Here is a 57,671-nt window from a genome sequence, read left to right as displayed (position 1 = left end):
CTCCACCGACCTTGTGACGTGCACCATTGACGGGCGACAGGTTACTGTTCCGGCGGGAACGAGTGTTTTGCGGGCGGCTGCGGAACAGGGCACGTCGATTCCAAAGCTGTGCGCTACTGACAATATGAAAAGCTTCGGTTCATGCCGCCTGTGCCTTGTCGAGATCGACGGGCGCAGGGGGACGCCAGCCAGTTGCACGACGCCCGTCGAACAGGACATGGTCGTCCACACCCAAACGCCGCATCTGCAAAAGCTGCGCAAAGGCGTGATGGAACTCTATATTTCCGACCACCCGCTCGACTGCCTGACCTGCGCCGCGAACGGCGATTGCGAACTGCAGGATCAGGCTGGTGCCGTCGGCCTGCGCGATGTTCGCTATGATGTGCAAGACACGCATCTTGGTCAGGAAAAGGACCATTCCAACCCCTATTTCGATTTTGATCCCAGCAAGTGTATCGCCTGTTCACGCTGCATTCGCGCGTGTGACGAAGTTCAGGGCACGCTCGCCCTCACTATGGAGGGGCGCGGTTGGGACTCCAAAATATCCGCTGGCTTGGCGAGCGATGATTTTCTCGGCTCGGAATGCGTGTCCTGCGGTGCGTGTGTGCAAGCCTGCCCTACGGCCACGCTTACGGAAAAGAAAATTGTCGAAATCGGTACACCCGAACGAAGCGTTGTGACGACGTGCGCCTATTGCGGCGTGGGGTGCACTTTTCGTGCGGAGTTGCGCGGCGAACAATTGGTGCGCATGGTACCCTACAAGGATGGCAAGGCCAACCGCGGACATAGCTGCGTCAAAGGGCGGTTTGCTTGGGGTTACGCCCAGCATCAGGACCGCATCCTGAAGCCGATGATCCGCAAATCAATCAACGATCCGTGGCGTGAGGTCGAGTGGGATGAGGCATTTGCCTATACGGCGTCCGAACTTAAGCGCATTTCGGACACCTATGGCCGTCATGCCTTGGGCGGAATTACCTCCAGCCGCTGCACCAATGAAGAAACTTTCTTGGTTCAGAAACTTGTCCGCGCCGGGTTCGGAAACAACAATGTCGATACCTGCGCGCGCGTCTGCCATTCGCCTACCGGCTATGGATTAAAAACAACCTTTGGCACCAGTGCAGGCACGCAGGATTTCGACAGCGTTGAGGAATGCGACGTCATCCTCATCATCGGCGCAAATCCGACGGACGGGCATCCCGTGTTCGCCAGCCGCATGAAACGGCGGTTGCGGGGACAGGATGGACGTGCGCCTGCAAAGCTGATCGTAATCGACCCGCGCCGCACAGACATTGTACGGTCTCCGCATATCGAGGCAGATCATCACTTGCCCCTTCGTCCCGGTACCAACGTCGCTGTGCTGACGGCAATGGCGCACGTCATCGTCAGCGAGGGGCTCGCCAATGAGGCCTTTATCAAGGAACGTTGCGATTGGGATGAATATCGCCACTGGGCCGAATTTGTTGGCCAGTCGCGCAACAGCCCCGAAAGCCTGCAACCAGTAACGTTGGTCGATGCCGAAGAATTACGCGCCGCAGCGCGCCTTTATGCCACCGGAGGAAATGGCGCGATCTATTATGGCTTGGGCGTCACCGAACATTCGCAAGGAAGTTCGACCGTCATGGCGATTGCCAATCTTGCTATGGCAACCGGCAATATTGGACGGCGCGGCGTCGGCGTGAACCCATTGCGCGGGCAGAATAATGTCCAAGGCGCGTGCGACATGGGCAGCTTCCCCCATGAACTGTCGGGATATCGCCATGTCAGCGATGGTGATGCACGAAAGCTGTTCGAAAATGACTGGGGCGTAGCGCTTGATCCAGAGCCGGGTTTGCGCATCCCCAACATGCTCGACGCCGCCGTCGATGGCGTGTTCAAAGCTCTTTATGTGCAGGGCGAAGATATTTTGCAGTCAGACCCGAACACGAAACATGTGTCGGCAGGCCTTGCGGCCATGGAATGCGTCATCGTGCATGACCTTTTCCTCAACGAAACAGCCAATTACGCGCATATATTCCTGCCCGGATCGACCTTTCTGGAAAAGAACGGCACGTTCACAAATGCCGAACGCCGGATCCAACCCGTCCGCAAGGTGATGACCCCGCTTAATGGGCTGGAAGATTGGGAGGTCACGCAGCGCCTCGCCCAAGCGATGGGGCTGGACTGGAATTACACCCATCCGTCCGAAATCATGGACGAGATTGCACGGCTGACCCCCACATTTGCGGGTGTTTCCTTTGCCCGGCTGGACGAAGAAGGGTCGCTGCAATGGCCGGTAAACGATGCCGCGCCGGACGGATCGCCGATCATGCACGTCGATGGATTTGTGCGAGGCAAGGGCAAGTTTGTGGTGACGGATTATGTCCCCACGGATGAAAAGACCGGGCCGCGTTTCCCGCTGTTGCTGACTACTGGACGTATATTGTCGCATTATAATGTGGGTGCGCAGACGCGGCGGACCGAAAATGTCGCATGGCACAAAGAAGACCTGCTTGAGATACATCCGGTCGATGCCGAAGATCGAGGCATAAAGTCTGGGGATTGGGTCAAACTTGCCAGCCGGGCAGGCGAAACGACGTTGCGCGCGACGGTCACGGACCGTGTCGCACCGGGGGTCGTCTATACAACTTTCCACCACGCCGTGACACAAGCGAATGTGGTCACAACCGACTTTAGTGACTGGGCAACCAATTGTCCGGAGTATAAGGTGACCGCGGTCCAGATCAGCCCGTCCAACGGACCCACCGATTGGCAGGAAGAATATGAGGCGCTTTCCGAACGTGCACGGCGGATTGAGACCGAGGTGCCCGCCGAGTGACAAGCCTTGAACGCCTTGTGCATATGCTAAACCAGATCGCCACAAATCTGGCGACGGACCCGGATCCTGTGACCGCGACGGCTGAGCATATCCATTTGTTCTGGGATCCGCGAATGAAGCAGATGATACTCGAAAGCAACCGCGAAGGTCTTTCTCCTGTCGCGGCGACCGCGGTGCAGCGTTTAGCACAAGCACATGCCGCAGCCTGAAAATGGCACGACACCGCTCGATTTTGCCGTCATAAATTTGGATGGCGGCAAAAATGTGCAGATCGTTCGGCACACCATAGTCGAAGCGGCAATCGCGATCGAGTATAATGGCATCGGCTATGCCGTCATGATGGCAACGCCGATCGACCTTCATGATTATGCAATAGGATTTAGTCTTTCCGAAGGGCTGATCGAAAGCCCCGACCAGATTCTGGCGGTTGATATACACCAAAGCGAGTTGGGCTGGATTGTCCGGATACAGCTACCCCATGCCAACGCCGACAAAGTGATCGAGCGCGCAAGGCAACGTGTTTCGGAGAGCAGTTGCGGGTTGTGCGGTATGGATAACCTGCAAGAGGTTATGAGGGCCCTTCCCACCATCAATAGCACGCTTGATGTAGCTGACAGCTCCATATTCACGGCACTGTCTGCTTTACGCGACCATCAGAAGCTGAATGCAGCAACGGGATCGGCACACGCGGCGGCTTTTTGCGCGCCAGACGGATCTATACAAATGACGCGGGAAGATGTCGGACGGCACAATGCGCTCGACAAGCTGATTGGCGCACTTGCAACCGCGCAGATCGAACCCTCGTCGGGATTCATCCTACTGACAGCACGCTGCAGTCTGGAATTGGTGCAAAAAACAATACTCGCCCAATGCCCGATGCTGGTGACGATTTCAGCGGCAACTGATCTTGCGATACGAATGGCCGCAGACAACGGATTGAGACTCGTCAGCCTTGCACGTCCGGACGCCGCTTTGGTCGCAATGCCCCGAACCGATTGATCAGCCAGCTTCGAAACATCGATATTGCTGGGTCCGCCAAATCGTCGGCGTGCAGTTTGAGATAATAGCCATAGCCGTCCTCAATCACCGCATCATAAGGCATCACAAGGCGACCATCGGCTATTTCTTGAGCGAACATATCAACATCACCCAAGAATACGCCACTGGCCGCCATCGCATATTGGCCGGCGGCGATCGTCGTGTCAAAGGCAACGCCACCATGCGTCGGTATTGAAAAACCGCTTTGGCGCAAATAGGCCGTCCATAGAAGTTCACGAGGCTCGCCATCCAGTTTCAGGTGCAAAAACTCCTGACTTTGCAGAAACTCTTCCAACGTTTTACCGATGCTCGCTTTTGCCGTTTCCGCTGAACATAATGGGGCGACCCGAACCATCCATAAAAGATCGGTGATACGGTCATCCACATTGGGACGGTCATAGGAAATTGCCATATCAAATTCGGTTGGCGGCAAGCCGGTAACATGCGCGCTCGATACATCAAGTCGGATATCGGGATGCTCGGCGCGAAAATCCCGGAGCATGGGCAAGAATAATTGTTGAAGAAGCGACGGGGGTATGTGCAGCCTTAGCGACCGTCCTGTTATTTCGTCATCGCGGATCGAATTCATCGTCTGCTCAAGCCGGTCCAGACATTTGCTGACGACGGGCAAAAGCTCCTCACCCGCGGCAGTCAAAGCCAGGCGTGAAGCATCGCGCACAAACAACTGTTTTCCCAGCAATTCCTCAAGTCCACCCACATGCCGGCTCATGGCACTTTGGGATACGGACAAGGCGGAAGCGCCGCCGGTAAAACTCAAATTTTGTCCCACGGCTTCAAATGCACGCAAAGCATTGAGCGGCAACCAGCGTCGGTTGATAGTGCTACGGTTGGAAATGATCTCGACCTTTCAACGTAACGCGACAGAACGGAGCAAATGGTGCGCGACATTTTGACATAGGGCTATGCGAAAATGCGATTTTATTACTCGGACTAACTGGACCATTCCAACATTGGAGAGAATTGAGCAAGGGTCAAATCATGGATTTGAAGCGGATAGAGTCGCTGTTCGGGCAGCGTCGCGAAGGGCATACTTTGCCGCAGGGTTTATATACGGAACAGAATAGTTTCGATTTCGACATGATGGCGATCTATGGCCAGAGTTGGTTGATGGCCGGTCTGGAATGCGAGTTACCCAAAGCGGGCAGCTATGTTTCGATGATGGTCGGGCGGTGGCCGGTTCTGATTACGCGCGACCGGCAAGGCGAAATCCGTGCATTCCACAACAGTTGCCGCCATCGCGGATCGATGATTTGCGCGCCGGGCAGCGGCACGTCACCAAAGCTTGTCTGCCCCTACCATCGCTGGACCTATGATCTCGACGGTTCGCTTTTCGCAGCGGGGCGCATGCCGGACGATTTTGAAAAGAGCGAACATGGCCTGAAACCCGTGGCGATGGAGTGCATATCCGGCACGATATTCATTTGCCTTTCCGATACGCCTCCGCCGATTGACGACTTCCGTGAAAAGCTCGAGCTATATGCCGCGCCGCATCATCTGAAAGATGCAAAGCTCGCCTTTCAGAGCGTTTTGGCGGAAAATGCCAACTGGAAGCTCGTGATGGAAAATGGCCGCGAATGCTATCATTGCAGTACCGGCCATCCCGAACTTTCCAAGACCTTCCCTGTCGGCATGTCGAAGCATTTCGACAGCGGTCATGATGCCCGGGTGATGGCTTTCGAAAAGGCTATGGATGCCCACGGCCTGCCACAAACGCCGGTTGAAGGCCATTGGTGGCAAGTCGCACGCTTCGCATTGAACGAGGGCTGTGTTTCGATTTCAAGCGATGGCCAGCATCTGTCCAAGAAGCTGATGTGCGATTCCAATGGCGGCGACATCGGCTCTATGCGTTGGGCGGTCGATCCGCATTGTTTCGTGCATTGCACCGCCGATCACGCCTTCATGTTCAGCGCGATGCCGGTTGGGCCCGAAGAAACCCATGTTGCCGGTAAATGGTTTGTGCATAAAGACGCCGTGGAAGGTGTCGATTACGACATTGAAAAACTGACTGCGCTTTGGACAACCACCAATCTGGAAGACAAGCAGCTCGCCGAAAACAACCAGGTCGGCGTGCATAGCCCCGGGTACACCCCTGGTCCTTATTCGCAAGATGCAGAAATGCTCGCACAGCGCTTTACCGACTGGTATTGCGACAAAGGACGTGCCTATATTACGGCCCATGCCAATGGATAAACCCAAGGGAATGCGCCCCGAAACGCTTGCCGTCGCTTATGGTTATGACGCCCAGATGGGCATGGGATCGGTAAAGCCGCCGATCTTCATGACCTCGACCTTTGTGTACCCCTCGGCCCAGCATGCCAAGGATGTGCATGAGGCCTATTTCGATGGAACGGGGCCCTTGGTCGGCCAGACCAACCACATCTATTCACGCCTTGGCCATCCTGGTCTGGATTTCTTGGAAAAGCGTCTCGCCGCGATTGACGGCGCCGAAGAGGCGGTCGCCTATTGCAGCGGAATGGCCGCCCATTCCAGCATCGCGCTCGCTCATGTGCGCGCGGGCGATAGCGTCCTGCATGGCCGTCCAATCTATGGCGGCGTCGATATGTTGTACAACAGCATCATGCCCCAATTCGGATCGAAAGCTGCTGCTTATCTGGATGGAACAGACGAAGCCGATGTGCGCGCTGCCGCACAGGCAGCAATGGCAAAAGGCACACTGAAACTGATCATTGCGGAAACGCCTGCCAATCCAACCGCAGCTATGGTCGATCTGGACTTGATGGTCCGGATGGCGGACGAAGTAGGCGCGCTTCAGGGGCACCGCCCGTTGGTCGTCGTCGACAACACCCTGCTTGGTCCCTTTGCACAACGCCCGATCGAACATGGCGTCGACTTGTGCATGACGTCGCTCACCAAATATTGCGGCGGGCACAGCGATTTGCTCGCCGGCGGGGTCAGCGGGCGGAAAGATTTGATCGAGCAATTGAGGATGCAGCGCACGACATGGGGCAATCATCTGGATCCCTATACATCCTGGCTCGTTCTCCGCTCATTGGAGTCGGTCGCCGTCCGCACCGAACGCGCAATGGCCAACGCGCAATCGGTCGCTGAATATTTGCGCGATCATCCCAAAGTTGCCGGTGTCACCTATCTTGGCTTTCTGGAACAGGGCACACGGCCACGCGCCGTATATGACCGCCAATGCAAGGCCGCCGGGTCGACTTTCTCTTTCCATCTTCATGGCGGCGAAGCGGAAGCATTTCGCATGCTGGACAATCTGCAACTCCTGAAAGTGGCGGTCAGTCTGGGCGGTTCGGAAACGCTGATCTGCCATTCGGCGAGCACGACGCATTATGCTGTTGCGCCCGAACAAAGACTGGCTGGCGGAATCACCGATGGGACGATGCGTCTGTCTGTGGGCCTTGAACATGTAGATGATCTGATCGCCGATTTGGCGCAGGCACTGGAGGCGGTGTGATGGAATTGAACTTTACCGGAACAGATATTTGCGCGGTCAATGGCACGCGCAGCGCGCCTGAAGCGCATTATGGGCTCGTCGTGGTTGGCGCTGGCCCGAGTGGCGTAGCCGCCGCCATTGAGGCGGCAAAGGCAGGCACCAAGGTTTTACTCGTTGACGAAAACCCCGTCTCCGGCGCGCTGATGGGGAACGACGTGCCGCTTTACTTCGGTGGCCGGATGACGGCGGCGACACAGAATAGCGAGCGCATGCTCGAAGCTATTTTCATGAGCATGCCCGAGCTGGAAACAGCGATGGAGGCAGGTGTCGAGCTGTTGTTGGGGACGACCGCCTGGGGTGTTTACCGGAACGGCCCCGGCGTCGCCAGCCTGCCCGAGCAGGTTGTTGGCCTTGCGGATGCAGAGCGGTCATGGCTGATCGGCTTCGATCATATCACGCTCGCCACCGGTGCGCGCGACCTCGCGATGGCCTTTCCCGGCTGGAACCAGCCAGGCGTCATGGGTGCCGCAGCGTTGCAGATGTTGCTGACGCGCTATGATGCCTTTGCGGGGAACCGCATTTTGGTCCTCGGATCGCACGATCTCGCTATCGAAACCGCGCTTCTGGCGCACGCACGGGGGTTTGATGTCGCAGGTCTTGTGGAAGTACGCGACGCGCCGCAAGCTTCGGCGGAGTTGCAAGCAAAGCTAGCCGGGGCGGGCATAGCGATCCATTGCAGCACCGCAATCACATCAGCCAAAGGCGGCATCGATGGCGTCGAAGCTGCAACACTTTCCAATGGCCAAGAAGTTGCGTGCGATACCATTTGCGTCGCAATTGGTCTGATACCATCGATTGAGTTGGTCGACGCCATGCACGGCGGACGCTCGCTGAACGCAACACGTGGCGGTTATGTGCCGCTTGGTGAAGCAACAGTTTCCGCTGTGGGCGATTGTGCGGGCTTGGCTGACACAGGGTTCGACCATGTCGCATACCGTATGGAGTGGATGCAGGCCCTGACCACCATCAGTGCTGACGACACCATCATTTGCCAGTGCGAAGAAGTGACGCGCGCGGACCTGATCGGGGTGCAACCGCCTAACTATCTGACGCGTCCCGGCCCCATGTGCGCCCGGTCGCTGGACACATTATTGCAAGATGGCCCTGCCAATCCCGACCAGATCAAACGCCTCACCCGCGCTGGCATGGGCGTGTGCCAGGGCCGCCGGTGCCGCGATCAGGTTGCCATGCTGCTCGCGCTCGAGTCCGGAAAGCCTTTCGGTTCCATTCCCTTGGCATCGCATCGCGCTCCGGTTCGTCCGCTACCTATGAAAATCATGGCAGACTGGAATGAACCGGAGGCCATGACGGCAGCGTGGGACGTCTGGTTCGGTATCCCAACCCAATGGGTTCCGCTTGAAGATCTTGGCACGCAATATGAAGAGGACCATCGCCAGATGCTCTACACGGGGATGTACGAATGAGCGGGTCGGAAGTAGTCATCGTCGGTGGCGGCGTCACCGGACTAAGCGCAGGTTGGTGGCTGGCGCGGTCAGGCGTCAAGGTAACCGTGCTCGACAAGTTCATTGTCGGCTGGGAAGCGTCGGGCCGCAATGGTGGCGGGGCATCCCACTATCAAAGCCCGTTGTTTGATGAAGAACAGCGCATGTGGCCGCAAATGGATGAACTGCTCGGCTATCCGACCGAGCACCAGAAAGAACGCATCATCATCGCGATGACCGAACGGCAGTGGGAGCAATATCACTTCGTCGCTGAACGCCACCACCGCTTGGGGCATCCGGTCGAGGTGCTGGATGTCAAGCAAGTGCAAGAGGCGGTGCCTTTGGCCGGCGATAATTGCTTCGGCGGTGTGCACTATAAATTCGGCGGCCATGCGAACCCGCAACGAAGTGTGCAAGCCTATGCATGGGCCTTGCAGGATCTGGGCGGAAAGATTGTCCAGCATAGCCCCGTTACCGGCTTTGAAACCGCAGGCGGAAAAGTCACTGCGGTCAAAACAGCGTCGGCAACCTATGGCTGCGATGCTGTCGTAGTTGCGGCCGGGCCGCAGATACCACAATTGATGGCGCAGTTCGGCATAGATATTCCGCTCGCCCCTGCCCGCGCAGAAATGATCATAACAGAGCCAGCGCCCATGATGCCCATTGGCGGCGTGGACGGGCACAAGCTCTATGGACGCCAGACCATGCGCGGCAATCTCGCTTATGGTGGCGGGCCGCATGAGTGGATCGATGTTGATGCCACGGGTCCGAAAGACCGGCCGTCAACGCCGCTGATGCGCAACCTCGCCAGCCGCTTGGCCGAGCTTTTGCCCAAGGCGGCCCATCTGAACATCATTCGTAGCTGGGCCGGGGTTATCGAAAACTCCCCCGATGGACGTCCAATTATCGACCGCCTGACGAACCCCGACAATGTCATCGTTGCATCCATGTCGGGCGTAGGCTTTGGCCTGTCGCCCGCATCGGGTCACGCCATCCGCGATCTGGTCCTTGATGGTGCCTGTTCCTTTGCGAATATCGACATATTGAAGCTGTCGCGCTTTGATAATCTGGAATCCGATTGGCGTGAAAAGCGCGGGTGGATGCCGATTTCATGAATCGCTACTCGGCTTTTGGATTGCTGCGGGGGGCCCTGAACGGGCAGAAGCATTGGCAGCCTGCGTGGCGCGATCCGGAGCCGAAGGCGCATTATGATATCATCATCATCGGCGGTGGCGGGCATGGCCTGGCGACCGCCTATTATCTCGCCAAGGTCCACGGCTTGCGTAATATTGCCGTGTTGGAAAAAGGCTGGATCGGGGGCGGCAACACGGGCCGTAACACAACCATTGTGCGGTCAAACTACCGTTTGAAGCCCTTGCACGACCTGTTCGAGTTCGGCCTCAAATTATGGCATAATCTGAGCGACGAACTGAACTACAACGTCATGTTCAGCCCGCGCGGCGCGATGTTTTTGGGGCATAGCGATGCCGATATGGTCAAGCTGGCCGAGCGTGGCGATGCCATGCGCTGCGATGGAATTGATGCCGACCTGATGACTCGCGACGAGGTCGCAAAGCTTGAACCCCTGCTCGACATGTCGCGCAGTGCCCGCTTTCCCATCGAAGGCGGCTTGATCCAGCGGCGCGGCGGAACCGCGCGGCATGATGCCGTCGCATGGGGCTATGCAAGGGTCGCGGACTCCTTCGGTGTGGACATCATCCAGAAGTGCGAGGTTACCGGATTTGTCCGCGACGGCGATGCGGTCGTTGGTGTTGAAACCACGCGGGGCCGGATCGGCGCGGGCCGGGTCGGTATCTGTGTGGCGGGACATAGCGGCCATGTCGCAGGGCTCGCAGGCCTGAAGCTGCCGGTGGAATCACAAACCTTACAGGCCATGGTGACCGAGGGCGTCAAACCGATGATCAACAGTGTGATCATGTCGCAATCGCTGCATTGCTATATCAGCCAGTCAGACAAGGGCGGCATTGTCTTTGGCGGCGATCCCGACAATTGGCCAAGTTACGCACAACGTGGCCACCCGATGGTCATGGAAGGCGCCATCGCGCAAGGACTAGCCCTCGTCCCTGCCCTGTCGCGGTTGCGGATGGTGCGCACATGGTCGGGGGTTACCGATATGAGCTTCGACGGATCGCCCATCATCGGCGAAACACCGGTGCGCAACCTCTACCTCAACGGCGGCTGGTGCTATGGCGGCTTCAAGGCGACACCGGCGTCCGGATGGACCTATGCTCACACGCTCGCCACAGGATCGCCCCATCCCCTGAACGCACCCTTCTCGCTAGAGCGATTTATGACCGGCGCGACCATTGATGAATCAGGGACCGGCCCGATGCCGAACAGCCGCTAATGATGCAGATTATTTGCCCCCATTGCGGCCCGCGCGCGCAGAGCGAATTTGTCTATGAACGAACGGTCGATTCGGTTGCACCTGCAGGTGCAAGCCATGAGGCGGCCATGCAGACACTCTTCACCCGAGGCAATCCGCGCGGTGTTGACGAAGAGATTTGGCGTCATACCTTCGGCTGTCGTGCGTGGATGGTGGTGACCCGCCACCGCGCCACAAACGAGATTTCAAACATCCGCGCGGTCGGCCCAGAGGCTTTGCCATGAACGGCCCTTCGCGCCCAAATTCCGGGCAGGACATCAGCTTCACCTTCGATGGAACGCGGTATTCCGCGCGCACCGGCGATACACTTGCGGCGGCGTTGCTGGCCAATGGAATCGGCCTTGTCGGGCGCAGTTTCAAATATCACCGCCCCCGCGGGATCATGACCGCAGGTGTCGAGGAACCCAATGCGCTGGTGACCGTAGGCGAAGGCGGACGGGCCGAACCGAACACACGCGCCACTGACGTCTTTGTCTATGACGGTTTGGTGGCCCAGAGCCAAAACCGCTGGCCCAATCTGTCACTCGACTTCGGCGCGATCTTCGGTCTTGCTGCACCGGTTTTCTCGGCTGGCTTCTATTATAAAACCTTCTTTGGCTCGGCGAAACGCTGGATGTTCTACGAACATTTCATCCGCAAAGCCGCTGGGCTGGGAAATGCACCACGCGAAGCCGACCCGGACCGTTTTAGCCAGCGTGCGGCCTTTTGCGATGTCCTGGTCGTAGGCGCCGGCCCTGCGGGTATCGCCGCCGCACTTGAAGCTGCCGAAGCCGGAAAGCGCGTCATCTTGGTCGAGCAGGATGATATCCTCGGCGCCTCGCTCATCCGCGATCCGCAAGAGTTGGATGGTGCTTGGGTCAAAGAATGTGCGGACCGCATTCGTGCAGCAGGTGGCTATATTCTTACCCGTACAACGGCGTCCGGTTATTGGGAACATGATCTGGTCACGCTGACTCAAAGGCTTGCCGAGCCCGGACAAGTTCCCGCAAATGGCGTAGCACAACGGTTGTGGCATGTCCGTGCAGGCCAAGTAATCTTGGCGACTGGGTCCATCGAACGCCCCATGGCCTTTCCCCATAATGACCGGCCCGGCGTCATGCTGTCACAAGCCGTGCGAACCTATGTTCGGCGCTTTGGTGTATGCCCCGGCCAGCGTGTCGTGATTGCCACGAATAATGACGACGCCTATCTGACCGCGCATGCCTTGAAAGAAGCAGGCGCGCAGATCGTCGCCATTCTCGACGCACGTCCTGCTCCGGCCGGTCAAGAGCATGGCTTTACGACCTTTAACAATGCCCATCCTTCGGCAACCAAAGGTTCACGCCACTGCCTCAAAAATGTGTCGGGCATCGTGGATGGCATAACCAAAAGCTGGGATGCCGATCTGTTGGCCGTCTCCGGAGGGTTTACGCCTGTTGTCCATTTGCATTGCCAGGCCGGTGGAACGCTGGAATGGAATGATGCGGCGCAAGCCTTTGTCCCTGCGCAATCACGACAGAATGTGAAAACCATCGGCGGTGCGGCGGCCCCCGCCCCGGTCTTTTCCTCTGCGCCTGTCGTTCCGGCGAAAAAGAGTTTTGTCGATTTCCAGAATGACGTGACCTTGGCCGATGTCGACCTGGCCTGGGCCGAAGGTTACCGGTCGGTCGAACATCTCAAACGCTATACGACGCTGGGCATGGCAACCGATCAGGGTAAAACCAGTAATATGGGTGCGCTGGTTAGGCTCGCCGAAAAGCAGGGTGTTGCCATTCCCGAGGCGGGCCTGACGACTTTCCGTCCACCCTATACGCCCGTGACCATGGGCCTGTTCGCAGGCGCAGCGGCGAAGGATGCAGGGGCACATAAGCGCCGGTTGGCCCTTTATGATGTGCATGCGGCCAAAAGCCCGATTTGGCAGCCGCTGGGCTATTGGTTCCGGCCACGGGCCTATCCCATGACAGGCGAAAGCCTTGCCGAGGCGGCTATGCGGGAGGCACGGTCGGTGCGGACCGCGGTGGGCATGACCGATGTGTCCACATTGGCGAAATTTGAGGTCAGCGGACCCGACGCGGCGACGCTGCTCGAAACCGTCTGTGCCACCACCGTTGGGAAACTGGCGGTCGGGCGTGGGCGCTACACCTTCATGTTGCGCGAAGACGGCTTTGTCTTTGATGACGGCACCGTCTGGCGGATTGATGAAAACCGTTATCTGTTGACCAGCTCCACTGGCGGAGCGGACCGCATGGCAACCCATCTTTCCTATGTGCGCAATTATCTCCATCCTCAGTTGCGTGTTTCCGTTGTGAATGTGCAGGAACATCATGCAGGGATCGCGATAGCCGGTCCAAAAGCCAAATCGGTTCTGGCTACACTGATCGGCGAAGAACCGCCCCGCCATATGTCGACGATCGCCGCTAAAATTGCGGGCGTCGCAGTCCTCGTGCTCGCGGCGAGCTATAGCGGAGAACGGGCTTTCGAAATCTATGTCGATGCGCGCAACGCAGAACCGGTTTGGGCGGCCTGCGAAGCCGCTGTCGTCGGAGCAGGCGGATGCCTTTACGGCCTTGAAGCCATGGAGTTTTTGCGCATCGAAAAGGGCCATCTGGTGGTGGGCGGCGAAATTGACGGCCGCATGACGCCGCACGATCTTGCGCTCGACAAAATGCTCAACAAATCGGGTGGCTTCATAGGCGCAGCAGGCCTGACCCGTCCCGCACTGTCCGAAGCGGGTCGCCGGCAGCTTGTGGGACTCGAAGCGATTGAGGGTTCTATTCCCGAGGGGGCCATGCTCGTCACCGCCGAAGGTAAATCACCCGAAGGTCATGTCAGCGCATCGGCCTTCCGCATCATGGATGGCGGGTCACTCGCTTTGGGGCAATTGACAGACGGCTTTCTGCGCCATGGGGAGGAACTGATCGCCACATCGCCAACCCGAGGACAAAAGGCGCGCGTTCGCGTTGTTGCGCCGCATTTCTATGACAGTGCGGGGGAACGCTATCGTGACTGATGTAACCGTTTCCTCTCTCCCCTCCGCGCCCCTCTGGGCATTCGAGATTTGGAGCAATCCGGAGGCTGTGGCGACACGTTTCGCGGCGGTGGCGGGTTTTGCTTTGCCGAAAATGGGGGCCTCCGGCGGTGGCGATGCGCTGCGCCTGATACGATATGAACCAACGGTCTGGCTAGTCGAAGGCGATGCCACCGCATTGCCGTCCATTCTTGAGAATGACGGTGCTCTGACAGCGATTGGTGGCGGTGTGACGCGGGTGTTGCTGTCGGGCGAAGGCTGGCGTCGTTTGTTGATGGAAGGCGGCGTGTTCGATGCAGAAAGCCCGGCCTTTGCGGTCGGTTCTAGCGCCGCAACCATCATCGACCATGTCAACATCCGGCTGCATGTGCTTAGCGAAGACGCTTGCCTTGCTTATGTTCCGCTCAGCTATACCCAAGGCATCATCCATTTCTGGCAAGAGGCGGCGAAAGCTTTAGATTAACCCGCTATTTTGCAGGCTGCGCATGGCGCAACTCCATGCCCGGGGCATGGCGTCGCTGGAATCCTTTCCACAAGGTGGCCTCTGGTGCGCCGGGACTATATGCCCCCCACGGAGTTCCCGCAGGCGCATTCCATTCGCCGATATCGGATTCAGCAACAGGCACGTCGAGATAGGTCCGCATAGCCTGCTCCCCTTTCATATGTATGGCCAGAAAAGCTGTTATAAAATGGAGATTTATTCCAATGATCCGGTCTTGCCGCCAAATAGGATCTTCGAACCAGTCAATATCCCAAACGCTATTGCGCATTTCTGCGGGTGCAGGATTCAAGGCGATGGAATGGCCTGCTTGGCGGTAAGTTAGCAAATATCGATCCGAGCTCGTCGCACCGTTGAATATTGCCAAAGCGCCAGTCTTGTAATCAACCACCGGGTCCTGATCGCCCTGAATCAAAAGCAGCGGAGCAGAAATAGCCGACAGCCCCTCTGCCCCCCAAGCGCTTTTTGGATATCCCCCCGCCGGCGCAAGCGCGATAACGGCTTTGACGCGCGGCACCTTGATGTCACTTGCGCCGACGCTGCCCCTAACAAGGTTTTTCAGCATCCCACCGGCGACCAAAGCCACGTTCGGACCTGCGGGATCAAGTGTCGCACCGCCCGCGGTAATAACCCCATATCCGCCCTGCGAATAACCAATAAGGGCGATATTCGCAGGATCGATCTGGCTACCCAGACGGGCGCGGAGTTCACCTGCAACAAATGCAATATCTATAGGACGATAGAAATTGGGCGCTGCCCGCTTTGAAGGTGATGCAATATATGGATTGGGGTCACGATGATGGATCGCCGCCACAACATAACCTTTTGATGCGAGATTCTCGGTCAACCAAGTCATCACTGCGGGGTTGTTGCTATATCCATGACTTACAATAACAAGTGGATGACGGCCTCCATCCGGATCCGCACGTTCGACAGCCATACCCTTTTGTGAAAAGCTGACTGATGGCAATGGCGGCTCTCCCCAAAGACTTCCGTGATAAGTTGCCGCCTTTGCTCGCTTGCGGATATTTGCAGGATACCAGATATCAACGCGAAGCTGCCTGTCGATTTGGTTGACCGTATCGCTCTGAGGATCAACATTTTCCAGATCGGGTTGATCTTTGTGGATGATTTCTATTGAACGAAAGCCAACCCCGCCTTTTCCAATTCGGGCAAGTTCCGGGGCGTCGACCCCGGGAGAGCTCGGCACTTGCGCGAACAACGGCATCATCGCAAATGTTACCGCCAAGAAGGCCGGGATTATTTTCACGCCATCAATTCTTCATTTTCGAGATCCGCTTTGGGCCAAAGCAGTTGTTGCGCGATCCACGGATATTGGTCGATCACCGGCGGGAAAATCTTGTCCCGCAAAACCTGCTGGCAAAGCGCGGCGGTCAATCGGGGAATGTCGCCCAATTCATTGGTGCGCGCGACGACCTGTATCGATCTTGAAAACCGGCCTCGTCGCATGGGCTCAGCGCGCAATTGCGAGAATAATTCGGGCACAGCGGCAAAGCATCCAGGTGTCGTAATCGTCCAGCCAAGCCCTGCTGCTACCAATGCAAGTTGTTGATGCGACGATTCCACTTCTACCATTTGGGGAAGCTTTAACTTCATCCGTACAATCTGCCGCTCGATCTGCTGCCCGGTGCCGGTAAGCCGCGAAAAGCGAATGAACGGAAGGGTCGATGGCAGGCCAACGACATCCAAAGGCTCGCAAAAATCTCTGGGAAATACAAAAATGAAACTCTCTTCGAATACCGGGTGCAGTTCGACGGTGTCGCGATGCTCCAGATTGAAGCTACCTGTGACAAGCATGTCGATATCACGCGCCAAAAATTCGCCCTGATGCTCCATAGAAATGCCTGATCTTATATTCCAGCGATCCGCACGATTGCCCAGATTACCTAATATGGGCGCGGTAAGCTGATTTGCGAGGCTAAACGACAAGGCAACGGTAACGCTTGATATCGGAAGATTGGCCCCTTCGCGAACTTCGTCATAAGCAAGCCTTGCGTGCGCAATCAGTTTTTGCCCACGCGCAAATAGCGACTTTCCACTGGCAGTTAGGCCCAATGGTCGCATCGTGCGATCAAACAGTGGCGCGCCGATGCCCGCTTCCAGCTTCGCTATTGTTTGTGAAACAGCCGACTGGGTGACCTGAAGATGGTTGGCGCATTGCGACATGCCGCCCAATTCGACGGTCATCACGAACACTTCCAACGCGTGCAGATCAAATTCTTGCGGCAGTTTCATGCGGCTGCCCTCCCAAGCGCGCTCACTGACCGACGGGTCAGCGTTACCTTGCCTAAGGGCTATTCCACGCGGCAGGTAATAGGGCCATGCATTTTCGATATATCTGCAAATTAAATCAGTGCCGTTGCATAGAGGCATCACTTTGCCCGATCAGTCGCGCCTCTATTCCTCCATTGTGCTGCCTTCGCTCTCTCAAAAGCAGCAATAGCGTCGCAAAAAATGCGATCAGACTTAATAGCGCGAACATCGAAAGCATCGCATCATAGCCTTGTGGATTATTCGGGCCTGCCTTGAATACATCGTTGAGATAGCCTGCCCCGTAATTGGCAGCGGCCAGACCCAAAGACTGAATCATATTTATCAGGCCGAACGCGGTACCGACCCGATGCTTTTCGACAAGCATCGCTGTTGCAGGCCAAATCACTGCCGGGATAACAGAAAAGCTTAAACCCATCAGGACCGTAGTTACCCAAAGACCATAGTTGGTGGTTGCGAGGATCACGAAAGTCAGCGGCATCAAAGCAGCAGCGAAGGTCAAAAGGCTTGCCCGACGTCCGATACGGTCAGCCAACAGGCCAAATATCGGCGTTGCAAAAATAGCTGCCGCAAAGACATAGGAATTTGCGGTTCCCGCTTCCGCCAGATTCATGCCCTTAACATCCATAAAATACTGAATGGAGAAAGTTGATCGGAACGGGAAAAACACACTTGCGAAAAGAACATTGAGCCACAGGATATACCAGAAAGATCGGCTAAAGCCGGTAAGATCCTTGAGCATGAAGCGTTCTGATTTCTGACCGACCGCCCGAAGATGGGGAAATCGGCTATCCACGAGATAGTAAATGAGCGCCGAAAAAACCCCGGTTGCGGTTAACCCGGCGGCGAGCCAAAGCGGAGCCTGCCAACCGGCCGCATAAACGTCTGCAAACCAGCTCGTCGATTTGTCCGCACTATAAGACCCCACCCGTGCCATTGAGAAAAACAAGGCAATCGCAAGCGCACCCCCACCAAGATGAAACCATTGTGCGATCCCAACCAGCAGCGCGATATATAGGGTTTCATTGCCCAGACCAAAAAGAAGACGGCCAAACAACATCAGTCCGAACGGTTCACCAACCGCGGTTAAGACAGCGCCGATGGTACAAATTACCGCCGCAATCAGGATTGCTTTGGCCGCACCAATGCGGTCAATGATGATACCACCAATCAAAGCCAGCGCGATATTGGGCAAGTTGAATACAGCATTCAACAATCCGATCTGGGATTGGCTTAGACCTCGTTCATCACGCAAAAGACCGGCCACTGGCGCAATCGAGTCATAAGTATAATAGCTGCCCATGATCGTGAATGCTGCAAGCGCAAGCATAACCCATTTGGTGTGCTCTGATCGCATAAAATAACCCCTATTTCAATCGTGCGCCTTGCCGGATCAATTCCTTTTGAACGACCGCAATATCGATTTCAGTGAAATTACGATCAGTTTTGACCCCCACAGCCGCTGCAATTCCCGCACCTTGCCCTGCCACAGCGCAGCACATCATATTCCGCACGGCGGCATGGCTTGTCTTGTCGCCGCCAATTGTCCGCCCCGTAACGATCAGATTTTTGATGCCCGTTGGCAACATAGCGCGGTAAGGCACCTGGAAATATCGGCCTGTGGTCGGCAATATCAGATATCCGTAGCCATCAATAAATTCAGGGAAAATCCCGATGCTGTCGTCAAAACGCCCTTGCTCCATCACATCGGCTGCCGTCATATTATAAGCGGCATCGATCTTGCGCGTATCGCGGATACCCAAGGTCATCCCGAAATTGCGGAGCTTTGCATCCTCGCACCCCGGCATGAACGCCTTCAGTGCATTTACGGCGTGCATTGCCTGTTTCCGCCCTTCCATTTCCCCATGGGTCAGGGCGTCCGGATCGGTCCCGTCGAGATAGAGGTGGCACATGTTCAAATAAGTCAGATCCCCTTGGTCCGATACCGTCCCCCAAGTGCCTGCCATGGTACTGACGCTGTCCGGAATTAGCCCGGCCTCAAGCGCTTTTTGAAAAGGCTTACGCAAGAATGGGGAGAACATCGCGTCTTCTTTTCCCGATGTCGTCACCTCCCACTCGCCGCCTACTGCCCAGTCGCTATAGGTCTGCGGGTCCGATTTGACCGCATCGATGAAGCGCGTCTTGTTTACACCGCACATTGAAAACATGACGGACACCGACATCATCTCGTCCACCGGATGCTTGTGTGTCGGGGCACCGGCGCGATAGGCGATGTCGGCATCGCCCGTCGCATCGACAACCCGTTTGGCGAGTATCGCCTCACGACCTGCTTTACTCTCAACGATCACACCCTTGATCGTATCGCCTTCCATGATGGGGGCGACGAAGAGGCGGTGCAGCATCGGGATTACCCCGGCCTCTTCGACCAGCGTGTCGGCCACATATTTGAAGCTTTCGGCGTCCAAACTGTGGCTGATCGATTGCGGCTCGGGCATCGCCGCACCCATGAGCTTGGCGCGCTCTTCAAATTCGCGGCCAATACCTTCGCTGTCGATCGTTTGCGGATGCCGGTACCAGGCGAAGCCTTCGACACCGACCTGCGTTATGTTGCCGCCAAAACATCCATAGCGTTCGAGCAAGATCGTTTCGACACCCGCCCGCGCCGATGCCAAAGCCGCGGCAAGTCCGCCGGGGCCTGAGCCGACAACCAGCACATCGGTATCGCGAATAACGTCAATCTGGCGCGCAGGCTCATGAATGACACGCCTCATCTCTGGGCCGTTTCCCAATTGTCGGCGACATAATAGGGTGCGTTTGATGGGGCGAGGAGCGGTTTGCCCAAAATATGATCCGCACCTTTTTCACCAATCATGATAGTCGGGGCATTCAGATTACCGGTGGTGATCGATGGCATGACCGAGCTATCGACAACACGTAGTCCATCGACACCGATGACCCGCAATTCGTTATCCACGACAGCCATCGGATCAGCGGCGTCCCCGATCTTGCATGTCCCGCACGGATGATAGCCGCTTTCGATTTTATCACGGATAAAGGCATCAATCTCATCATCCGAAACAACATCTGCGCCGGGTGCGATTTCTTCGCCGCGAAAGGGATCGAACGCAGACTGGGCAAAAATCTCGCGCGTCAATCGGACACCTGCGCGCATTTCGGCCCAGTCATCGGGGTGGCTCATATAGTTGAAGCGGATAACCGGCTTGTCCTTCGCATCCCCCGACCGCAATGTGATGCTTCCCCGGCTTTTGGAGCGCATGGGGCTGACATGTGCCTGAAATCCATGCCCCTCGACCATGGATTTGCCATCATAGCGTACCGCAAGCGGGAAGAAATGATATTGGATATCGGGATATTTGATACCCGCACGGCTCCGGATAAATCCGCAGCTTTCAAAATGGTTGGTCGCCCCCAACCCCTTGCGCGTCAAAAGCCATTGGGCCCCGATCAGCCCTTTGGCAAACCAGTTCATATAGGGGTAAAGCGACACCGGCCTTTTACAGGCAACCTGAAAATAAAATTCCAGATGATCCTGCAGATTTGCCCCGACACCGGGACGGTCGGCGACGATTTCAATGCCGTGACGGCGAAGTTCTGCAGCTGGCCCTATTCCCGACAGCATCAGCAATTGGGGCGAATTTATCGGACCGCCCGACAATATGACTTCGCGACTGGCGTAGGCAACATGCGTCTGCCCTGCCCGCTGATAGAGGATGCCGACGGCCTTGCGCCCCTCCATAACTATCTGTTCGGCCATGGCGTGGGTGACGACGGTCAGATTGGGGCGCTTCATCGCCGGTCGCAAATAGGCCTTGGCGGCACTGCACCGCGCGCCGTCGCGCACGGTCATATCCATCCGGCCAAAGCCTTCCTGCTGCTCGCCATTTATGTCGGATGTGACGGGATAGCCTGCCTGCACCGCGGCATCGATCCACGCCTGATACAGCGGATTGCGCATCGGTCCGAAGCGCGTGTCGAGCGGACCGTCCCCGCCCCTGTAGCTATCACCACCTTCATCGCGTCGCTCGGCCCGCTTGAAATAGGGAAGAACATTGGCATAGCCCCAACCCTGCGCGCCCTGGTCATGCCAAAGTTCGAAATCGAGTGGATTGCCACGAACATAGACAAGGCCGTTTATCGACGACGACCCGCCAAGCCCTTTGCCACGCGGCGCGTGCATCCGGCGTCCGTTCAAATGGGGTTCCGGCTCGCTTTCATATTGCCAATTATATTTGCGCGTGTTCATCGGGATCGAAAGCGCGCTCGGCATCTGGATAAAGACAGACCGGTCCGACCCGCCATATTCCAGCACCAGCACCCGGTTTTGGCCATCGGCGCTCAATCGGTCGGCCAGCACGCATCCCGCCGAACCTGCGCCGACGATAATGAAGTCATAATGCTCAGCCATCGAGAGATTCTATGGTTCCGGATTGCGCCGGCAGATGGTGCAAGGCGATCAGGCCCTTCAACGTCCCGGCGCACATCAAAAGCAAGACTCCTGCAAGCGGCAAGCCCGTGGCGATGGCACCCGCCTGTAACGACGTCAGGCCCCCGCTGAGCAGCAGGACGATGCCGATACCGCCTACGGCAAACAGCCAGATTGCCTTCTGACGCAGCGGCGTGTCGGTGCGCCCGCCCGACGTCATTGTGTCAATCACCAGAGTGCCCGAATCCCATCCGGTGACGAAGAAGATCAGGATCAGCGCAATCGCGACGACCGAGGTAAATTGCGCCCAGGGCAGAGATGCGAGCAGGACGAACAGCTGCGTATCCAGTGATGCCTTCATCAATTCCGCGCCGTTCCCTGCCACAATATGCGCAATGCTGGCGTCGCCAAAAATGGTCAACCAGATGATGCCCAGCAATGTCGGCGCAATCATGGCCCCTGCAATGAACTCACGGACAGTGCGGCCGAGCGAAATGCGGGCCATGAACATGCCGACAAAGGGCGCCCAACTGATCCACCATGCCCAATAATAGACCGACCAGTCGTTATAAAAACCCGTATCGGTGCGCCCGACCGGGTTGGAGAGCGCAGGCAGAAGGCTAAGATAGGTGACAATATTGCGTCCGAGATCGCCGAGCAATTGCAGCGTGGACCCCGTCGACAGGACAAAGACCAGCAATGCAAAAGCGACCCACATATTGACCTCGCTCAAGATGCGAATGCCCCGGTCAATACCGCCCCGAACGGACAAGAAGGTCACGGCAGCCATGACGGCAATCAGCATCAATATAGTCGTCGAGGAACTCGCCACACCAAAGAGATAGCTGATCCCAGCCATCGCCTGTTGCGCCCCTAAACCCAAGGAAGTGGCGAGGCCGAATATGGTGGCCAGCACTGCCAATATCTCGATCACATCCCCGGCCCTGCCCCATACAGCTTTGCCAAATAGGGGGTAGAATGCCGACCGCATCGAGAGTGGCATTTTATAGTCGAAACTGAACACCGCCAGCGCCAGACCTGTGACCGTGAAGATCGCCCATGGATGGAGCCCCCAGTCGAATATCGTGGCCGCCATCGCCAGCCCTCGCGATGCCGCTGCGTCACCCGTCGCGCCGCCCAAAGGTGCGCCTGATCCGCCCGCCATCGATGTCGTAAAGTGGGTCACCGGCTCACCCACGCCGTAGAAGACGAGGCCAATACCCATCCCGGCGCCAAAGAGCATCGCGAACCAGGACAGCCGGGAATAGTCAGGCTTAGCGCCCTTACCGCCCAGCCTTATATTCCCGAGCGGAGAAAGCGCCACGATCACGCAGAACAGCAGGAGCACATTTCCCGCGGACATGAAGAACCAGTCGAAATGAGCCACCGCTCCGCTCCGCAATGCCGAGAAAAAATCCGCCGAAGCCTGTGGCGCGACAAGACTGAATATTATGACGACGAGCGAGATAAAGGCGGTGGGCAGGAACACTGCAGGGTTGATGTGCATACCTAGCCAATTACGGTTCGATTTGCCGTAATCCCCCAGATCTATCGCTTTATCCCAATCCGCCAATATGCGCCCCCTTTGATACCGACTTGATGCTAATGATGCGCCGCTGTCGTCAGTGCGGTCCACATCCATGGCGCGAAGCTGCGCCAGACTTCGACATGGAACCGGTCCTCTGCCAACCGAAGCAGCACGATTTCGACGGTTTCAAATATCGTCCGCGTCGCCCGTCCGACCGCAAATTTATCCAGATCAAGCGGGCATCCTGCGTTCAATATTTCCCCACAACGTGGTCCCTCCACCACAAGACAGATCGCCCGTTCGCTGATGTCGACTATCGACACAGGCAACCCTGGGCCGCCGACTATCTTGGAACCTATTGGCGCGCGCAGCAACCATTCATCGGGTCCAAGGCACGCAATCCCCTCTTCCGTCGCGCCTATCTTCTTGGGCACCTTGATCCCGAGCAGAGTTTCAAGCGCCTGCGGATGACGCGCGCGCAGTGAATAACGCATCATGGGTGCGGCCAGAGAAATGGATATGCCTTCCCCGACATAGGGTGCAGATGGCACGGGCTCAACGCGCGTGAGAGTGTCAGACATGCAGACGCGCTCCTTCCGGATCGTAAAAGACCATCGAAGCTATAGTCGCCTTTTGCGTGCCGTCAGGCATGGGAACATATATTGTCTCACCCGTCATGGCATGACCATTTGCAACCAGCGCCATGGCAATCGAACGCCCGAGCGTTTCGCTCCAATAGGAGGAGGTGACGTGACCGATCATGGTCATTGGGACGGGCTGGTTTGGATCCGCCACAATCTGCGCGCCTTCCTCCAACACCAACTTGGGGTCTTCGGTAAGCAAACCGACCAACTGCCTGCGGCCAGCGGCTACAATATCCGGCCGTGCAAGTGAGCGCCGCCCGACAAAGTCCGGCTTCTTCTTACCGACAGCCCAGTCGAGACCGGCATCATAAGGCGTAACCGTGCCGTCTGTATCCTGCCCGACAATGATGAAGCCTTTTTCGGCGCGCAAGACGTGCATCGTTTCGGTGCCATAAGGCGTAATTCCATAGTCCGCACCTTCGGTCATCAAATGTTCCCAAAGGGCGCGGCCATAGGCGGTGGGGACATTGATCTCGAAACCCAGTTCGCCGGTGAAGCTGACGCGGAACAGGCGTGTGGGAATACCGCAAATCAGGCCCTCGCGGATCGCCATGTGCGGGAATGCCTCTGCCGACAGGTCAATGCCCTCCACCAGCGGCTCCAGCAGCTTGCGAGCGTTGGGTCCCTGCAGCGCGATGACCGCATATTGCTCGGTCGTGCTCGTCAGCCAGACGTTGAGGTCAGGCCATTCGGTCTGGAGATAATCCTCCATCATGTTCAGCACACGGGCCGCACCGCCCGTTGTCGTGGTCAGGTGGAACCGGTCGGGTGCCAGCCGCGCGGAAACGCCATCATCGGTGATGAAGCCATCTTCCTTGAGCAATAAGCCATAGCGGCAACGCCCCGGCTCAAGCGCCTTCCACGGATTGGTGTACATGCGGTTCAAAAACTCGGCAGCATCCGGGCCAACGACTTCGATTTTGCCCAAGGTCGATGCGTCGAATATGCCGACGCTACTGCGCACCGCGCGGCATTCGCGATTAACGGCTGTGTGCATGTCTTCGCCGAATTTCGGGAAGTAACGCGCCCGGCGCCATTGCGCGACCAGTTCGAAAATCGCACCATTTTCTTCGGCCCAACCGTCGATATTGGTGGTACGCGTCGCCTGGAACAACGCGCCTTTCGCATGGCCCGCCAACGCCCCAAAGGTCTGCGGCGTGTAAGGCGGACGGAACGTCGTAAGGCCGATGTCGGGGACCGCTTTCGCCAAAGCGGTCGAGGCGATTTGCAGGCCGTTCAGGTTCGACGTCTTCCCCTGATCGGTGGCCATGCCGTTGGTCGTATAGCGCTTGATATGCTCGATCGACCGGAAGCCTTCGCGCACCGCGAGGTTGATATCCTTTGCGGTCACATCATTCTGAAAATCGACAAAGGCCTTGATCCGCGCCTGATCCTTTGGCGTCGGCAACACATCAAACACAGCGCCTTTGCCGAAATCCCAATCGCCCGAGCAGGCCCCGATGCTGCGGCAATTTTCGTTGGGCTGATCCGGCACATAAGCGCCCAGATCGTCGCGCCATTTGAGGCTGCCCTTGCTGTGCGACCAGAGATGGACACTTGGTGTCCAACCGCCTGCCATTAACAGCGTGTCGCAAAGGATGCTGCGGCGGACGTCGCCGCTATTGGCGCAAATCTCGATGGAAGTGACCTGATGCCTACCTTTGACGCCAATCACGCTGTGGTTGAGATGGACAGCGATGCCCAGCGCGACTGCTTCTGCCAGCAAGCTTTCGTCGACCGCATCGCGCGCATCGATAATCGCCGCAATGCCTACACCGGCCTTTTTCAAAGCGAAAACATCGTTCCAGCCGCTATTGTGCACGGCCATAAGGGCAAGCGATTTGCCGACGGCGACGCCATAACGGTTGGCGAATATTCTGGTCGCCGATGACAGCATGACGCCGGGGGTATCATTGCCGTCGAACACCAGCGGCCTTTCAATCGCCCCTTGTGCCAGCAGCACTTCGCCCGCCCGGATGCGCCACAATTTTTCGCGCGGGGCTTCCGAATTTTCGGGCAGATGGTCCGTCAGCCTCTGGACAGCCCCGACGAAATTGTCGTGATAATAACCAAAGGCCGTCGTCCGCGTCAGGACCGTCACATTGGCGGCGGCGTTCAACGCCTTCATGCTGCGGTCCAGCCAGGGCCATAAAGCCGGATCGGCCAAGGCCCCGCCGCCAGCTTCATCCTGTTCGTCGATCAGGATAACACGTTTTCCGGTACCCGATGCCTCCAGCGCGGCGTCCAGACCTGCGGGCCCTGCGCCGACAATCAGCAGATCGCAATGCGCATAGATCGCGGCATAGGTATCGGGATCAACCTCGGTCGGTGCATCGCCCAATCCCGCCATTTTGCGGATGGCAGGCTCATAAAGCCGGTCCCAGAATGAACGGGGCCACATGAAGGTCTTGTTGTAGAAACCAGCGGGAAAGAACATGCCCAGCCGGTCATTGATCGCGCCAAAATCGGTCTTCAGCGATGGCCAGCGGTTCTGGCTGCTCGCATTCAGCCCATCATGAATTTCCACATTGGTCGCGCGCAAATTGGGAGTAAAACGCCCCGGCCCGCGATGGACCGAAACCAGCGCATTAGGCTCCTCGCTGCCGGCCGCCAATAGCCCGCGTGGCCGATGATATTTGAACGAGCGGCCAAAGAGCGAGACGCCGTTTGCCAGCAAGGCCGACGCCAATGTATCGCCGGCAAAGCCCTGATAGCGCTTTCCGTCAAATTCGAACGCGACCGGCTTGCTGCGATCGACACGGCCACCTGCAGGTAAACGATAGCCGCTCATTTGCGGGGCTCCCCTGCCTTGTAGGTTGTTTCGAACTTGTCCGTCACGGTGTCGCGCACTGCATTGAAAAAGCGCCCACAGCCATGGCTATGCCGCCAGCGTTCATGATGCCGCCCGCGCGGGTTGGCGCGGATGAACAGGAAATGTTCCCATTCTTCATCGCTATAGCTGTCGGGGTCTGCGGGACGGGCAATATGCGCTTGGCCCGCATAGGCAAATTCGATTTCGGGACGTTGTTCGTCGCAATAGGGGCAATGGATCAGGATCATCAGTGTGCCACCGCCGCTGCTGCCGCTTCGTCAATCAACCGCCCGTTGCGGAACCGGTCGAGATTGAATGGCGCGTTGATCCGGTGCGGTTCGTCCTTTGCCATGGTATAGGCCAGCAAGTCCCCCGCCCCCGGCGTCGCCTTGAACCCGCCTGTGCCCCATCCGCAATTCACATAGAGACCCTTGACCGGTGTCTTGCCCAATATGGGTGACCGGTCGGGCGTCACATCGACGATCCCGCCCCATGTTCGCAACATCCGCACCCGCCGGTAAATGGGGAAAATCTCGCAAATCGCGGCCAGAGTATGCTCGACAATATGCAGCGCACCGCGTTGCGAATAGCTGACATATTGATCGGTCCCCGCACCGATCACCAGCTCGCCCTTGTCCGACTGGCTCATATAGGCATGGACCGTGTTCGACATGACCACGCACGGGAATGTCGGCTTGATTGGTTCGGAAACCAATGCTTGCAGGGGATAGCTTTCGAGCGGGAAATCGAGGCCAGCCATTTGCATGACCACAGACGTATTGCCTGCTGCAGACACGCCTACCCGTTTCGATGCGATATAGCCGCGCGTTGTTTCCACGCCCTCAATTGCGCCGTCGGCACCCCGGCGGATACCGGTTACAGCGCAATTCTGGATGATATCCACCCCAAGCGCCGCCGCTGCACGTGCATATCCCCACGCCACCGTATCGTGCCGCGCCGTTCCGCCGCGACGTTGCAACGCGGCGCCCAGCACCGGATAGCGGGCATCGGCGGCGATATTGAGAGGGGGGCAATAGGCTTTGGCTTCTTCTGGGGTCAGCCATTCATTATCGACCCCGTTCAGCCGATTCGCATGGATATGCCGTTTGAAGCTTTGGATATCGTGCACATTATGCGCCAGCATCATCACGCCGCGCTTGGAATACATGGTGTTGTAATTCAGTTCCTGGCTAAGCCCGTCCCACAGCTTGACCGCATGGTCATAGAGATGCGCGCTTTCGTCATAGAGATAGTTGGACCGGATGATCGTCGTATTGCGGCCGGTATTGCCGCCGCCAATCCATCCCTTTTCCAGCACCGCCACATTGGTGATGCCATATTTCTTGGCGAGATAATAAGCCGCGCCAAGGCCATGCCCGCCTCCCCCGACAATGATCGCATCATAGGCTGCTTTAGGCGCTGCGTCGGGCCATTGTTCGGGCCAATCCTTGTGCGCGCCCAAGGCTTTGGCAAATAGGCTGAAGGCACTGAAACGGGTCATGCCTTCACCTGCTCCAGCGCGGCTTTTGAACGCGACACATAGAAATCCTTGAAATCCTCGACCAGCTTTTCCTCGACCGCATAGGGTCCCTGTTGATAGCCATCGGAGCTGATTCCCTGATGGTTCAGCATCGAAAAATGGCCGTCCTGTGTGTTGGTTGTGCGCCACAAGGCGGCGATATGATCGGGATCATAGTCCACCCCTTCGACCGCATCTTCGTGCACGAGCCAGCTGGTGCGCAGCAATGTCTTGTCGGCCGCAACTGGCGTGAGCGAGAAGGTAACGACATGATCGCAGCAGAAATGATGCCAGCTGTTCGGCTGCGTCCATACCGACAGGCTTGAGCTTTCAGGCTCGGTAAAAGGTCCGATCAGCTTCTTGCAGGCCAGCTTTCCGTCGATGGATTGGGTCACTGCGCCATTGGCCAGCGGCAGCCGCGCCATCCGGTGCCACCAGCCATCGGGAAATTCGATGAGTTCGTGGAATACGCCCAGATCCTTCCACTGCGCCCGCTTGGCCTCTACCATCGCGTCAAAGGCGGCGTCATCCACCACATCCGCCTCGCCATCTTCGGGCAGGCCTTTGCCAAAGCCATATGTGCCGAGCACGCTGATCAGTTCCGGATGCCCCGCGTCGCAATGATAGCATTCGCGGTTATTCTCCATCACCAGTTTCCAGTTGGCGTCCTCGATATAATTGTCCTGCACGACGACCTTCAGCCGTTCGATGTCATATATCGCGATCTGATCTTCAATATCGGCCTTAACCTGTTCAATCGACGGTGGATTATCATCCATGCAAATGAAGATCAGCCCGCCGACATTTTCCAGCGCGACCGGATTCAACCCGTGATCCTGCTTGTCGAAATCCTCTGCCATGCTGCGCGCGGCGAGCAGTTTTCCATCAAGGCCATAGGTCCATTGATGGTAGGGACACATGAGCCTTGGCACCCGTCCGCGCTGTTCCACGCAGATTTTCGCGCCACGGTGGCGGCAACTGTTCCAGAAAGCGCGGATTTCATTGTCGCGGCCCCGCACAATGATAATCGCATTATGCCCGATCTCGAACACGAAAAAGTCGCCAGGATTTTTGACGTGCGCCGCGGTGCATGCGTAAAGCCAGACCGATTTCAGCATGACCTGCGTGTCGAACTGGAAAGCGTCTTCGCCAACATATAATTCGCGCGGCAAGGTATGCCCCCGCCGGTCTTGCTGCAACAGTGCCTGTATCGATTTAAAGCGCGCCATTGGCCTAGCTCCTGAGCGCCGTGTTTTCGGGGTCGAAGGGCGAATCTTCAATAATCGTGGCGCTGTATCGCGTGCCCAATATGGCGATCTCCAGTTCGATTCCCGCCACCGCCAGATCCGGCCGCACCATCGCCAACGCCAGCGATTTGCCCACCCGCCAGCCATAGCCACCGGAGGTCGCACGACCGACAATTTCGTCGCCCTGATAAATGGCTTCGGAGCCGCGTGCATCGGCATCCGTCACGCCGTGCACTTCCATCGTGACCAGAGCATTGGCAAATCCCTTGGCCTGCCACGCAAGCAACGCGTCTTTCCCGTGAAAGCCGGCTTTTTTCAGGCTGACAAAACGGTCCAATCCGCTCTCAAAGGCGGCATATTCGACCGACAGTTCGCGTGGGATCAGTTTGTAGCTTTTTTCGAGCGCCATCGACGTCATCGCCCGGATCCCGAACGGCTTGATGTCAAACTCGGCTCCGGCGGCCATCAATTCGTCAAAGACATAGTTTTGCATTTCGATGGGATGATGGATTTCCCAACCCAGTTCGCCAATGAAGTTGACCCGCAGCGCCTCGACCTGCGCAAGGCCGATGCTGATCTTCTGTCCGGTCAACCAGGGAAAGGCTTCGTTCGACAGATTTGCGTCGGTCAGTTTCTGCAAAAGTGCGCGCGACTTAGGACCCGCCAACACCAGCACGCCCATTGACGTGGTGAGCCGTTCAAAGCTTACCGAACCGTCCTTGGGCATCGCTTTTTTCAGATAGTCATGGTCGTGCCGCTCATAAGCGCCCGCCGAAACCAGATAATAACGCTGGTGCGCCATCTTGTAGACGGTGAATTCGCAGCGCACCCCGCCCTTGTCGGTCAGCAAATAAGATAGCGAGACCCGCCCTACCTTTTTAGGCACGGCGTTGGTTAGCAACTGGTCCAGCCATGCCTCCGCGCCTGGCCCTGAAATTTCGCATTTGGCAAAGGCGCTCATATCCTGAATGCCAACATTTTCATGCACATGGCGGCATTCATTGCCAACATGTGTGAAATAGTTGGACCGGCGGAATGACCACTTTTCCCGGACAGCCTCGCCCGCAACAACGGGGTGATTATCGTTCAACAGCACATCCGGCTTGTCCAAATCGGCCTCGGTCAGGGCATAGCCCTCTGGCGCGAACCAGTTGGGGCGTTCCCAGCCAAAAACGCTGCCAAAGACCGCACCCAGAGCTTTCATCCGGTCATAGCAAGGTGTGCGACGCAAGGCGCGTCCGGCGTCCCGCTCTTCGTCGGGATAGTGGACGGTAAAGACTTTGGCGTAAGCTTCTTCGTTCTTTTCGATCAGGAAGCCGCGGCCTGCATAATCGCCAAAGCGGCGCGGGTCGACGCCCATCATGTCGATGGTCGGTTCACCATCGACAATCCAGTGGGCAAGCTGCCAACCCGCGCCGCCTGCGGCGGTGACCCCGAAACTATGGCCTTCGTTAAGCCAGAAGTTTTTGAGGCCCCATGCCGGACCGACGATGGGCGACCCGTCGGGCGTATAGGCAATTGCGCCATTATAGACTTTCTTGATTCCGACTTCGCCAAAGGCAGGAACTCGTTTCATCGCGGCCAAAATATATGGCTCCAGCCGTTCGAGAGCGTCGGGAAACAGTTCATATTCGCTGTTCGCCGCCGGGCCGTCGACATAGCAAGCAGGTGCGCCGACTTCATAAGGGCCAAGAAGCAGGCCGCCTGCTTCCTCCCGCATATAATAGCTGGCATCGGATTCACGCAGCACGCCCATCTCGGGCAATCCGGCCTTTTTGCGGGCCATGATATCGGGATGCTGCTCGGTTACAATATACTGGTGTTCGACCGGGATGACGGGGATATCCAGCCCGACCATCGCCCCTGTCGCCCGTGCAAAATTGCCGGAACAGGAAACGACATGTTCGCATGTTATGTCGCCCTGATCTGTCGATACCAGCCATTCACCATTGGGCTGCTGCGTAATCGCGGTCACGGTCGTGTTGCGGTAAATGGTCGCACCACGCTGCCGCGCGCCTTTGGCCAAGGCCTGGGTCAGGTCGGCGGGTTGGATATAGCCATCGTCCGGATGCTGGATCGCGCCGATCACGCCGTCCATATCGGCAAGCGGCCAGATGTCCTTGACCTGATCAGGAGTGAGGAAGTTGACGTTTACGCCAATCGTGCGCGCAACACCGGCATAATAATGATATTCGTCCATGCGGTCGCGCGTGGTGGCAAGACGGATGTTGGTAACTTGCGAAAACCCTGCATGTAGGCCGGTCTCGGCTTCGAGGCTCGGATAAAGCCCGACCGAATATTGGTGAAGTTTTCCAACCGAATAGCTGAGGTTGAACAGCGGCAGCAGACCCGCTGCGTGCCAAGTCGACCCGGATGTCAGTTCCTTGCGTTCCAGCAGGACAACATCACTCCACCCCATTTTGGCCAGATGGTATAATGTGCTGACGCCCACGACGCCGCCGCCAATTACCACTGCCCGTGCCGTCGTTTTCATGCAATCCACCCCGCCCTTGTGCTTCAGGCTATGTCAGAAACAAACGCATCGCATCAATCCGAATGCGGAAATATGAGCGCTTCTTCCGATATTCTAATAGTAAACATCAGTATATTTAATTGAACGCGGATCTTTTTAGAACATCCGCTTGACGCCTTCCGAATTATTCCTCAATTACACTGCTATTAAGAATCAGTCGCATTATCAATAAAGGGATTTTCATGCGTTTCCGTTCGGCCAACATACTCTACGCGTCGCAATCATTGATACTGGCTTTCGCGCTCATCGGATCAGTCATGCCAGTTGCAGCCCATGCACAGGATAATGACGGTGAATATTGGCTGGCCCGTAAGAACCAGATCACGGTCAGCGCTACGCGTGCCTCGTTGCTTGTTTCCGAAGCTCCGGCGACCGTTACGGTCAAATCCGACGAAGACATCGCCGATGAACTGGCAACTGATATCAAGGACCTTGTCAGGTTCGAACCTGGCGTTTCCGTAACCCGACAACCGGCACGATTTAGTGCCGCCTTTGCGACCACGGGCCGTGGCGGGAATGAAGGCTTTACGATTCGTGGCATTGGCGGAAACCGGGTCTTGATCCAAGTCGACGGCGTCCGGGTTCCCGATGGTTTTTCTTTTGGGGCACAATCCGCAGGACGCGGTGACTATGTCGATATTGGCCTCGTCAAATCTGTCGAGATATTGCGCGGTCCTGCATCGGCACTTTATGGCAGTGACGGATTGTCGGGCGCAGTCAGTTTTACCACCAGCGACCCTTCCGACATTATCCGCGGCGATAGCGCTATCGGCGGACTAATCCGCGCCAGCTATAGTTCCGATGACAATGAATTCGCGGAAACCGCTATTGTCGCGGGGCGGAGTGCTATTTTATCGGGCATGATCGCTTTTACGCGCCGGGATTTTAGCGCGCTGGAGAATCAGGGAAGCCTCGGCACCAATGGCGGAATAGGCTCAACGCGGACATCGCCCAACCCGCAAGACGGACAATCAAACGCGGTCCTCGGCCGCTTGGTTTTTGAACCTGACGGCGGTCACAAATTCCGCCTGACGGGGGAATATGTCGACACGCTGTTGACCGCCGATATTTTGTCGGGTCGCGGCAGCAATGGTTTGGGTTCCGTCGTCGACAGCCTCACGGCGCGCGACACCGGCGCCCGCAAGCGCATAACCGGCGACTGGAGCTGGTCGGGCGATGGCGCTTTTGAAGCCGCACATATTGCCATTTACTGGCAAGATGCATTCGACCGGCAATTTACCGAAGAACTACGCACTCCGGCCGCCGATCGCACACGCATCAACACATTTGAAAATCAGGTTTACGGTGCCGCAACCGATGGTCGGGTCCGCTTCATCACTGGCACATTGACACACAATCTTGTCTTCGGCGCAGATGTCAGCATCACCCGTCAAAAAGGTCTACGCGACGGTACCGTCCCCCCATCGGGGGAAACATTTCCGACCCGTGCCTTTCCCGCAACCGACTTTACCTTGGGCGGTGTTTTTATCGGCGACGAGATCGGGATTGCGGATGGATTTTTGAACCTTTACCCCTCATTGCGCTGGGACCGCTATTCGCTAACGCCCGCCAACGACCCTCTATTACCCGCCAGTTTCGTAACGACGGGTCAAAGCGGGTCAAAAGTTTCTCCAAAATTCGGGGCCGTACTTCGTCTTAGCGAAGTCGTTAGACTCTTTGGGAATTATACGCGCGGGTTCAAAGCGCCTGCCCCCAGCCAGGTGAATCAGTTTTTCGAAAATCTGACATCGCCATTTTTTGCATACCGGACATTGCCTAACCCCGAACTTGCGCCGGAAACGAGTGAATCGTTCGAGGGCGGTGTCCGGATCATTACCAATCATCTCAGCGGCAGCATCACTGCGTTCAAGGCGAATTATGATAATTTCATCAGCCAGGAACAGGTGGGCGGGACTGGAACAATTGCCGATCCAATCCAGTTCCAGTTTATCAATATAGGTGCAGTCGAGGTTGATGGTATTGAAGGCAAGCTGGAACTGAATCTACCTTCGGGACTGAATGCACGCGTGGCCGCCGCATATGCGCGGGGAACGGCATCGCGCACCGGATCGCCAGACACGCCGCTGACCACGATTGATCCGCTGACGATGACGGCTGCGGTCGGCTATCGTGCCCGTGACAACCGTTTTGGGGGGCAATTGGTGCTGACGCATTATGCCCAAAAAGAGCGATCACTCGCTCCAGCCGATTTTCGCCCTGACGCCGCAACGGTGCTGGATTTTACCGGCCATGTCCGGGTGACCGATGCGATCACACTCCGCGCCGGAATCTTCAACATTTTGGACAGCAAATATGCGGTCTGGTCAGACGTGCGTGGCCTCGCGGCGACTTCTGCGTTGACCGACGCATTCACGCGCCCCGGCCGCAATGGCAGTGTTTCGGCCAGTTTTCGTTTCTAAAAATATGCAGAGGAATATGCTTATGAAAATACGTACATCAAAATTCTATGCCGGCCTGTTTGTTATGGCCTGCGCCACCGGCCCCGCGCTGGCGCACCCACCAATTGCCGAACGCGCGGTAGCCGATGAAAAAGCGGCATTCGAAGCCGACCGCACCGACATTCTGGCGATGGCGGGAAATTTCAAAGTTCGTTTCGACATGCAGGAATCAACCCGCTGGGACGCAAGCTATACCCCGATCGACAAGAAAATTTCCGGCGGCAACGAAGTCGTTCGGGTAATCGAGGACAGCGGCCGAAAAATCGTGCTGCAACATATGCTGGTCATCAATGCGGATGGCAGTGACATGATTATCAAACATTGGCGGCAGGATTGGGAATATGAACCTGCAAAAGTGTTGGTCTATGCTGATCGTCACCAATGGAAATGGGACGATGTGCCAGAGAGAATGCGGCGCGGGCGCTGGTCCCAAACCGTTTGGCAGGTTGATGACAGCCCACGATATGGCGGCTGGGGCCAGTTTGAAGAGCAAGGCGGCGTAAGGCGTTGGCGCTCCAACTGGACATGGCGACCGCTGGCCCGCCGCGACGCGGTCCGCAACCCTGTTTACGACCGTTATCTGGCCATCAATCGCCACCAGTCCTCCCCCGATGGCTGGGTCCATTGGCAAGACAATATGAAAATGGGACCAAAGGACGGTAAGTTATCACCGGTGGTTCAGGAATATGTGCTCAACAGCTACACCAAATATGACGGCTATAATGTTAAAGCGGCCGATGATTACTGGGCTGCCACAAAGGACTATTGGGCTGCAGTCCGTTCGGCGTGGGATATTGTCGCCACAACAAAAGGTGGGATCGGCATTCAGGAGGAAGCCGAAACCGGTACGATCATAAGCGCAAGGCTGCTGGAAATGGCGGACGATATTGTCTCGGGCAAAATGAAGCAGGACAAGGCGATAGCCGAAGCGACCAAGTTGATTTCCGACACCACAAAGGTCATCGGGTAACTTTAGGCCCTGCCCTTAACGCCGACGCTGCGTCATTGTTGCGCGGCGTCGGTGTCGTATTTCAGTTCCAGATAGCGCCCACGCACCGCCAGCTTATCGAGTTCGCCCCTTGAAATCTGGCCAGTCATCGTCCCGATTTCGCGGTCGATCAACTTCAACCCGTCGAGCAATTGCTGCTCAGGTGTTTTTCCGCCATGTTCCTTGCGCTTCAGGCTGTCGGGTATCCGTTTGTAGCCGTTGATTAGCTCCGGCAAATGCTCACCCACCAACTTGCGGACCTCGCGTGCCGCAGGGTCATTGTCGTCGAGCGATTGAAGCTGCGGTGCCAATTGATCGAGCCGGATGCCGATATCCTGCATCAAGGTGACAGCTGGAGGCGGCAATGCAGGCCGTTGCGATTCCAGCCAAATTTCTGTTTTTCCCGCCAAAGTACCCAAATCGGTCTGCCGCAGACTTTCTGTTGTGGGCATCGGCATTGCAGGATAGCGCAGAAGCACATAGGCCGCCGCAGCCCCGACCAATCCGGTAATCATGACGCCCCAAAAACCGATGCCGTCAATAACGGCGCCAACAATGCCTGCGCCGATTAGTACCGCACCGACGGCAAGTCCGGCTTTGCTGACCTTGCCCCAAAAATGCGCGCGCCGAAGTGCCATCGATTTTGTACCGATGGGCGGCATACGCACGTTGCGCAGCGCACGGCGGCTGCTTTCAAGGATTTCGTCGGACTGGGAAGCGGGGCTGGTCATTCAAATCCCAATATTTTCAATTTTCCAACGAAGCGAGAAGTCCGCTTTCCTGTGTGGACTGAAGGGCCTGTGCCTGCCCTTCGGCGCGCGCAATATAGCCCTTCGACTTCTGCACTTCCTGCTCCAATGCTTCCGACGTCTGCTTCATGCTGTCTAGCGCCTTCAGCTTGAACGTGTCGATGGCATCCATCGTGTCATAGATATTCTGGAATGCACGGCTGAGCGTTTCCAGCGGGATCGTTGCACCCGCCGCCTGTTCATGAATGCGGGCTGTATTATCGCGCAACAACTGGCCAGTGGAATCGATAATATTGGCGGTGGTCGTGTTCAGCGCGGTAATTTGTTCAAGCACCAGTTTCTGGTTCGTCATCGCTTGCGCCACCGTCACGGCGGTGCGAAGCGCGCCAACAGTGGTGGTCGATGCCCGATCCACACCCTTCACGAGCTCGACATTGTTTTTCTTGACCAAATCAAGCGCCAGATAGCCTTGGACGGTCACCGCCATCTGGGTCAGCAAATCCTGCGTGCGTTGGCGCACATAGAATAACGCGCTTTCCTTGATGGCGCGGGATTTGGCCGGATCGGAATGCTCAAGCTCCGCCGCTTTTTCTTCAAGCTTTGCATCCAGCTGCTTGGACATCACGATCATCTGTTCCAGCTTGCCCATCGCAACCCAGAGATTTTGGCGTTCCACATCAATCGCCGCGTTATCCATCAGCAATTCGTCTTTGCCATTGCCAAGACGGCTAAGAATGGAGCTGATATGGGTTTGCGAACTTTGATAGCTGTCGAAATAATTGCGTAATTTGCTGCCCCAAGGGATGATACCGAACAGCCGGTCCTTGGTCATCAAATTACCCTTTTTCGAAGGGTCCAGATCTTCGACCACGCGGCGCAATTCGGCAAGATCGGCACCGACGCCCGAACCTTCGTCCATCCGGCGGATCGGTTTATCGAGGAAGCGATTTGACTGGGCTGAAGCTTCCATGATCTCCTTGCGGCCCATGTTGGTCAACTGATCGACGCGTTTGCCGAATTCGGGGCTGTTGACGTCCTGCGCGATCAGATCGGCGACATAGGCTTCAACCCGTTCCTCAAGCTTCGTTTTCTGTTCATCGGTAACCGGTACCAATCCCATCGCCTGCTGCGGTGCGACTGTTGGTACAGGATCGGGCGGGGTCAGTTTCAACTCGCTGACGGTCTGGGTAACGGTTTCGGTCGACATCGTCTGTTTCCTCTGTCCTTCGTATACGCAACAGATGGAACGAGTGCCCGACCTTTTCAAGCACTTACGTCCCCAGCTGTGTTATTTTTCTAATACAGCGGCTCAATTCTTCATCAATTCGGCTTCGACGAGGGGCGATAATCCTTCGACAACGCGCGCAACACCTTTGGCATTGGGATGGATATTGTCCTGTAACATCATGCTTTTATCCATCACGACACCTTCCAGAAAGAAGGGATAGAGCTTTGCGCCATATTGGGCCGCGATTTCTGGATATAATGGATTGAACGCACGGGCATAATCGGCCCCCAAATTGGGCGCTGACAACATACCTGTCAGCACCACGGGAATTTGACGCCGTTTAAGTTCGGCCAACATAGCCTCCAGATTGGCGCGGGTTTGTTCCGGCTTGATCCCGCGCAACATGTCATTCCCGCCAAGCCCCAGCACCACGAGGTCGGGTTTGCGATCGAGATTATCCAGAACAAAGGTCAGCCGGTTCTTGCCGGCCGCAGTTGTATCACCCGAAACACCGGCATTGTGCACACGCGCTTTGATGCCATCGGCGATGAGAGCGGCTTGCAACTGTGGCGCAAGACCTTCTTGGGGAGCGAGTTGATATCCTGCATAGAGGCTATCGCCAAATGCGACGACCAACTTGTCGCTTGCTGCCCCCTTGGTTGCGACCTCAATATCGGCAGGTTCTTCTACGGGATTATTCCCGCATGCTGCCAACCCTTGGATTGCGACCAATAGTGCACCATATACAAAAAAACTTCTGTTCATAAGGACATCCCTTTGCACGCTCCAATTAACATGGCCTCTGATATGGCAATCCGTGCAACAAATGTCACGCTTAGCCTTGGCAGTAATGACGCAAAGGTATCGATTTTACGCGGCGTCGATCTTGAAGTTCCCTATGATAGCAGCGTCGCTTTGCTTGGCCCCTCCGGTTCAGGCAAATCATCTTTGATGGCGGTACTGGCGGGTTTGGAACAGGCAAGCAGTGGCAGTGTCATCGTCGACGGCCTTGATTTTGCCAAATTGGACGAAGATGCGCTGGCACGGGCCAGGCGCGGACGTATTGGCATCGTGCTTCAGGCATTCCATTTATTGCCAACGATGACTGCGCTTGAAAATGTGGCGATCCCTATGGAACTGGCGGGCATAGAGGACGCATTCGGGCGCGCGGCTGCCGAATTGCAGGCGGTGGGCCTTGGCCATCGCATGACCCATTATCCGTCCCAACTGTCGGGCGGCGAACAGCAACGTGTCGCGATTGCGCGCGCGATGGCAGCATCACCAAAGATAATTTTCGCGGACGAACCAACCGGCAATCTGGATGGTTCGACGGGGGCATCGATTATCGATTTGCTGTTCGAACGGCGGGCCGCATTGGGTGCGACATTGCTTATCATCACCCACGATCCCGATTTGGCGCGCAAATGCGACCGTGTGATCGCGATGCACGACGGGCATATCGTGGAAGGTTCAGCGTGAACATTCCCTTGGGTGCCCTGTGGCGCATCGCAAGACGTGATCTTTCGGCCCAGATCAGGGGGCTGCGCCTGCTGGCGATCTGCCTGTTTCTGGGTGTAGCAACGCTCGCCGCCATTGGCAGTTTGACGGCTGGAATCGGCGAGGAGCTATCCCGACGCGGCCAAACTATTTTGGGGGGCGACATCGAAGTCGGCATCGCCCAGCGGCAGGCCAACGCAAAAGAACTGGCTGCCATGCAAAAGGCGGGGTCCGTTTCCCAAACAGTCCGGATGCGCGCAATGGCAATTGGGAACGACAGCTTGCTTGCCGAATTGAAGGCTATCGATACGCTGTATCCACATTATGGCACCTTGCGACTGAAGGATGGAGGAGGAGGAGCAGCACGCGCACCCGCCAAAGGCGAAGTTTACATAGGCCCGTCATTATCCGATCGGCTCGATATCAAAACAGGCGAAATCGTGCGTTTTGGCGAAGCCCGCTTCAAAGTCGCAGGCATAATTGCCGAAGAACCGGACCGGTTGGGTGAAGGCTTCACATTGGGGCCCGTCGCCATCATCAATATCGCATCCTTGCCCGAAACCCGGCTTATCCAGCCCGGGAGCATGTATGAATCGAAATACCGCATCAAACTTCGCAGTGAGCAAGATGTTGCAGCGATCAGCACATCTTTTGAAGCGCAATTTCCTTCGGCGGGATGGGAAATCACGGACCGGTCAAACGGAGCGCCGGGAACGCGGCGTTTTATCGAAAGAATGGGCCAATTTCTGACGTTGGTCGGGTTGGCCGCATTGGTGATCGCCGGAATTGGTGTCGGTAATGGCGTCGGCAGTTATCTCGCCAGCAAAAGGGCGGGTATCGCGACATTAAAGGTCAATGGTGCTGACAGCGGCACCATTTTCCGCATCTATATGTTGCAAATTCTGGCCGTCGCAGGCGCAGCCATCCTTATCGGACTTGCCGTAGGAAGCGTCCTGCCATTGGCGATTGGATGGGTTGCCGGCGACATCCTTCCTGTAGCGCCCGGCTACACGCTCCATCCGGTGCCACTCGTCGTCAGCGCGGTTTATGGTCTTTTGATCGCCGTTGCATTCGCCTTGCCGCCACTTGCGCGCGCGCGGACTGTTCCTGCGGCCGGCCTGTTCAGGGCCATTGTCGAGGGCGATGCACGTATCGACAGGCGCAGCCTGATCTGGGTCATTGCTTCTATCGCAGCCATTGTCGCGATTGCCGTGGCAACCGCGCGCGAACCGCTATTTTCCCTCGCTTTTGTTGGCGCAGCCTTCGGTCTTTTGCTTTTGTTAACAGGGATAGCGTGGCTGTTACGCGTTATTGCAATGCGGGTGCCGCGGCCCAAAGCGCCTTTGCCCCGATTGGCACTTGCGAACTTGCACCGGCCCGGCGCACAGACTCAGGCGTTGGTCGTCGCTCTGGGCCTTGGATTGACATTATTTGTAACACTTGCGGCGATCCAGACGAGCATCAACAACGAAATAAAAAACAGTATACCCGATCGTGCCCCCAGCTTTTTCATTCTCGATATTCCCCGCGATGGTGCGGCGCAATTTACCGAAATGGTCAAAACCGCCGATCCCGCAGCGTCCGTAAACATGATCCCGGCTTTGCGCGGAACGATCACCGAATTTGCCGGACAACGGGTCGATCAACTCGATGAACTTCCCGATGGCGCGTGGATATTGAACGGTGACCGCGGCCTGACCTATAGCCCCGATCTGCCCAAAGGCAGTGAAGTGGTCGCCGGGAAATGGTGGCCGGCCGATTACAAAGGCCCGCCGCTCATCAGCCTGGAGGCCGAAGTCGCAAAAACGCTTGGTATCGGCGTGGGTGACAGCATGACAATAAGCTTACTCGGAGTGGAGGTTCCCGCCAAAATCGCATCTTTACGAACGGTGAAGTGGGACAATTTCGGCTTGAATTACGCCATAGTCTTTTCACCGGGCAGCCTGGACTCCGCACCTCATAATATGGTGGCGACGGTAACCGTTTCGAAAACGGCTGAGCGCGTTTTGGCCAAATCGATCCCGCCTGTATTTCCATCGGCATCATTGATCGAAGTCGGCGAAGTAACCGCACAAATTACGGTTTTGTTGACCCAAATGGCGCAAGCCATTGCCGCCGCAGCATCGATTGCGATTTTGGCGGGCATTGCGGTTCTGGTCGGGGCCATCGCAGCGGCACGGCAGTCGCGGATATATGACAGCGTCATCATGAAAATGCTCGGATCGTCACGGGCCCAGATATTGGGGGCGCAGACTTTGGAATATGGCATATTGGCTGTGACGCTTGGCATATTGTCCCTTGCATTGGGACTGGCTGCGGCGTGGTATGTGGTGGTGCAAATCTTTGATTTCAGCTTTGCACCGGATCCGGTGATATTAGTGCTAACGCTGGTGGGCGGCGCTGGTTTGACGTTTTTGCTGGGAATTCTCGGCTCGCTACCCATATTGGCGGCACGTCCGGCGCAGGCATTACGCAGCCTTTAGGGTTAGACTAGCTGGAGCCTGCTCAATCACCGGCCTCGTCCTGCGCCGCGGCCAAACGCTTGGCCAGCGGGACAGACGCAATCAACTGCAACTGGTGATACAATATCGTCGGCAAAATCATCAGCCCGGCGATTTTGGGCGAAAACAGCAAGGCTGCCATTGGCGCACCGATCGCAATACTTTTGTGCGCGCCGGTAAACAACAGGCTGATCCGGTCGGCGCGGGGTAGATCCAGCAACCCGCCGACACACCAGGCTGCGGTAAACGAAAACCCTAGAAAAATTGCGGCAAAAAGAACGAGCAACACCAAAGACCACAGGCTTATTATCTCAAGTGATCCGCTGCTTACCGCCGCACCAAAGGCGACATAGACGGCCAGCAAAATGACGCTACGGTCACAAAAGGTAAGAAGCGTTTTCTGTCGCGCTGCCCATGCACCCAACCAATTCTGCACGCCCTGTCCCATGATAAAGGGCAACAGCAACATCGTGATAATCTTGATGACGATATCGCTGCCGATCACCACACCCGAAGCGCTGCCGAGCATCAATGCAAACAGCAGCGGCGTTGCAAAAATCCCCGAAAGATTGGAGAGCGCCGCGCCGATAACCGACGCCGCGATATTACCTTTGCCCAGCGTTGCGTAGCTAACGGCCGATTGCACCGTGGAAGGCAATATCGCGGCGTACAGCAATCCGCTTGCCAATGCGACCGGCAGAAACTGTGCCGCCAGCGTCGATATCCCAAGCCCAAGCAACGGCATCAGGATAAAGGTGAAAGCCAGCATCAGTCCCTGCAATTGCCACCCCTTCATCGCCCGCGCCACTTCGTGACGCGGCAGACGCAATCCGTGCAGGAAAAACAGGAAGAATATACCCGCAAAGGATATGCTCTGCGCCAACGGCACGTCTTTCACCGGAACCGGCAGCACCCAGGCCAGCACAAGCGTGCCGAAAAGCAGTATGACAAATTGATCGGGTAAAAATTTGCGAAGCACGACGGGCCAAAAATGTTAGGTTCATCTTTGATGGAGCAAATTGCGCAAACGGGCAAGCACGCACTTTACGCGGGTAACAAAGCCGTGCTATGTATAGCGGACAAATTTTGAAAAGGATCATTCCCATGAAGATGCCGAACGGTAAACTTGTACTGATTACATCGACGGCGCTGATCGCCGCATTGTCTCCTGCTTTTGCTATGGGCGGCGGCGGCGGCGGCGGCGGTGGAACGCCCAGCCAGTCGGCACCTGCTTATGACCCTGCGGTCGACTATCAAAAAGGCGCAACCGCATTTCGTGCGGGGCAATATGCCGACGCCGTCAAATCGTTCAAACGGGTTGTTGGCGCAATGCCGCGCAATGCCCAGGCACAATATCTTCTGGGTGCCAGCTATATGGCGTTGTCCGATTTCAAAAAAGCCAAGGGCCCGATGACTTTGGCCGTTAAGCATGACGACAAGCTGATCGATGCCAAGCGCGATCTGGGCATCATCCATGCAAAGCTGGGTGCCGCGGCTAAGGCCAATGAACAACTCGCCGCGCTGAAAGTTCTTGAAACAAATTGCGCTGCCGGCTGCCGGGACAAGAAACAGCTGAAAGATGCAATCGCGCAGGTCGAGGCCGCTTTGGTCGCAGGCAAAACAGCATTGGGGCCCGTAAGACCGGACATATATCTCGCGCAAGCCGTTTCGGCCGACGCGACATATGTGGAGGCCGTCGCGCTGATCAACGAAAAACGCTATGATGAAGCAATCACCAAGCTCGACAACGCCTTGTGGGCCGCCGGGCCGCATCCTGATATTCTGACCTATTTGGGTTTTGCGAACCGCAAGTTGAAAAATTTCGAGGCTGCAGAAAGCTATTATCAGGCGGCGTTGACTATTGCCCCGCAACATCGCGGTGCACTGGAATATTATGGCGAGCTCAAGCTGGAGCGCGGAAATGTTGCCGGAGCCAAGGCGCATCTGGCCAAGTTGGAAAGCCTGTGCGGTTACGGCTGCCTCGAAGCGGATGAATTGCGTCGCTGGATCAAGGACGCGGCAACATCCGCAAGCTGATTCTCTCGATCGCCGTCGGGATAGGGGGCGGGGTCGCAATAGCAGCCTCGCCTCCCCCTATTTTGCAATCCTTGTGGTGGACCGACAAGGGCTCCGAGATCAGCGCGGCAACCGCACAACCCACCACGTGCTTGTCATTCGATCCGCGTGATGCCGCCACGGTGAGCGCCGGTTTGGCCATATTCAACACGCCTAGCTTGCTCGGCGGACAAGCCGCAAAGGCAGGCTTAAGCTGCAACAGCTGCCACGACAATGGCCGTAATAACGCACAATTCCGTGTCGAAGGCCTGTCATCCGCATCGGGAACAGCCGATGTAACCAGTTCTTTTTTCAGCATATTACGCAGCAACAAGACCTATGATCCGGTTGAAATTCCTGATCTTGCACATCCGGGCAAGGTTTCGCGTGCGCCTGAAGATCCGGCGCTGGAACGCTTGATACGAACGCTGATCGTCGAAGAATTCGCGGGCAAGGAACCGAGCGCCGCAACATTGGAGGCGCTTGCGACTTATGTACGTGCGATCCGGGAATGTGACGGCAACCCCTCACAGGAACGCCGCTTGAAGGATCAATTGCACCTGATCGACGCGGCCATTGATGGCGCATTGGCGATGCATCAAAAGGGCGACGAGGAGGCGACAAAATTGCTGGTTCGTGGTGCGCGCCATCAATTGGGTTTGATTGACGAGAGGTTTTCCGCATCCCGACTTGTCAATGAACGCCAATTGTTGCTGGATGCTTCACGGCGATTACAGGACATGGCAAACACCGAAACTGGCGAAGTGTTTTCGGCTTCGCTGATTTCTTGGCGTGCCGATTTCAAGTCCGGCTTGGCGCTGCGTCTTGCCACCAAAGAACATTTGTCGCTTTACAACCCGAAAAAGCTGGAAACCGCCTTCAAACGCAACGCCCGATCAGCATTCTAACACACTGCTGCGTCCATTTTCGTTCACTTGGCCGTTCGAATGTTGCGCCGCAGCACATATTGCGTTAAGGGCGCGCCAGAATCCGGTGGCAAGTTGCTGCCTAACTGACCTCCCAAAAGGCACTTTGTAAATGTCCCAGCGTAATATCGCCATCATCGCGCACGTCGACCACGGCAAAACCACCCTCGTTGACCAGCTTTTCCGCCAGTCCGGAACCTTCCGAGACAATCAACGCGTCGAAGAGCGCGCAATGGATTCCAACGACCTGGAAAAAGAACGTGGCATCACGATTCTTGCCAAATGCACCAGCGTTGAATGGAACGAAACCCGCATCAACATCGTCGACACCCCCGGCCACGCCGACTTTGGTGGAGAAGTTGAACGCATTTTGAGCATGGTGGACGGCGTTATCCTGCTCGTCGATTCGTCCGAAGGCGCCATGCCGCAAACGAAATTTGTGACCGGCAAGGCATTGGCGCTCGGTTTGCGTCCTATTGTTGTTGTCAACAAGGTCGACCGCCCTGACGAACGCATTCAGGAAGTACTTGACGAAGTTTTCGACCTGTTCGTGTCGCTCGATGCTACCGATGAACAGCTCGACTTCCCTGTCCTCTACGCGTCGGGCCGCAACGGCTATGCGTCCATTGACCCGAGCGCACGTGAGGGCACGTTGACGCCAATGTTCGAAACCATTGTCTCGCACGTTCCTGAACCGAAAGCCGATGTGGATGGCGAGTTCAAGATGCTCGTCACCTTGTTGGACCGTGACAACTTCCTCGGCCGCATTTTGACGGGCCTCGTCTTGTCGGGCACCGTCAAGGTCAACCAACAAATCCACGCGCTGAACCCGGATGGCAAAATTGTCGAGGCTGGCCGCGCGTCAAAAATCATGTCGTTCCGGGGACTGGAACGAATTCCTGTGGATCAGGCACAAGCCGGCGATATCATCTCTATCGCAGGTCTAACGACCGCGACCGTGGCCGACACAATCGCCGAACCGAGCGTTACAGAGCCGTTGCACGCGCAACCGATTGATCCGCCCACATTGTCGATGCGCTTTTCGGTGAACGATTCGCCGATGGCAGGCCGCGAAGGTACCAAAGTTACCAGCCGGATGATCCGTGACCGCCTGCTCCGCGAAGCCGAGAGCAACGTCGCGATCCGCGTCACAGAGTCTGCTGACCGTGACAGCTTTGAAGTGGCCGGACGCGGAGAACTTCAGTTGGGCGTGTTGATCGAAACGATGCGCCGCGAAGGTTTCGAATTGGGCATTTCGCGTCCCAAGGTGCTTTATCGGGAAGATGAGTCCGGCAACCGCACCGAGCCTTATGAAAGCGTCGTGATCGATGTGGATGAAGAACATTCCGGCACAGTCGTTGAAAAAATGGCCCTCCGCAAAGGTGAAATGACCGATATGCGCCCCTCGGGCGGCGCCAAAACCCGCATAACGTTCAGCGCCCCATCGCGCGGTCTGATCGGCTATCATGGCGAATTTCTGTCCGACACACGCGGCACCGGCATCATGAACCGCTTGTTCGAAAAATACGGCCCTTATCGTGGTCCGATTGAAGGCCGGAAAAATGGCGTGCTTATCTCCAACGGCAACGGCGAAGCGGTTGCTTACGCCCTTGGGCCATTGGAAGAGCGAGGCATTTTGTTCGTGTCACCGGGCGAAGCTTTATATGAAGGCATGATTATCGGCGAAAATGCCAAGCCGGACGACCTTGAAGTCAACCCGATGAAGTCCAAGCAGCTGACGAACTTCCGTTCGACCGGCAAAGATGACGCCATCCGCCTGACCCCGCCCAAAGTCATGACGCTCGAACAAGCCATTGCCTATATCGACGACGACGAAATGGTCGAAGTCACGCCAAAGAATATCCGTATTCGCAAGGCGATCCTTGATCCCAACGAACGGAAAAAAGCTTCGCGAAAGAAAGAAGCAGCTTAAGTTTCACGGCTAGGGACAGTCCTCGAGTGGGCTGTCCCTGCCGTTTCAAACCGCGTCGCACCTAAAACGCCAACCCTGCCGCCACGCCGCTGGCCCAGGCCCATTGGAAGTTATAGCCACCAAGCCAGCCGGTAACGTCCACGGCCTCGCCAATGCAATAAAGGCCGGGAACCGTTTTGGCTTCCATCGTTTTCTGCGACAGTCCATCGGTGCTGATACCGCCTAACGTCACTTCGGCTTTGGCATAGCCTTCGGTTCCATTGGGTGTGAATTGCCACGCGGAAAGCCGGTTTTCGGCCTCTTCCAATCGGCGATCCGGTATATCGGCAAGATTGCACGCTTCCCCAATCTGGTCGGCCAATATGTCGGCAAGCCGGGCAGATAATGCCGAACCCAGTGCGGATTTTACCGAGCTGCGTGGTTTTTCCCGTTTGAACTGACGCAACCAGCCTTGCGGTTGGTCCGGCAAGAAGTCGATACCAATCGGTTCGCCATGCCGCCAATAGGATGAAATTTGCAAAATTGCGGGGCCGGACAATCCCTTGTGCGTCAAAAGTGCAGCCTCACGAAACCGTATCTTGCCGCATTGCACGTCAACATCGGCGGACACGCCAGACAATTCACGAAACAGCACATCGTCGCCACCCAATGTGAACGGCACGAGCGCGGGGCGCGGTTCCACGACCTTCAATCCAAATTGTCGTGCCAGATCATAAGCGAAGCCCGTCGCACCCATTTTAGGAATACTGGGGCCACCTGTCGCAACCACCAAAACGGGTGCCGATGCGTTCAGCCCATTATATAGCACGCTATACCGTCCATCGGCATGGCTGACCGCAGATATCGGCGCGTGAAACGCAAAATCCACGCGCCCACCGGTCGCGATGGATTTGTCGCATTCTGCCATCAACATTTCGACAATTTGCCGCGCGCTGTCGTCGCAAAATAACTGCCCCAAGGTTTTTTCATGAAAGGCAATGCCGTGCATCGCCACAAGTTCGATAAAATCACCCGGCGTGTAGCGCCCCAGTGCCGATTTGGCGAAGTGGGGATTGGCCGACAAATACCGTTCTTTCGCGTTCCCGCTGGTCGCGTTGACATTCGTGAAATTGCACCGGCCGCCGCCTGATATCAGAATTTTTTTGCCCGGGCCGCTGGCGTGGTCGATCACCAGCACCCTTTTCCCGCGTTGACCCGCGGTCAGCGCGCACATCAAGCCAGCGCCGCCAGCACCCAGGATTATCGCATCATATTGATCGGATTTCGCCATGCAAAGCCTCTGCACTGCTCAGCCGATATTGCCAAGCGCGAAGCTTTCCGGCAAAGGCCCGCGCTATGACAGAAAAAGCCGACACCCCGCCCGACCATCTCTCCATCAATCCACTCAGCCCGCATTTTGACGGTGACCTGCTTTCACGCGGCGTCGGCATAAAATTCAAAGGCGAAAAGCGGACCACTGTGGAGGAATATTGCATTTCCGAAGGCTGGATCAAGGTGCAGGCGGGCAAAGCGCGTGACCGCAAAGGGAATCCGTTGTTGATCAAACTCAGCGGCCCGGTTGAAGCCTGGTTCGAAGACCTTGGTGACGACGCGCCGGTCGCATCTGCTTAATTTTTAGGGAAAATTGCGATCAGTTTTACAAACTGGTCATCCAATGGGTCAAGCTTTCCATCATCGGTTTTGCCGAGCCGAACAATTGTAAGCCGATGTTGCGGCGATACGATAATGAACTGCCCGAGATGACCGAGGGCCGCAAACACATCGGATGGCGCTTTTCCGGGAAATAAAACCTGATTGCGGTCTGCATTGTTGGGCCGGTTGAGCCAAATGTGTCCGCCATAGCTGTTATCGTTCTTGCTCGGCGTTTTCATGAACCGGGTCCAACTTGTCGGCAACAACTGGGCCGCACGAACAGAACCGTTATTCCTTAAAAATTCACCGAATTTGGCCCAGTCACGGGCTGTGGCATGGATCATGCTGCCGCCCAGCATTGTGCCATTCCGGTCAAATTGCGGCATCGCGCTCGTCATTCCCAGCGGTTCGAACAGACGCCCACGCGCATATTCCAGCATCGCGTCACGCCGCACAACGGGGTCGGTGCTTTCGGTAAGGGAACGGGTCATGATGTCGGCCAGAATATTGCTGGTCGCACTGCTATATTCGAATTTCTTGCCCGGTTGCGCCTCCAATGGACGTGTTTCGGCATAGCGTGCGACATTTTCACGCCCATCCAGAAAAAGCATGCGAGGTGTATCCGCATCAAAAATCTCGACATCACCTTCGGCCAGTTCGGTGTGATCAAGACCGGATGACATATGCAACAAATGCCGCAACGTAATTTGTGCACGGCTGTCGCGCGGGGTCTGCCATTCGGGTACCGGCGCTGGTTCATCAAGAGCGAGACGTCCGTCCGCCACCATTAAACCGACCAAAGTTGCCGTAACGCTTTTTGCCATCGACCAGCTTATCAGTCGGGTGTCCGGCCGGTAACCCGGTGCATATCTTTCCGCGATTACCCGGCCACCCTGCATCACCACCAGCGCGCGTGTTTCCGAAAGCGCCGGATCTTCAAAAAACGGGGCAATCGCATCATTCAGTGTTTCTTTGCTGACGACGGCGTCGCTTGCGATTATCGTTTGACCGCGCGCAGTCGCTTGTGCAGCAGGTTGTTCACCACATGACCCGAGCGCCAATGCGGCCATAATGCAAAAAGCGGTTGCGACATGGGCGGATTTGTTTCTAGGCATATGGCATACCGATGCACCATTTGGAGGGCACATGGCAACCGCAACTTCGAAAGCTTCGACCAATGCACCGTTTGGACTGGCACGCACGCTAAAGGTTGGTGCCGGGATGCTCATCGCGGTGTTCGCCGCGTGGCTTGTATGGAATTGGTCGACCATAAAGGGAGAAGCGCAGGTCGGCGTTGCTTATGGTGCCCATATCGCCTGTTCATGCCGCTATATCGAAGGCCGCGATATGGCCAGTTGCGAAACCGATAAAGAAGCCGGAATGGAAATGGTCAGCCTGTCCGACGACCCTGCAAACAAGCGTATTTATGCATCTGTTCCGTTTCTGGCAGAAGCGGTTGCGGAACGCCGGGGTGAATTTGGGTGTGTGCAGCTAAGCAAGGTCGAGATCGAAGCGCTTTAGCTAGGCCGCGGCCTCCTGCATTGTTGCCACGGTTTCTTCGATCCAGCCGCCACCTAGCACACGTTCGCCTTCATAAAATACAGCCGCCTGTCCGGGCGAAACCCCATATTCAGGTGTTGCAAAGCGCAGCCAATTGCCGTCGATATAGGCCGCAACAGGCTTTGCCATCGACCTGACCTTCGCCATAATTTCGCGACCTTGCACGTCGGTAAGCCAATTGCCGTCAACAATACGCGCCGCGTCAACGGCCAATGCCTCCCGCGGGCCGACAATCACGCGCTGCGTCGATGGATCAAGCCGTATGACATACAGCGGAACCGGCTGTCCGCCCACTTCCAGCCCTTTTCTCTGGCCAACAGTATAATGGATCATGCCCTTATGCTGGCCAAGCACCCGTCCATCCAGATGCACAATGTCGCCGCCCAGTTCGGCATCCGGGCGTATTTTACGGACGACGCTGGCATAATCGCCATCGGGCACGAAGCAAATGTCCTGGCTATCGGGCTTCATCGCCACGATCAGCCCCAAATCCTGCGCTATCTCTCGCACTTGTGGCTTGGGCATTCCCCCTAATGGGAAACGCAGATAGTCGAGTTGGTCTTGCGTCGTTGCAAACAGGAAATAGCTTTGGTCACGGGCGGGGTCTGCGGCGCGGTGTAATTGCGCGCCATCCACGCCTTCGACGCGGCGGACATAATGCCCCGTTGCGAGGCAATCAGCCCCCAATTCCTTTGCCAAACGGAAAAGATCGGTGAACTTCACCCCCATGTTGCACCGCACGCAAGGAATAGGCGTGCGCCCCGCCATATATTCGTCAGCGAAATGGTCGATTACCGATTCGCGAAAGCGGCTTTCATGGTCGAACACATAATGGGCGATTCCCAGTTTATCGGCGACCGCACGGGCATCGCGAATGTCCTGGCCGGCGCAGCACGCCCCTGCCCGTTTCACCGCGCTGCCATGATCGTATAATTGCAACGTAACGCCAATGGTTTCAGCGCCGGAACGGGCGGCAAGGGCAGCAACGACCGACGAATCGACCCCGCCGGACATGGCGACAACGATCCTTTTTCCCGATAAATCAGGGCCAAGTTGGAAATCGTGGAAATTTATAGCGTCAATCATTTGACACAGTCCATAAGCGCAGTTGCGCGAAAAGGCCAGTTTTCCGTTGGCATTTCTCGTTTTGAAACAGCATCGGGGGCCAAATGATAATTCCCGTTAACTTGGGCTAACATGGTCTGAATACCGCCTTTACCCCCTGTTATAGGATGCAACGCTAGGGGGGTGTCATGGAAATGACATTCCCCCATGAGTCTCTGAGTCAAAATTCGGCCATTCGCCGAAATGACCATAAGGCGTTACTAGCGGCGATTATGGCACGGCAGGCGAATAGCCGCACCGTGCAACTATTGCGGCGGGTCGATGGCGCAATGTCAGCTGGCGGAGACGCTGCGAGCCAGCGCATCCAGTATTTTGCCTCAAGAAAATCGGAAAAAGTGGCGGTGTGCGGTGCATTTTGGCGCGAAAATGAAGCTGATCACAAGTGTAAAGACGCCATTTACCAAGCCAATTCAGCCTATATCAAAGACCAGCAGATAGAAGAAGATGCAACCGGGGTACAGTCAACCCATGCGGGGCATGGAGTATCGAGGACGTTATGATTGAGAACCAGAAAATTCGCCCTGCACAGGTTATTGGCCCATTGGGAGAGCCACTGACTTTGTCCAGTCTGCCGCCTGCCGGCACAACACGCTGGGTCGTCCGCCGCAAGGCAGAGGTTGTCGCAGCGGTCAATGGCGGCCTGTTGTCGATCAACGATGTGTGCGAACGTTACAACCTGACGTTGGAAGAATTTGCGTCGTGGCAACGTGCGGTTGATCGTTCGGGAATGCCGGGCCTGCGCGTCACGCGTATCCAGCATTATCGCGATCTGTACGAGCGCCAACAGAAATACTGACCACAAACGGGGCCGGATCCGGCGTGATCTGGCTTCAAAATTTCGAATTTACATCCCTTTGCCGCTTTGCAGGTGGCATTCGGGCGCAATCCGATTATCATTCCTGATGCCCATGCATAGACTGGGCGCATAGAAGGAGTGGGATAATGGGTTGGATCGTTGCAATAATTGTGGGCGGCATCGCCGGTTGGCTGGCCAGCAAAGTCATGAATCGTGACGCATCTATGGGCATCTTCTGGAATGTTGTTGCCGGTTGCGTTGGTTCGGTGGTCGGCAATCTGATTGCGAACCAGTTTGGAATCGTTGGCAGCGTCCAACAATTTTCACTGACCGGATTACTTGTCGCCTTTGCAGGTGCGATTGTTGTTCTGGGTATCCTGAATCTGGTGCAGCGCGGTCGCGTGCGCTAAACACCGTCCAATTGACAAAAAGGGCCGCCCGGTATTCCGGCGCGGCCTTTTTTTTGAAGTCGTTTGTCGAATAGTGAAGACGCCGGTCTGTATTGTTGTCGATACCGCTTTACGGTATCGTAATCAGGACGGTGACGATCAGAGTGCGATTATTGTCGTTGCACTCCAATTGCTCTTAGCGCCAACAAAATAAAAACTGCGCCTTGCTAGTAGTGCCTTATTAAAGTAACACAGTAAGGCGTGCACTGAATGATTTGCGCCAACCTGCCCGAGATTACATTTGGAAAGCGGATATGAATTACGAAACTACAATGAGCGGTACTTTGGATGGCGGCATCCTCGATGAACGGCAGGGTCCAAACCGGAAGCGCATTGTTATTGCACTTGTCATTGTGGCTATATTGGCCGCGATCGGTGCAGCGTTCTATTTTATGGGCGGCGACACGGCCCCTGCGGCGGGTGCAGAAGACAAGGCCGCGCAAGCGCAAACCGTCACGGTAGTCGCTCCCGGCCGCGAAACGGTTGTTCGCGCCATCAATGCAACCGGCACATTGGCCGCAAGGCGCGAAATTCCGGTTGGCGTGGTCGGCGAAGGCGGTCAGGTTAATCGGGTCTATGTCGATGCGGGTGACTGGGTTCGCCAAGGTCAGGTCCTCATCAGCGTGGACCGTTCGGTGCAGTCGCAGCAGGCTGCCGCACTTGAGGCGCAAATCGGCGTTGCCCGCGCCGACCTCCAATTGGCCCAGAACGAGCTTGACCGCGGAATGCAATTGGTCGGACGCGGGTTTATTTCGAAAGCCGATGTTGACCGCAAAACCGCCACACGCGACGCGGCGCGCGCGCGGGTGAATGTCGCGAACGCTCAGTTGAACGAGACCCGCGCCCGAAATGCGCGCTTGGATATTCGCGCACCTGTGTCGGGCTTCGTGCTCGAACGAAATGTGGAAACAGGCCAAACGGTTTCCGCAGGAAGCGGCATCTTGTTCCGGATCGCACAAGACGGACAAATGGAGTTGCAGGCGCAATTAAGCGAAAATGATCTGGTGCTGGTTTCCGAAGGCGTCCCGGCAACGGTAACGCCCGTCGGCACCGACCGCCAGTTTTCCGGCACCATATGGCAAGTGGCCCCGATGATAAGCGAGCAAAGCCGTCAAGGTATTGCGCGTATCGCTCTGCCCTTTGACAAGGCTTTACGGCCCGGCGGGTTCGCGTCTGTTGAAATCAAGGCCGGGTCGATGACCGCCCCGGTATTGCCAGAGTCTGCGGTTCAGACCGGCCGTGAAGGCAGCTTTGTCTACATTGTCGGCAAGGACAACAAGGTAAAGCAGCGTCCGGTTAAAGTCGGTGACACGACGGCGTCCGGCCTGATTATCGCAAGTGGTTTGGATGGCACGGAGCGCGTTGTTCTGTACGCCGGTGGATTCCTGAACCCAGATGAGACTATTAACCCCAAGCTTCTGAAAAAGAAGTAAAAAGAACCACAACCGGAACCGCAGCCCATGAACTTCAGTAATATTTCCGCCTGGTCAATCCGCAATCCGGTAGTTCCTATCGTGCTTTTCGTTGCGTTGACGCTGGCGGGCATCATTTCGTTCATGAACATGGATGTGCAGAACGATCCGGATATTGAATTTCCGGTGGTGGTGGTTTCGATTTCGCAACCGGGCGCTGCGCCATCGGAAATCACAACGCAAATCACGCAAAAGGTCGAATCTGCGATCCGCAGCGTTCAGGGTGTGCGAAATATCGATGCCAGCGCGAGCGAAGGCAATACCACTGTCAGCGCGGAATTTGAAATCGGCGACGATATCAATGCAGCGGTAAGCGAAGTCAAAAACGCCGTCGATCAAATCCGCAGTGATTTGCCCGACGGCATTTTGGAACCGCAAATTTTCAAGGTAGCGACCTCCAGCGACCCGATTGCCTATTTCGCCGTCGAAGCCAGCGACATGACGTTGGAACAATTGAGCTGGTTTGTTGACGACACCGTTGCACGACGCTTGCTGGCTGTCGAAGGCATGGCATCGGTCAGCCGCAATGGCGGCGTAAACCGCGAAATTCGTGTGGTGCTTGATCCTGCGAAAATGCAGTCTTTCGGCGTAACCGCCAGCCAGATTAACAACGTACTGCGCCAGCAAAATGTCAATGCATCGGGCGGACAGTCGCAAATCGCGGGATCACGCCAGTCGGTTCGCGTCCTTGGAAATGCCGCTGATGCCTATGCCCTGGGACAGGCGCAGATCAATCTGGGCAATGGCCGCAATATCAAATTGGCTGATGTCGCCCAAGTCACTGACGGGTTTAGCGAACAACGGTCGATGGCGTTTGAAGGCGGCAAGCAAGTGGTCACCTTTGGGATGTCACGGGCCAAAGGCGCATCCGATGTCACTGTTTTCGACGAATCAATGAAAAAGATTGCCGAGATCGAAAAAGAGAATCCCGGCATCAAGTTCACCACGCTTTTCAACAGCGTCGATTATACCAAAGCCCAATATAAAAGTTCGATGGCGGCGATGATCGAGGGCGCTTTGCTTGCCATCGTCGTTGTGTTCCTGTTTCTGCGCGACTGGCGTGCAACAGTCATTTCAGCAATCGCCATCCCCTTGTCGGCCATTCCGACCTTCTGGTTCCTCGATCTTTTGGGTTTCACGCTTAACACCATGTCATTGTTGGCATTGGGACTGGTTGCCGGTGTTCTGGTTGATGATGCCATTGTGGAAATCGAGAATATCGTGCGCCATATGCGAATGGGCAAATCCGCCTATCAGGCATCGATCGATGCCGCCGACGAAATCGGTCTGGCCGTTGTGGCGACAACATTTTCGATTGTTGCGGTGTTCCTGCCCGTCGGCCTGATGCCAGGCGTTGCCGGCCAGTTTTTCAAGAATTTCGGCCTGACTGTCGTCGCGTCAGTGCTGATGAGCCTTGCGGTGGCGCGAATGATTACGCCGATGATCGCAGCTTATTTCCTCAAGTCCGGTGGTATTGCCGAACATGGTGAAAGCGCGTGGATGGACAAATATATGAAAATCCTGCGCTGGTCGCTTGGCCATCGCCGATGGATGATGGGGATCGGGGCCCTCTCGTTAGTTGCGACAATCGCCCTCATGGTCGTTTTACCCAAGCAGTTTTTTCCGGACGGCGACCTTGATTTCAGCCGTATCCGCATCGAAATGGTTCCCGGAACCACGCTGGAGCGAACCCGCGAAGTCGCAAATGAAGCCGCTGCGATCATCGAAGCGCAGCCCGAGGTGAAAACCGCCCTGCAAAGTGTACGCGAAGGTAGCGCCAATTTGTTCGTTACGTTGCATGATGAACGTGCCCGGACGAGCCAGAAATTTGAAGAAGACCTGACGCCGCAGCTCACCAAGATTGCGGATGCACGCGTGACGTTTCAGGCCAATGGCCCCGGCGGCGGCGGTTCGGGTCGCGATGTATCCGTCATGCTTTCCGGTTCAGATCCCAAGGTGCTCGACTCAACGGCGGCTTCTCTGGTTGAACAAATGAAGACGGTGCCCGAACTGCGTGCACCGCGCATTTCTGCCGACCTGCAGCGCCCCGAACTCCTGATTACGCCAAGAACCGATCTGGCGGCGCAACTGGGCGTGACCACCGTGGCCCTGAGCCAAACCATTCGCATCGCGACATTGGGAGATATTGACCAGAACAGTGCGAAATTTTCGCTGTCTGATCGTCAGATCCCGATCCGCGTCATGTTGGCCAAGGAATCGCGCGAAAGCCTTGATGTTATCCGCAACCTGCCGGTGCCGCTGGCGACCGGCGGGTCGGTCCCGCTGTCGCGTGTTGCCGATATCAGTTTCGGCGCAGGCCCCACCTCCATTCAACGACGGAACCAGAATTTCCGGATTTTCATCGGTGCCGATTTTGCACCGGGCGTCGTGTCATCGGACGCTGATGCAAAAATCAACAACCTGCCGGTTATGAAAAACCTGCCGACCGGAGTTTCGCGCGCGCCATTTGGAAGCCAGGAATGGGAAGCAGAAATGCAGCGTGACTTCCTGACTGCGCTGATTTCCGGAACTCTTTTGGTGTTTGCGGTGCTGGTGCTCCTTTATCACCGTTTCATGTCACCATTGGTCAACATGGGCTCGCTGCTGCTCGCGCCTTTGGGCGGGATGTTGGCACTCGCCATTGTTCAGCAACCGATATCAATGCCCGTGTTCATCGGTGTGTTGATGCTCTTTGGTATCGTTGCCAAAAACTCCATCCTGCTGATCGATTTTGCGATTGAGGAAATGGCGCGCGGCGTTCCCAAATTTCAGGCAATTATGGAAGCCGGACATAAACGTGCACAGCCGATCGTCATGACAACCGTTGCGATGACCGCAGGGATGGTGCCGACCGCATTGTCGCTGGGCGGCGATGGCCAGTGGCGCGCACCAATGGGCACAGTCGTAATCGGCGGTCTGATCGTCTCCACCTTGCTGACCTTGCTGATTGTTCCGGCGGGTTTCAGTCTTGCCGACGGCTTTGAAAAGCGTGTCGGACCTTGGTTACGGACCCGCCTGTTGACATATGATCCCGACAAGCACGGCGAAAAAGAAGTCGTTATGGCCAAAAGTGGGAAAAAAGCGGGCAAAGACACTGGCGATCTTGGCGGTTTGCAGCCTGCCGAATAATCCTTACCCTTGGCAGCGCCGCACCGCTTCGGCTAAGGCGTAGTTGTGAAGTCAGCAAACCAACTCGGGCAGTCGGAAAAGACCCGTTATGCAGAACGCGACGCCGAATTGCGGCAGATGCGTATTTTTGCGACCGCGTTGCTATTGTTCATGGTCGTTTTGTTTGTCGCCGGCAATTATATGGAAACCCGCTATCAGGGCCATTGGGGATTTCTGCGCGCATTTGCCGAAGCGGGAATGGTTGGCGGACTTGCCGACTGGTTTGCCGTCACCGCGCTTTTCCGGCATCCGTTGGGTATCCCCATACCGCATACCGCGATTATACCCAACAACAAAGAACGGCTTGGCCGTACCCTCGCCAGCTTTCTTCGTTCCAATTTTTTGACCACCAAAGTCGTTGCGCGCCGTGTGCAACGCATGGATGTGGCGGGTGCAATGGGCAAGTTCCTGAGCGCACCATCGGGCGGCGAAGGCCGGATGCGAATGGGGGCATCACGGCTGATGGGCGACATTATTGCTGCGCTGGATGATGAACGGCTTGGCGGGATTGCGAAAAGCGCGATCCGCAAACAATTGGACAAGCTGGATATTGCCCCCCTGCTCGGCCAGTTGCTGACCGCGATGATCCGCGAGCGGCGGCATATTCCGGTGCTCGACGGCATCATAAAATGGGCATCCAAGACATTGGAAGCCAACGAACATCTGATCCGCGAGATGGTCGAAGAACGCGCCAACACCATCATGCGCTGGACGGGCTTGGACGACCGGCTCGCCAATGCCATTGTCAACGGCTTGAACAAATTGCTGCATGATATGGCCGAAGATCCTGACCACCCGTTAAGGGAAAAAGGCGAAGAGGGCCTTGCCAGCCTTGCCCACGACCTGCGCCATGACAAGGAATTGCAAGCGAAGGTCAACCATTGGAAAGCGCAATTGCTCGAAAATCCGGCGATGAGCAAATGGATCAACAGCCTGTGGGATCAAGGACGCGGCGGCCTTCTAAAAGCTGCGCGCAATCCCGATGCGGCATTGGCAGGCAGCTTTGGCGAGGCGTTGATCAAATTGGGTGGCACCTTGCAAGAGGACGCCCGGCTGAAGCACCAGATCAACCGCTTCGCGCGCCGCGCTATTGTCGGCACGACCGAAAATTACGGCGACAACATCGTGGCGTTGGTGTCCGACACCATCAAGGGATGGGATGCATCCACCATCACCGACCGCGTCGAAAACGCCGTGGGCAGCGATCTTCAATATATCCGCATCAACGGAACATTGGTCGGCGGCATGGCAGGCATCGTAATCCATGCCGCGGGGTTGCTGATTTAAGGTGCCGCTTTGTTGGCCAAACTGTGCAAGCCGCTTACCGGCCGCTTTGAACTAAAGCCTTTTTCAAATTTAACGAACATCCCCGTCACCCTGAACTTGTTTCAGGGTCTTATTACTGCGGCGTTGAAAACTAAGACCCTGAAACAAGTTCAGGGTGACGGG

The 57,671-nt window shown here is 56.5% G+C and carries 46 protein-coding genes (1 of these 46 running past the window's edge); 26 read left to right on the top strand and 20 right to left on the bottom strand.

The annotated features are described in order from the left end of the window. The 3 genes in view from fdhF to fdhD are tightly spaced (each overlapping or abutting the next) and all read left to right on the top strand, a layout consistent with a single transcriptional unit that may run on beyond the window. Positions 1-2,815, top strand: the 3' portion of a protein-coding gene (fdhF, locus tag ACKVOS_RS00430; protein ID WP_409210046.1) for a formate dehydrogenase subunit alpha. It extends 44 nt beyond the left edge of the window; the window shows 2,815 of its 2,859 coding nt (coding positions 45-2,859); the start codon falls outside the window, past its left edge; its stop codon occupies positions 2,813-2,815. Further along, on the top strand, positions 2,812-3,024 hold the full coding sequence (locus ACKVOS_RS00425) for a formate dehydrogenase subunit delta (protein ID WP_409210045.1): 213 nt from the start codon (positions 2,812-2,814) through the stop codon (positions 3,022-3,024). The genes fdhF and ACKVOS_RS00425 overlap by 4 nt, the downstream gene beginning before the upstream one ends. Beyond that, positions 3,011-3,814, top strand: coding sequence for a formate dehydrogenase accessory sulfurtransferase FdhD (fdhD, locus tag ACKVOS_RS00420; RefSeq protein ID WP_409210044.1), 804 nt, complete (start codon positions 3,011-3,013; stop codon positions 3,812-3,814). Before ACKVOS_RS00425 ends, fdhD begins: the two co-directional genes overlap by 14 nt. On the opposite strand, the gene ACKVOS_RS00415 is transcribed toward fdhD, so the two are convergent. Then, positions 3,762-4,661 carry a LysR substrate-binding domain-containing protein gene (locus tag ACKVOS_RS00415; protein ID WP_409210043.1) on the bottom strand — a complete coding sequence of 300 codons (900 nt, stop codon included), beginning with the start codon at positions 4,659-4,661 and terminating at the stop codon, positions 3,762-3,764. The genes fdhD and ACKVOS_RS00415 overlap by 53 nt on opposite strands. 191 nt (positions 4,662-4,852) lie before the next feature. Between ACKVOS_RS00415 and ACKVOS_RS00410 the strand changes: the two genes are divergently transcribed. The 8 genes from ACKVOS_RS00410 to ACKVOS_RS00375 are packed head-to-tail and all read left to right on the top strand — an operon-like array spanning position 4,853 to position 14,668. Beyond that, positions 4,853-6,064 carry an aromatic ring-hydroxylating oxygenase subunit alpha gene (locus tag ACKVOS_RS00410; RefSeq protein WP_409210042.1) on the top strand — a complete coding sequence of 404 codons (1,212 nt, stop codon included), beginning with the start codon at positions 4,853-4,855 and terminating at the stop codon, positions 6,062-6,064. Next, the gene (locus tag ACKVOS_RS00405; protein WP_409210041.1) at positions 6,057-7,310 is read left to right on the top strand and encodes a cystathionine gamma-synthase family protein; all 1,254 of its coding nucleotides are present in this window, start codon (positions 6,057-6,059) and stop codon (positions 7,308-7,310) included. Before ACKVOS_RS00410 ends, ACKVOS_RS00405 begins: the two co-directional genes overlap by 8 nt. After that, positions 7,310-8,773 (top strand): FAD-dependent oxidoreductase, encoded by a 1,464-nt coding sequence (locus tag ACKVOS_RS00400; RefSeq protein WP_409210054.1) that lies wholly within the window; start codon positions 7,310-7,312, stop codon positions 8,771-8,773. The genes ACKVOS_RS00405 and ACKVOS_RS00400 overlap by 1 nt, the downstream gene beginning before the upstream one ends. Beyond that, on the top strand, positions 8,770-9,906 hold the full coding sequence (locus ACKVOS_RS00395) for an NAD(P)/FAD-dependent oxidoreductase (protein ID WP_409210040.1): 1,137 nt from the start codon (positions 8,770-8,772) through the stop codon (positions 9,904-9,906). Before ACKVOS_RS00400 ends, ACKVOS_RS00395 begins: the two co-directional genes overlap by 4 nt. Beyond that, positions 9,903-11,159 carry a sarcosine oxidase subunit beta family protein gene (locus ACKVOS_RS00390; protein ID WP_409210039.1) on the top strand — a complete coding sequence of 419 codons (1,257 nt, stop codon included), beginning with the start codon at positions 9,903-9,905 and terminating at the stop codon, positions 11,157-11,159. The genes ACKVOS_RS00395 and ACKVOS_RS00390 overlap by 4 nt, the downstream gene beginning before the upstream one ends. Continuing rightward, positions 11,159-11,422: a sarcosine oxidase subunit delta gene (locus ACKVOS_RS00385; RefSeq protein WP_409210038.1), complete on the top strand. Its 264-nt coding sequence runs from the start codon at positions 11,159-11,161 to the stop codon at positions 11,420-11,422. The genes ACKVOS_RS00390 and ACKVOS_RS00385 overlap by 1 nt, the downstream gene beginning before the upstream one ends. After that, positions 11,419-14,187 (top strand): FAD-dependent oxidoreductase, encoded by a 2,769-nt coding sequence (locus tag ACKVOS_RS00380; RefSeq protein ID WP_409210037.1) that lies wholly within the window; start codon positions 11,419-11,421, stop codon positions 14,185-14,187. The genes ACKVOS_RS00385 and ACKVOS_RS00380 overlap by 4 nt, the downstream gene beginning before the upstream one ends. Next, positions 14,180-14,668: a hypothetical protein gene (locus ACKVOS_RS00375; RefSeq protein ID WP_409210036.1), complete on the top strand. Its 489-nt coding sequence runs from the start codon at positions 14,180-14,182 to the stop codon at positions 14,666-14,668. Before ACKVOS_RS00380 ends, ACKVOS_RS00375 begins: the two co-directional genes overlap by 8 nt. A 4-nt stretch (positions 14,669-14,672) precedes the next feature. On the opposite strand, the gene ACKVOS_RS00370 is transcribed toward ACKVOS_RS00375, so the two are convergent. The 12 genes from ACKVOS_RS00370 to ACKVOS_RS00315 form a co-directional block, all read right to left on the bottom strand. After that, positions 14,673-15,974, bottom strand: coding sequence for an alpha/beta hydrolase family protein (locus ACKVOS_RS00370; RefSeq protein WP_409210035.1), 1,302 nt, complete (start codon positions 15,972-15,974; stop codon positions 14,673-14,675). Continuing rightward, positions 15,971-16,960: a LysR family transcriptional regulator gene (locus tag ACKVOS_RS00365; protein ID WP_409210034.1), complete on the bottom strand. Its 990-nt coding sequence runs from the start codon at positions 16,958-16,960 to the stop codon at positions 15,971-15,973. Before ACKVOS_RS00365 ends, ACKVOS_RS00370 begins: the two co-directional genes overlap by 4 nt. Positions 16,961-17,075: 115 nt before the next feature. Continuing rightward, on the bottom strand, positions 17,076-18,353 hold the full coding sequence (locus tag ACKVOS_RS00360) for an MFS transporter (protein ID WP_409210033.1): 1,278 nt from the start codon (positions 18,351-18,353) through the stop codon (positions 17,076-17,078). 10 nt (positions 18,354-18,363) lie between these two features. Beyond that, on the bottom strand, positions 18,364-19,728 hold the full coding sequence (locus tag ACKVOS_RS00355) for an FAD-dependent oxidoreductase (RefSeq protein ID WP_409210032.1): 1,365 nt from the start codon (positions 19,726-19,728) through the stop codon (positions 18,364-18,366). Beyond that, positions 19,725-21,383 carry a choline dehydrogenase gene (betA, locus tag ACKVOS_RS00350; RefSeq protein WP_409210031.1) on the bottom strand — a complete coding sequence of 553 codons (1,659 nt, stop codon included), beginning with the start codon at positions 21,381-21,383 and terminating at the stop codon, positions 19,725-19,727. Before betA ends, ACKVOS_RS00355 begins: the two co-directional genes overlap by 4 nt. After that, entirely contained in the window at positions 21,376-22,974 is a 1,599-nt protein-coding gene (locus tag ACKVOS_RS00345) for a BCCT family transporter (protein ID WP_409210030.1), read from the bottom strand. Before ACKVOS_RS00345 ends, betA begins: the two co-directional genes overlap by 8 nt. Positions 22,975-23,003: 29 nt before the next feature. Beyond that, complete coding sequence (locus tag ACKVOS_RS00340; RefSeq protein WP_409210029.1) at positions 23,004-23,510, bottom strand: sarcosine oxidase subunit gamma; 507 nt, start codon at positions 23,508-23,510, stop codon at positions 23,004-23,006. Continuing rightward, positions 23,503-26,364 carry a sarcosine oxidase subunit alpha gene (locus ACKVOS_RS00335; protein WP_409210028.1) on the bottom strand — a complete coding sequence of 954 codons (2,862 nt, stop codon included), beginning with the start codon at positions 26,362-26,364 and terminating at the stop codon, positions 23,503-23,505. The genes ACKVOS_RS00340 and ACKVOS_RS00335 overlap by 8 nt, the downstream gene beginning before the upstream one ends. Next, the gene (locus ACKVOS_RS00330) at positions 26,361-26,633 is read right to left on the bottom strand and encodes a sarcosine oxidase subunit delta (protein WP_158897877.1); all 273 of its coding nucleotides are present in this window, start codon (positions 26,631-26,633) and stop codon (positions 26,361-26,363) included. The genes ACKVOS_RS00335 and ACKVOS_RS00330 overlap by 4 nt, the downstream gene beginning before the upstream one ends. Then, positions 26,633-27,886: a sarcosine oxidase subunit beta family protein gene (locus tag ACKVOS_RS00325; RefSeq protein ID WP_409210027.1), complete on the bottom strand. Its 1,254-nt coding sequence runs from the start codon at positions 27,884-27,886 to the stop codon at positions 26,633-26,635. The genes ACKVOS_RS00330 and ACKVOS_RS00325 overlap by 1 nt, the downstream gene beginning before the upstream one ends. Next, positions 27,883-29,133, bottom strand: coding sequence for an aromatic ring-hydroxylating oxygenase subunit alpha (locus ACKVOS_RS00320; RefSeq protein WP_409210026.1), 1,251 nt, complete (start codon positions 29,131-29,133; stop codon positions 27,883-27,885). The genes ACKVOS_RS00325 and ACKVOS_RS00320 overlap by 4 nt, the downstream gene beginning before the upstream one ends. Positions 29,134-29,137: 4 nt before the next feature. Beyond that, positions 29,138-31,645, bottom strand: coding sequence for an FAD-dependent oxidoreductase (locus ACKVOS_RS00315; RefSeq protein WP_409210025.1), 2,508 nt, complete (start codon positions 31,643-31,645; stop codon positions 29,138-29,140). A gap of 221 nt (positions 31,646-31,866) precedes the next feature. Here ACKVOS_RS00315 and ACKVOS_RS00310 point away from each other — a divergent pair, with 221 nt between their 5' ends. Then, on the top strand, positions 31,867-34,104 hold the full coding sequence (locus tag ACKVOS_RS00310) for a TonB-dependent hemoglobin/transferrin/lactoferrin family receptor (protein WP_409210024.1): 2,238 nt from the start codon (positions 31,867-31,869) through the stop codon (positions 34,102-34,104). 22 nt (positions 34,105-34,126) lie between these two features. Further along, a complete protein-coding gene (locus ACKVOS_RS00305) occupies positions 34,127-35,113 on the top strand; it encodes a DUF6607 family protein (RefSeq protein ID WP_409210023.1) in 987 nt (328 codons plus the stop codon). A gap of 32 nt (positions 35,114-35,145) precedes the next feature. On the opposite strand, the gene ACKVOS_RS00300 is transcribed toward ACKVOS_RS00305, so the two are convergent. The 3 genes from ACKVOS_RS00300 to ACKVOS_RS00290 form a co-directional block, all read right to left on the bottom strand. Beyond that, positions 35,146-35,862 (bottom strand): hypothetical protein, encoded by a 717-nt coding sequence (locus ACKVOS_RS00300; protein ID WP_409210022.1) that lies wholly within the window; start codon positions 35,860-35,862, stop codon positions 35,146-35,148. 16 nt (positions 35,863-35,878) lie between these two features. Further along, positions 35,879-37,087, bottom strand: a complete 1,209-nt coding sequence (locus tag ACKVOS_RS00295; protein WP_409210021.1) for a toxic anion resistance protein — start codon at positions 37,085-37,087, stop codon at positions 35,879-35,881. Positions 37,088-37,189: 102 nt separating this feature from the next. Beyond that, positions 37,190-37,873, bottom strand: a complete 684-nt coding sequence (locus tag ACKVOS_RS00290; RefSeq protein WP_409210020.1) for an arylesterase — start codon at positions 37,871-37,873, stop codon at positions 37,190-37,192. 42 nt (positions 37,874-37,915) lie between these two features. Here ACKVOS_RS00290 and ACKVOS_RS00285 point away from each other — a divergent pair, with 42 nt between their 5' ends. Continuing rightward, a complete protein-coding gene (locus tag ACKVOS_RS00285) occupies positions 37,916-38,587 on the top strand; it encodes an ABC transporter ATP-binding protein (RefSeq protein WP_409210019.1) in 672 nt (223 codons plus the stop codon). Beyond that, entirely contained in the window at positions 38,533-41,088 is a 2,556-nt protein-coding gene (locus tag ACKVOS_RS00280) for an ABC transporter permease (RefSeq protein WP_409210018.1), read from the top strand. Before ACKVOS_RS00285 ends, ACKVOS_RS00280 begins: the two co-directional genes overlap by 55 nt. A 22-nt stretch (positions 41,089-41,110) precedes the next feature. Here the strand turns inward: ACKVOS_RS00280 and ACKVOS_RS00275 are convergent, their stop codons facing one another. Further along, positions 41,111-42,085, bottom strand: a complete 975-nt coding sequence (locus tag ACKVOS_RS00275; RefSeq protein ID WP_409210017.1) for a bile acid:sodium symporter family protein — start codon at positions 42,083-42,085, stop codon at positions 41,111-41,113. 125 nt (positions 42,086-42,210) lie between these two features. Between ACKVOS_RS00275 and ACKVOS_RS00270 the strand changes: the two genes are divergently transcribed. The 3 genes from ACKVOS_RS00270 (at position 42,211) to typA (ending at position 46,020) form a co-directional block, all read left to right on the top strand. Continuing rightward, on the top strand, positions 42,211-43,143 hold the full coding sequence (locus ACKVOS_RS00270; RefSeq protein WP_409210016.1) for a tetratricopeptide repeat protein: 933 nt from the start codon (positions 42,211-42,213) through the stop codon (positions 43,141-43,143). A 131-nt stretch (positions 43,144-43,274) separates the two neighbouring features. Continuing rightward, positions 43,275-44,069 carry a hypothetical protein gene (locus ACKVOS_RS00265; protein WP_409210015.1) on the top strand — a complete coding sequence of 265 codons (795 nt, stop codon included), beginning with the start codon at positions 43,275-43,277 and terminating at the stop codon, positions 44,067-44,069. A gap of 130 nt (positions 44,070-44,199) precedes the next feature. Continuing rightward, on the top strand, positions 44,200-46,020 hold the full coding sequence (typA, locus tag ACKVOS_RS00260; RefSeq protein WP_409210014.1) for a translational GTPase TypA: 1,821 nt from the start codon (positions 44,200-44,202) through the stop codon (positions 46,018-46,020). Between the two features lie 61 nt (positions 46,021-46,081). On the opposite strand, the gene ACKVOS_RS00255 is transcribed toward typA, so the two are convergent. After that, positions 46,082-47,290 (bottom strand): NAD(P)/FAD-dependent oxidoreductase, encoded by a 1,209-nt coding sequence (locus ACKVOS_RS00255; RefSeq protein ID WP_409210013.1) that lies wholly within the window; start codon positions 47,288-47,290, stop codon positions 46,082-46,084. A 65-nt stretch (positions 47,291-47,355) separates the two neighbouring features. On the opposite strand from ACKVOS_RS00255, the gene ACKVOS_RS00250 reads away from it, so the two are divergent. Continuing rightward, positions 47,356-47,631: a DUF3297 family protein gene (locus tag ACKVOS_RS00250; protein ID WP_409210012.1), complete on the top strand. Its 276-nt coding sequence runs from the start codon at positions 47,356-47,358 to the stop codon at positions 47,629-47,631. Here the strand turns inward: ACKVOS_RS00250 and ACKVOS_RS00245 are convergent. Then, positions 47,628-48,767, bottom strand: coding sequence for a serine hydrolase domain-containing protein (locus ACKVOS_RS00245; RefSeq protein WP_409210011.1), 1,140 nt, complete (start codon positions 48,765-48,767; stop codon positions 47,628-47,630). The genes ACKVOS_RS00250 and ACKVOS_RS00245 overlap by 4 nt on opposite strands. A 31-nt stretch (positions 48,768-48,798) precedes the next feature. Between ACKVOS_RS00245 and ACKVOS_RS00240 the strand changes: the two genes are divergently transcribed. After that, positions 48,799-49,173 carry a hypothetical protein gene (locus ACKVOS_RS00240; protein WP_409210010.1) on the top strand — a complete coding sequence of 125 codons (375 nt, stop codon included), beginning with the start codon at positions 48,799-48,801 and terminating at the stop codon, positions 49,171-49,173. Here the strand turns inward: ACKVOS_RS00240 and mnmA are convergent, their stop codons facing one another. Beyond that, on the bottom strand, positions 49,174-50,298 hold the full coding sequence (gene mnmA / locus ACKVOS_RS00235; protein WP_409210009.1) for a tRNA 2-thiouridine(34) synthase MnmA: 1,125 nt from the start codon (positions 50,296-50,298) through the stop codon (positions 49,174-49,176). 167 nt (positions 50,299-50,465) lie between these two features. Between mnmA and ACKVOS_RS00230 the strand changes: the two genes are divergently transcribed. The 6 genes from ACKVOS_RS00230 (at position 50,466) to ACKVOS_RS00205 (ending at position 57,509) form a co-directional block, all read left to right on the top strand. Further along, positions 50,466-50,837 (top strand): hypothetical protein, encoded by a 372-nt coding sequence (locus tag ACKVOS_RS00230; RefSeq protein WP_409210008.1) that lies wholly within the window; start codon positions 50,466-50,468, stop codon positions 50,835-50,837. Continuing rightward, positions 50,834-51,133, top strand: coding sequence for a DUF1153 domain-containing protein (locus tag ACKVOS_RS00225; protein ID WP_409210007.1), 300 nt, complete (start codon positions 50,834-50,836; stop codon positions 51,131-51,133). Before ACKVOS_RS00230 ends, ACKVOS_RS00225 begins: the two co-directional genes overlap by 4 nt. Before the next feature lie 146 nt (positions 51,134-51,279). Beyond that, positions 51,280-51,543: a GlsB/YeaQ/YmgE family stress response membrane protein gene (locus tag ACKVOS_RS00220; RefSeq protein WP_409210006.1), complete on the top strand. Its 264-nt coding sequence runs from the start codon at positions 51,280-51,282 to the stop codon at positions 51,541-51,543. Between the two features lie 293 nt (positions 51,544-51,836). Further along, positions 51,837-53,015 carry an efflux RND transporter periplasmic adaptor subunit gene (locus tag ACKVOS_RS00215; protein WP_409210005.1) on the top strand — a complete coding sequence of 393 codons (1,179 nt, stop codon included), beginning with the start codon at positions 51,837-51,839 and terminating at the stop codon, positions 53,013-53,015. 27 nt (positions 53,016-53,042) lie between these two features. After that, positions 53,043-56,183 (top strand): efflux RND transporter permease subunit, encoded by a 3,141-nt coding sequence (locus ACKVOS_RS00210; RefSeq protein WP_409210004.1) that lies wholly within the window; start codon positions 53,043-53,045, stop codon positions 56,181-56,183. Positions 56,184-56,300: 117 nt separating this feature from the next. Beyond that, positions 56,301-57,509: a DUF445 domain-containing protein gene (locus ACKVOS_RS00205; RefSeq protein ID WP_409210053.1), complete on the top strand. Its 1,209-nt coding sequence runs from the start codon at positions 56,301-56,303 to the stop codon at positions 57,507-57,509. Positions 57,510-57,671: the final 162 nt, after the last annotated feature.

The sequence above is a fragment of the Sphingorhabdus sp. genome, assembly GCF_046154385.1.
Taxonomy (GTDB): Bacteria; Pseudomonadota; Alphaproteobacteria; order Sphingomonadales; family Sphingomonadaceae; genus Sphingorhabdus_B.
Note: the sequence above shows the minus strand (reverse complement) of the source record. Positions and strands in the feature narration are given on the sequence as shown.

Excerpts from the sequence above, each read along its gene's own strand:
- fdhD (WP_409210044.1), top strand. The coding sequence starts at position 3,011 with ATGCCGCAGCCTGAAAATGGCACGACACCGCTCGATTTTGCCGTCATA.
- ACKVOS_RS00410 (WP_409210042.1), top strand. The coding sequence starts at position 4,853 with ATGGATTTGAAGCGGATAGAGTCGCTGTTCGGGCAGCGTCGCGAAGGG.
- ACKVOS_RS00405 (WP_409210041.1), top strand. The coding sequence starts at position 6,057 with ATGGATAAACCCAAGGGAATGCGCCCCGAAACGCTTGCCGTCGCTTAT.
- ACKVOS_RS00400 (WP_409210054.1), top strand. The coding sequence starts at position 7,310 with ATGGAATTGAACTTTACCGGAACAGATATTTGCGCGGTCAATGGCACG.
- ACKVOS_RS00395 (WP_409210040.1), top strand. The coding sequence starts at position 8,770 with ATGAGCGGGTCGGAAGTAGTCATCGTCGGTGGCGGCGTCACCGGACTA.
- ACKVOS_RS00390 (WP_409210039.1), top strand. The coding sequence starts at position 9,903 with ATGAATCGCTACTCGGCTTTTGGATTGCTGCGGGGGGCCCTGAACGGG.
- ACKVOS_RS00385 (WP_409210038.1), top strand. The coding sequence starts at position 11,159 with ATGATGCAGATTATTTGCCCCCATTGCGGCCCGCGCGCGCAGAGCGAA.
- ACKVOS_RS00380 (WP_409210037.1), top strand. The coding sequence starts at position 11,419 with ATGAACGGCCCTTCGCGCCCAAATTCCGGGCAGGACATCAGCTTCACC.
- ACKVOS_RS00365 (WP_409210034.1), bottom strand. The coding sequence starts at position 16,960 with ATGAAACTGCCGCAAGAATTTGATCTGCACGCGTTGGAAGTGTTCGTG.
- ACKVOS_RS00360 (WP_409210033.1), bottom strand. The coding sequence starts at position 18,353 with ATGCGATCAGAGCACACCAAATGGGTTATGCTTGCGCTTGCAGCATTC.
- ACKVOS_RS00355 (WP_409210032.1), bottom strand. The coding sequence starts at position 19,728 with ATGAGGCGTGTCATTCATGAGCCTGCGCGCCAGATTGACGTTATTCGC.
- betA (WP_409210031.1), bottom strand. The coding sequence starts at position 21,383 with ATGGCTGAGCATTATGACTTCATTATCGTCGGCGCAGGTTCGGCGGGA.
- ACKVOS_RS00340 (WP_409210029.1), bottom strand. The coding sequence starts at position 23,510 with ATGTCTGACACTCTCACGCGCGTTGAGCCCGTGCCATCTGCACCCTAT.
- ACKVOS_RS00335 (WP_409210028.1), bottom strand. The coding sequence starts at position 26,364 with ATGAGCGGCTATCGTTTACCTGCAGGTGGCCGTGTCGATCGCAGCAAG.
- ACKVOS_RS00330 (WP_158897877.1), bottom strand. The coding sequence starts at position 26,633 with ATGATCCTGATCCATTGCCCCTATTGCGACGAACAACGTCCCGAAATC.
- ACKVOS_RS00325 (WP_409210027.1), bottom strand. The coding sequence starts at position 27,886 with ATGACCCGTTTCAGTGCCTTCAGCCTATTTGCCAAAGCCTTGGGCGCG.
- ACKVOS_RS00320 (WP_409210026.1), bottom strand. The coding sequence starts at position 29,133 with ATGGCGCGCTTTAAATCGATACAGGCACTGTTGCAGCAAGACCGGCGG.
- ACKVOS_RS00315 (WP_409210025.1), bottom strand. The coding sequence starts at position 31,645 with ATGAAAACGACGGCACGGGCAGTGGTAATTGGCGGCGGCGTCGTGGGC.
- ACKVOS_RS00310 (WP_409210024.1), top strand. The coding sequence starts at position 31,867 with ATGCGTTTCCGTTCGGCCAACATACTCTACGCGTCGCAATCATTGATA.
- ACKVOS_RS00305 (WP_409210023.1), top strand. The coding sequence starts at position 34,127 with ATGAAAATACGTACATCAAAATTCTATGCCGGCCTGTTTGTTATGGCC.
- ACKVOS_RS00300 (WP_409210022.1), bottom strand. The coding sequence starts at position 35,862 with ATGACCAGCCCCGCTTCCCAGTCCGACGAAATCCTTGAAAGCAGCCGC.
- ACKVOS_RS00295 (WP_409210021.1), bottom strand. The coding sequence starts at position 37,087 with ATGTCGACCGAAACCGTTACCCAGACCGTCAGCGAGTTGAAACTGACC.
- ACKVOS_RS00290 (WP_409210020.1), bottom strand. The coding sequence starts at position 37,873 with ATGAACAGAAGTTTTTTTGTATATGGTGCACTATTGGTCGCAATCCAA.
- ACKVOS_RS00285 (WP_409210019.1), top strand. The coding sequence starts at position 37,916 with ATGGCAATCCGTGCAACAAATGTCACGCTTAGCCTTGGCAGTAATGAC.
- ACKVOS_RS00280 (WP_409210018.1), top strand. The coding sequence starts at position 38,533 with ATGCGACCGTGTGATCGCGATGCACGACGGGCATATCGTGGAAGGTTC.
- ACKVOS_RS00270 (WP_409210016.1), top strand. The coding sequence starts at position 42,211 with ATGAAGATGCCGAACGGTAAACTTGTACTGATTACATCGACGGCGCTG.
- typA (WP_409210014.1), top strand. The coding sequence starts at position 44,200 with ATGTCCCAGCGTAATATCGCCATCATCGCGCACGTCGACCACGGCAAA.
- ACKVOS_RS00255 (WP_409210013.1), bottom strand. The coding sequence starts at position 47,290 with ATGGCGAAATCCGATCAATATGATGCGATAATCCTGGGTGCTGGCGGC.
- ACKVOS_RS00250 (WP_409210012.1), top strand. The coding sequence starts at position 47,356 with ATGACAGAAAAAGCCGACACCCCGCCCGACCATCTCTCCATCAATCCA.
- ACKVOS_RS00245 (WP_409210011.1), bottom strand. The coding sequence starts at position 48,767 with ATGCCTAGAAACAAATCCGCCCATGTCGCAACCGCTTTTTGCATTATG.
- ACKVOS_RS00240 (WP_409210010.1), top strand. The coding sequence starts at position 48,799 with ATGGCAACCGCAACTTCGAAAGCTTCGACCAATGCACCGTTTGGACTG.
- mnmA (WP_409210009.1), bottom strand. The coding sequence starts at position 50,298 with ATGATTGACGCTATAAATTTCCACGATTTCCAACTTGGCCCTGATTTA.
- ACKVOS_RS00230 (WP_409210008.1), top strand. The coding sequence starts at position 50,466 with ATGGAAATGACATTCCCCCATGAGTCTCTGAGTCAAAATTCGGCCATT.
- ACKVOS_RS00225 (WP_409210007.1), top strand. The coding sequence starts at position 50,834 with ATGATTGAGAACCAGAAAATTCGCCCTGCACAGGTTATTGGCCCATTG.
- ACKVOS_RS00220 (WP_409210006.1), top strand. The coding sequence starts at position 51,280 with ATGGGTTGGATCGTTGCAATAATTGTGGGCGGCATCGCCGGTTGGCTG.
- ACKVOS_RS00215 (WP_409210005.1), top strand. The coding sequence starts at position 51,837 with ATGAATTACGAAACTACAATGAGCGGTACTTTGGATGGCGGCATCCTC.
- ACKVOS_RS00210 (WP_409210004.1), top strand. The coding sequence starts at position 53,043 with ATGAACTTCAGTAATATTTCCGCCTGGTCAATCCGCAATCCGGTAGTT.
- ACKVOS_RS00205 (WP_409210053.1), top strand. The coding sequence starts at position 56,301 with ATGCGTATTTTTGCGACCGCGTTGCTATTGTTCATGGTCGTTTTGTTT.